Annotated in this window: 44 protein-coding genes, 1 tRNA gene and 1 pseudogene (2 of these 46 cut by a window edge); 17 read left to right on the top strand and 29 right to left on the bottom strand. The window is 69.5% G+C overall.

Going from position 1 to position 57,671, the window contains the following annotated elements:
* The 5 genes from AC5DRG_RS18895 to AC5DRG_RS18875 all read right to left on the bottom strand — a co-directional run.
* A protein-coding gene (locus tag AC5DRG_RS18895) for a VOC family protein (protein WP_491811719.1) crosses the window boundary here: on the bottom strand, positions 1–23 show its 5' portion. The gene continues 916 nt to the left of window position 1, outside the view; only the first 23 of its 939 coding nucleotides appear in the window; the start codon lies at positions 21–23; its stop codon lies beyond the left edge, outside the window.
* Complete coding sequence (locus AC5DRG_RS18890; RefSeq protein ID WP_491811718.1) at positions 20–1,057, bottom strand: amidohydrolase family protein; 1,038 nt, start codon at positions 1,055–1,057, stop codon at positions 20–22. Before AC5DRG_RS18890 ends, AC5DRG_RS18895 begins: the two co-directional genes overlap by 4 nt.
* Complete coding sequence (locus tag AC5DRG_RS18885; protein WP_491811717.1) at positions 1,054–2,229, bottom strand: FAD-dependent oxidoreductase; 1,176 nt, start codon at positions 2,227–2,229, stop codon at positions 1,054–1,056. The genes AC5DRG_RS18890 and AC5DRG_RS18885 overlap by 4 nt, the downstream gene beginning before the upstream one ends.
* 84 nt (positions 2,230–2,313) lie before the next feature.
* Positions 2,314–3,300 carry a cyclase family protein gene (locus tag AC5DRG_RS18880; RefSeq protein WP_491811716.1) on the bottom strand — a complete coding sequence of 329 codons (987 nt, stop codon included), beginning with the start codon at positions 3,298–3,300 and terminating at the stop codon, positions 2,314–2,316.
* Positions 3,297–4,280: a fumarylacetoacetate hydrolase family protein gene (locus AC5DRG_RS18875; protein WP_491811715.1), complete on the bottom strand. Its 984-nt coding sequence runs from the start codon at positions 4,278–4,280 to the stop codon at positions 3,297–3,299. The genes AC5DRG_RS18880 and AC5DRG_RS18875 overlap by 4 nt, the downstream gene beginning before the upstream one ends.
* 154 nt (positions 4,281–4,434) lie before the next feature.
* On the opposite strand from AC5DRG_RS18875, the gene AC5DRG_RS18870 reads away from it, so the two are divergent.
* A complete protein-coding gene (locus tag AC5DRG_RS18870; protein WP_491811714.1) occupies positions 4,435–5,346 on the top strand; it encodes a LysR family transcriptional regulator in 912 nt (303 codons plus the stop codon).
* Positions 5,347–5,485: 139 nt separating this feature from the next.
* On the opposite strand, the gene AC5DRG_RS18865 is transcribed toward AC5DRG_RS18870, so the two are convergent.
* The 3 genes from AC5DRG_RS18865 to AC5DRG_RS18855 form a co-directional block, all read right to left on the bottom strand.
* Positions 5,486–6,721 (bottom strand): MFS transporter, encoded by a 1,236-nt coding sequence (locus AC5DRG_RS18865; RefSeq protein ID WP_491811713.1) that lies wholly within the window; start codon positions 6,719–6,721, stop codon positions 5,486–5,488.
* 233 nt (positions 6,722–6,954) lie between these two features.
* A complete protein-coding gene (locus tag AC5DRG_RS18860; protein WP_491811712.1) occupies positions 6,955–7,488 on the bottom strand; it encodes a hypothetical protein in 534 nt (177 codons plus the stop codon).
* Between the two features lie 61 nt (positions 7,489–7,549).
* Entirely contained in the window at positions 7,550–8,005 is a 456-nt protein-coding gene (locus tag AC5DRG_RS18855; protein ID WP_491811711.1) for a hypothetical protein, read from the bottom strand.
* A 116-nt stretch (positions 8,006–8,121) separates the two neighbouring features.
* Here AC5DRG_RS18855 and AC5DRG_RS18850 point away from each other — a divergent pair, with 116 nt between their 5' ends.
* Both AC5DRG_RS18850 and AC5DRG_RS18845 read left to right on the top strand, forming a co-directional pair.
* A complete protein-coding gene (locus AC5DRG_RS18850; protein ID WP_491811710.1) occupies positions 8,122–8,628 on the top strand; it encodes a MarR family winged helix-turn-helix transcriptional regulator in 507 nt (168 codons plus the stop codon).
* 77 nt (positions 8,629–8,705) lie between these two features.
* Entirely contained in the window at positions 8,706–10,148 is a 1,443-nt protein-coding gene (locus tag AC5DRG_RS18845) for an ATP-binding protein (protein ID WP_491811709.1), read from the top strand.
* On the opposite strand, the gene AC5DRG_RS18840 is transcribed toward AC5DRG_RS18845, so the two are convergent.
* Both AC5DRG_RS18840 and AC5DRG_RS18835 read right to left on the bottom strand, forming a co-directional pair.
* On the bottom strand, positions 10,142–10,825 hold the full coding sequence (locus AC5DRG_RS18840) for a DUF899 family protein (RefSeq protein ID WP_491811708.1): 684 nt from the start codon (positions 10,823–10,825) through the stop codon (positions 10,142–10,144). The two genes, AC5DRG_RS18845 and AC5DRG_RS18840, sit on opposite strands and share 7 nt — an antisense overlap.
* A gap of 152 nt (positions 10,826–10,977) precedes the next feature.
* On the bottom strand, positions 10,978–11,382 hold the full coding sequence (locus AC5DRG_RS18835) for a hypothetical protein (protein ID WP_491811707.1): 405 nt from the start codon (positions 11,380–11,382) through the stop codon (positions 10,978–10,980).
* A gap of 306 nt (positions 11,383–11,688) precedes the next feature.
* On the opposite strand from AC5DRG_RS18835, the gene AC5DRG_RS18830 reads away from it, so the two are divergent.
* The 5 genes from AC5DRG_RS18830 (at position 11,689) to AC5DRG_RS18810 (ending at position 25,715) form a co-directional block, all read left to right on the top strand.
* A complete protein-coding gene (locus AC5DRG_RS18830; protein ID WP_491811706.1) occupies positions 11,689–12,387 on the top strand; it encodes a DUF2637 domain-containing protein in 699 nt (232 codons plus the stop codon).
* Positions 12,388–12,794: 407 nt separating this feature from the next.
* Positions 12,795–14,399 carry a VCBS repeat-containing protein gene (locus tag AC5DRG_RS18825; protein WP_491811705.1) on the top strand — a complete coding sequence of 535 codons (1,605 nt, stop codon included), beginning with the start codon at positions 12,795–12,797 and terminating at the stop codon, positions 14,397–14,399.
* Positions 14,400–14,503: 104 nt separating this feature from the next.
* Positions 14,504–18,121 (top strand): LamG domain-containing protein, encoded by a 3,618-nt coding sequence (locus tag AC5DRG_RS18820; protein WP_491811703.1) that lies wholly within the window; start codon positions 14,504–14,506, stop codon positions 18,119–18,121.
* Positions 18,122–18,222: 101 nt separating this feature from the next.
* A complete protein-coding gene (locus tag AC5DRG_RS18815; RefSeq protein ID WP_491811702.1) occupies positions 18,223–25,173 on the top strand; it encodes an RHS repeat-associated core domain-containing protein in 6,951 nt (2,316 codons plus the stop codon).
* Positions 25,173–25,715, top strand: coding sequence for an imm11 family protein (locus AC5DRG_RS18810; protein WP_491811701.1), 543 nt, complete (start codon positions 25,173–25,175; stop codon positions 25,713–25,715). The genes AC5DRG_RS18815 and AC5DRG_RS18810 overlap by 1 nt, the downstream gene beginning before the upstream one ends.
* A 279-nt stretch (positions 25,716–25,994) precedes the next feature.
* Here AC5DRG_RS18810 and AC5DRG_RS18805 read toward each other — a convergent pair whose 3' ends face one another.
* From AC5DRG_RS18805 to AC5DRG_RS18795, 3 genes are all read right to left on the bottom strand, one after another.
* Positions 25,995–26,606: a hypothetical protein gene (locus tag AC5DRG_RS18805; RefSeq protein ID WP_491811700.1), complete on the bottom strand. Its 612-nt coding sequence runs from the start codon at positions 26,604–26,606 to the stop codon at positions 25,995–25,997.
* Positions 26,599–27,162 (bottom strand): RNA polymerase sigma factor, encoded by a 564-nt coding sequence (locus AC5DRG_RS18800; RefSeq protein WP_491811699.1) that lies wholly within the window; start codon positions 27,160–27,162, stop codon positions 26,599–26,601. The genes AC5DRG_RS18805 and AC5DRG_RS18800 overlap by 8 nt, the downstream gene beginning before the upstream one ends.
* Before the next feature lie 453 nt (positions 27,163–27,615).
* Positions 27,616–28,356, bottom strand: a complete 741-nt coding sequence (locus tag AC5DRG_RS18795) for a hypothetical protein (protein ID WP_491811698.1) — start codon at positions 28,354–28,356, stop codon at positions 27,616–27,618.
* Between AC5DRG_RS18795 and AC5DRG_RS18790 the strand changes: the two are divergent.
* Positions 28,276–28,788, top strand: a pseudogene (locus AC5DRG_RS18790) (recombinase family protein); the annotation flags it as partial. The gene AC5DRG_RS18795 and the pseudogene AC5DRG_RS18790 sit on opposite strands and share 81 nt — an antisense overlap.
* Positions 28,789–28,974: 186 nt before the next feature.
* Here AC5DRG_RS18790 and AC5DRG_RS18785 read toward each other — a convergent pair.
* On the bottom strand, positions 28,975–29,436 hold the full coding sequence (locus tag AC5DRG_RS18785; RefSeq protein ID WP_491811697.1) for a hypothetical protein: 462 nt from the start codon (positions 29,434–29,436) through the stop codon (positions 28,975–28,977).
* 172 nt (positions 29,437–29,608) lie between these two features.
* Positions 29,609–29,684, bottom strand: a tRNA-Arg gene (locus AC5DRG_RS18780).
* A gap of 320 nt (positions 29,685–30,004) precedes the next feature.
* Here AC5DRG_RS18780 and AC5DRG_RS18775 point away from each other — a divergent pair.
* The 7 genes from AC5DRG_RS18775 to AC5DRG_RS18745 all read left to right on the top strand — a co-directional run bounded on the left by AC5DRG_RS18775 (position 30,005) and on the right by AC5DRG_RS18745 (position 39,019).
* Positions 30,005–31,612 (top strand): dynamin family protein, encoded by a 1,608-nt coding sequence (locus tag AC5DRG_RS18775; protein WP_491811696.1) that lies wholly within the window; start codon positions 30,005–30,007, stop codon positions 31,610–31,612.
* A 3-nt stretch (positions 31,613–31,615) separates the two neighbouring features.
* A complete protein-coding gene (locus AC5DRG_RS18770; protein WP_491811695.1) occupies positions 31,616–33,598 on the top strand; it encodes a YfjP family GTPase in 1,983 nt (660 codons plus the stop codon).
* 262 nt (positions 33,599–33,860) lie between these two features.
* Positions 33,861–34,334, top strand: coding sequence for a single-stranded DNA-binding protein (locus AC5DRG_RS18765; protein WP_491811694.1), 474 nt, complete (start codon positions 33,861–33,863; stop codon positions 34,332–34,334).
* A 314-nt stretch (positions 34,335–34,648) separates the two neighbouring features.
* Positions 34,649–36,037 (top strand): Cys-Gln thioester bond-forming surface protein, encoded by a 1,389-nt coding sequence (locus AC5DRG_RS18760; RefSeq protein ID WP_491811693.1) that lies wholly within the window; start codon positions 34,649–34,651, stop codon positions 36,035–36,037.
* 190 nt (positions 36,038–36,227) lie between these two features.
* Positions 36,228–37,892, top strand: coding sequence for an energy-dependent translational throttle protein EttA (gene ettA, locus AC5DRG_RS18755; RefSeq protein WP_491811692.1), 1,665 nt, complete (start codon positions 36,228–36,230; stop codon positions 37,890–37,892).
* 6 nt (positions 37,893–37,898) lie between these two features.
* Entirely contained in the window at positions 37,899–38,318 is a 420-nt protein-coding gene (locus AC5DRG_RS18750; RefSeq protein ID WP_491811691.1) for an acyl-CoA thioesterase, read from the top strand.
* Positions 38,315–39,019, top strand: coding sequence for a DUF8185 domain-containing protein (locus AC5DRG_RS18745; protein ID WP_491811690.1), 705 nt, complete (start codon positions 38,315–38,317; stop codon positions 39,017–39,019). Before AC5DRG_RS18750 ends, AC5DRG_RS18745 begins: the two co-directional genes overlap by 4 nt.
* Positions 39,020–39,047: 28 nt before the next feature.
* On the opposite strand, the gene AC5DRG_RS18740 is transcribed toward AC5DRG_RS18745, so the two are convergent.
* Positions 39,048–39,452, bottom strand: a complete 405-nt coding sequence (locus AC5DRG_RS18740; RefSeq protein WP_491811689.1) for a globin — start codon at positions 39,450–39,452, stop codon at positions 39,048–39,050.
* 95 nt (positions 39,453–39,547) lie between these two features.
* Here AC5DRG_RS18740 and AC5DRG_RS18735 point away from each other — a divergent pair, with 95 nt between their 5' ends.
* Positions 39,548–40,540 carry a methyltransferase domain-containing protein gene (locus AC5DRG_RS18735; protein ID WP_491811688.1) on the top strand — a complete coding sequence of 331 codons (993 nt, stop codon included), beginning with the start codon at positions 39,548–39,550 and terminating at the stop codon, positions 40,538–40,540.
* A 15-nt stretch (positions 40,541–40,555) separates the two neighbouring features.
* Here the strand turns inward: AC5DRG_RS18735 and AC5DRG_RS18730 are convergent, their stop codons facing one another.
* The 13 genes from AC5DRG_RS18730 to AC5DRG_RS18670 form a co-directional block, all read right to left on the bottom strand.
* The gene (locus AC5DRG_RS18730) at positions 40,556–41,854 is read right to left on the bottom strand and encodes an FHA domain-containing protein (RefSeq protein WP_491811687.1); all 1,299 of its coding nucleotides are present in this window, start codon (positions 41,852–41,854) and stop codon (positions 40,556–40,558) included.
* Positions 41,855–41,948: 94 nt separating this feature from the next.
* Positions 41,949–43,295, bottom strand: a complete 1,347-nt coding sequence (locus tag AC5DRG_RS18725) for a vWA domain-containing protein (RefSeq protein WP_491811686.1) — start codon at positions 43,293–43,295, stop codon at positions 41,949–41,951.
* A gap of 90 nt (positions 43,296–43,385) precedes the next feature.
* Entirely contained in the window at positions 43,386–44,723 is a 1,338-nt protein-coding gene (locus AC5DRG_RS18720; protein WP_491811685.1) for a PP2C family protein-serine/threonine phosphatase, read from the bottom strand.
* Positions 44,724–44,726: 3 nt separating this feature from the next.
* Positions 44,727–47,297 (bottom strand): serine/threonine-protein kinase, encoded by a 2,571-nt coding sequence (locus AC5DRG_RS18715; RefSeq protein WP_491811684.1) that lies wholly within the window; start codon positions 47,295–47,297, stop codon positions 44,727–44,729.
* Positions 47,297–48,628, bottom strand: a complete 1,332-nt coding sequence (locus tag AC5DRG_RS18710; RefSeq protein WP_491811683.1) for a coiled-coil domain-containing protein — start codon at positions 48,626–48,628, stop codon at positions 47,297–47,299. The genes AC5DRG_RS18715 and AC5DRG_RS18710 overlap by 1 nt, the downstream gene beginning before the upstream one ends.
* Before the next feature lie 113 nt (positions 48,629–48,741).
* Complete coding sequence (locus AC5DRG_RS18705) at positions 48,742–49,776, bottom strand: glutamate ABC transporter substrate-binding protein (RefSeq protein ID WP_491811682.1); 1,035 nt, start codon at positions 49,774–49,776, stop codon at positions 48,742–48,744.
* A 29-nt stretch (positions 49,777–49,805) separates the two neighbouring features.
* Positions 49,806–51,308, bottom strand: a complete 1,503-nt coding sequence (locus tag AC5DRG_RS18700) for a GlnX family signal transduction membrane protein (protein WP_491811681.1) — start codon at positions 51,306–51,308, stop codon at positions 49,806–49,808.
* A 245-nt stretch (positions 51,309–51,553) separates the two neighbouring features.
* The gene (locus tag AC5DRG_RS18695; protein ID WP_491811680.1) at positions 51,554–52,525 is read right to left on the bottom strand and encodes an N-acetylglucosamine kinase; all 972 of its coding nucleotides are present in this window, start codon (positions 52,523–52,525) and stop codon (positions 51,554–51,556) included.
* Entirely contained in the window at positions 52,516–53,781 is a 1,266-nt protein-coding gene (locus tag AC5DRG_RS18690; protein ID WP_491811679.1) for a 6-phospho-beta-glucosidase, read from the bottom strand. The genes AC5DRG_RS18695 and AC5DRG_RS18690 overlap by 10 nt, the downstream gene beginning before the upstream one ends.
* A gap of 8 nt (positions 53,782–53,789) precedes the next feature.
* Positions 53,790–54,683, bottom strand: a complete 894-nt coding sequence (locus tag AC5DRG_RS18685) for a carbohydrate ABC transporter permease (RefSeq protein WP_491811678.1) — start codon at positions 54,681–54,683, stop codon at positions 53,790–53,792.
* Positions 54,684–54,687: 4 nt separating this feature from the next.
* Entirely contained in the window at positions 54,688–55,629 is a 942-nt protein-coding gene (locus AC5DRG_RS18680) for a carbohydrate ABC transporter permease (protein ID WP_491811677.1), read from the bottom strand.
* Between the two features lie 2 nt (positions 55,630–55,631).
* Complete coding sequence (locus AC5DRG_RS18675; protein WP_491811676.1) at positions 55,632–56,969, bottom strand: ABC transporter substrate-binding protein; 1,338 nt, start codon at positions 56,967–56,969, stop codon at positions 55,632–55,634.
* 109 nt (positions 56,970–57,078) lie between these two features.
* Positions 57,079–57,671, bottom strand: partial view of an ROK family transcriptional regulator gene (locus AC5DRG_RS18670; RefSeq protein ID WP_491811675.1) — the final stretch only. 619 nt of this gene lie beyond the right edge of the window; 593 of the gene's 1,212 nt are visible here — the last part of the coding sequence; its start codon lies beyond the right edge, outside the window — the gene reads right to left on this strand; the stop codon is at positions 57,079–57,081.

Genomic DNA, 57,671 nt, shown 5'->3' with positions numbered 1-57,671 from the left:
TGGGTGAGCAGGCGTGCGGTCATGGTGTCGGTCGGTCCTTCCGGAGGAGGGCGGCTGCGTTGCCGCCCCGTACGGCGTGGAAGTCGTGCTCGGGCAGGTCCGCCGCGCGCAGCGCGGCCAGCGGGTCGTCCGTGCCCATGTCGAAGGGGAAGTCGGAGCCGAGCAGGACCCGGTCGGGACCGGCCGCCCGGATCAACTCCCGTAGTACGTGGGGGTCGTGGACGAGGGAGTCGAAGTACAGCTGCTTCAGGTAGCTGCTCGGTTCCCGTGAGCAGGCCTGGGCGTCGGGGCGGGTCCGCCAGGCGTGGTCGGAGCGGCCGAGGTGGGTGGGCAGGTAGCCGCCGCCGTGCGCCGCGATCAGCTTCAGTGTCGGGTGGCGGTCCAGGGCTCCGGAGAAGATCAGATGCGAGAGGGCGACCGCGTTCTCGGTGGGCTGGCCGACGGTGTTGGACAGGTACCACTGGTCCAGGCGCTCGTCGAGCGTGCAGCCGAAGGGGTGCAGGAAGAGGAGGGCCCCCTTTTCCTCCGCCCGGCTCCAGAGGGGTTCGTACGCGGGATCCGACAGCTCGTGGCCGGGCGCGTGCGAGGAGATTTCTACGCCCCTCAGCCCCTGGTCCAGTGCGTGGTCCAGCAACTCGACGGCGAGGTCGGGGTGTTGGAGCGGGACCAGGCCCAGGCCGTGCAGTCGGTCGGGGGCCTTGGCGCAGTGTGCGGCGGTGCCCTCGCTGGCCAACTGGCAGACCTTCTCGGCCAGTTGGAGGTCGGTCCAGTAGTGGTAGTGCGACGGGGACGGGCTCACCAGCTGGATGTCCACGCCCTGCGCGTCCATGGCCGCCAGGCGTACGGCGGCGTCCGTCAGCTTCGGCACGCGCGCGCCGACCATGGGGCCGTTCACGGTCAGGGCTGCCGGGCCGTTGCGGCGGGCGTCCAGGCCGCGGGCCTCGGCGAGGCCGGGATGACCGGCGACGGCCTCCTCCACCTCCGGGAGGAGGAGGTGGGCGTGGATGTCGATCGTCGGTATCGACAGGGGGTCGGGCAGGTCGGTCCGGTCGGTCACGGGCGTTCCTTCAGGGCGCTCAGGGTGCGGTACATCAGTCCGGGTACGTCCGCGTCGCGCACCCCGTCGAGCAGCCACTGGCCGAGCTGGACGGAGGCGTCGACGACCATGCGCACGCGGGGCAGCCGTCGGGCGTGGTAGTCGGTGAGGAGCCGGTCGAGGGATTCGGCGTCCCAGGTGTCCAAGTCGCCCCGGCCGGTCAGCAGTTCGGCGAGGACCAGGACGTCCTCCAGGGACATGGCCGCGCCCTGGGCGAAGGTGGGCGGGCAGGCGTGAGCGGCGTCACCGACCAGCACGACCCGGCCGCGGTGCCACGGGCCCTCCACCAAGTGCCGGTCGAACCAGGTGTAGTTGACGGCCTTCGGGTCGGTGAACGCGGAGCGGAGCTCCTCCCACGCGCCGCCGTAGCCCTCGCTGAGCGCACGCATCTCGTCGGCGTACGCGTCCGGGTTCAGCGAGGCCCGGTCGCGGGCCGGTTCGACGAGGTAGGTGTAGACCGTGTCCTCGCTGGTCGGGCAGTACCCGGCGATGAAACAGCGGCCGCCGTAGATCATCTCGGTGCGGCGGACGCCGGCCGGGCGGGGTGCGGGGGCGCGCCAGATGCCCATGCCGGTGGGCTCGGGCCGGTCGGTGATGCCGATCATGGATCGGGTGGCGGAGCTCAGTCCGTCGGCGCCGACGACCAGGTCGTAGCGGCGGCTGGTGCCGTCGGAGAAGGTGACGTCCACGCCGTCGGCGTCCTGCTCGAACGCGGTGGCGGTGGTGCCGAGGCGGATGTCGGCGCCCGAGGCCCGCACCTGGTCGATGAGGAGCTGCTGCAGCCGGGGCCGCTGCATGCCTATGTGGGCGGGCAAGTCGTCGCCGCCGGTGCGGAGTTCGGCGTGGGCGTGCAGCACGGTGCCGTCGGGGGCGAGCACGGCGACGCCCTCGGCGGCGTAACCGTCCTTCTCGATGGCTTCGAGGACTCCGACCTCGCGCAGCACGCGCAGGGCGTTGCCCTGGAGGGTGATGCCGGATCCTGCCGAGGCCTTCCAGTCGGTGCTTGCCTCGACCAGGTCGACGGCGATACCGGCCCGGCGGAGCAGGACGGTCAGGGCGTTTCCGGAGGTGCCTCCGCCGACGACGAGGACAGAACGCGTGAGGCTGGTGAGGCTGGTGGGGTTGTCAGCCATGTCGGGGATACCTCCCGGGTTGGGCCGCGCGGCTTTGGGCGGCAGAGGGCTCGGGGAACGGGGGACGGGGTACGGGGACGTGGGCTACTTGACGGCGATCGGGTTCACGGGGGAGCCGACGGCGCCGGTGATGGGGAGGGGAGCGGCGGTGAGCCAGAACTCGTAGACGCCGTCGGCAGCGCAGTCCGCGGCGAGCGCGTCGAGGTCCCACATCTCGCCGATGAGCAGGCCCATGTTGGGGATGACGACCTGGTGCAGCGGCTGGAAGGCGTTCTCGAACTCGTTCGGCCGGACCTCGAAACCCCAGGTGTCGGTGGCGATCGCGGCGATCTCGGTGCCGTGCAGCCACCCGGCGGTGGTGAACGACAGCCCGGGCGCGGGTCCGCCCGCGTAGTCGCCCCAGCCGTCCCGCCGGGCGCGCGCGAGCCGTCCGGTGCGGACGAGGACGATGTCGCCGCGGCCGACGGTCACCCCGTGGGCCTCGGCGGTCGCGGTCAGGTGCGTCTCGGTGATCGGGAAGCCGTCGGGCAACTCGCCGTCGGTGCCGATGACTTGGCCCACGTCGAGGAGAACACCGCGCCCGGCGACGTACGGCGCCATGTGCTCGATGCCGGTGACGAGGTCGCCGTCGGAGGTGACGACCTTCTCGGAGTCCCGCCCGTTCCACGCCTTGCCGTGGTCGAAGATGTGCCCGAGCCCGTCCCACTGCGTGGAGCACTGCAAGGGCATGCTGATCACGTCGTCGGCGCCGCCGATGCCGTGCGGGAAGCCCTGGTTGTTCAGGGCCGCGTCGGTGCCGGTGTCCAGCATGGTGTGGACGGGGTTCGTCCGTCGGCGCCAGCCCTTCTGCGGGCCGTTCATGTCGAAGGACTGCGAGAGCGAGAAGCTGACGCCCCGGCGGACCAGTGCGGCTGCCTCGCGGCGCTTGGCCTCGTCGAGGAAGTTGAGGGTGCCGAGCACGTCGTCCTCGCCCCAACGCCCCCAGTTGGAGAACGACTTGGCGGCCTCGGCGATCGCGCCCTCCGGGTCGTGGCGGTCCAGGTCCCGGTTCTGGTCCCGGTTCAGGCTCATGCCGGCACCTCCGCCACACAACGGGTGCGCTGCACGCCCAGACCGGTGACGGAACCCTCCATGACGTCACCGTCCCGCAGCAGCCGCCCCCAGTGGATGCCGTTGCCGGCCGGGCTGCCGGTCAACACCAGGTCGCCGGGGAGGAGTTGAGCGCTCTGGGAGATGTACGACACCAGCCGTGCCACGCCGAAGAGCATGTCCTTGGTCGACTCGTCCTGCATGGTCTCGCCGTTCAGCTTCAGCGTGACCCGCAGGTCACCGGGGTCCGCGATCGACTCGGCCGGGACGAGATACGGGCCGAGCGGCGTGAATCCGGGCGCGTTCTTGCAGCGCAACCAGTCGGTGCCGATGGCCTTCATGTCCCGGCGGAAGACAGTGGCGCGGTCCGTGAGGTCGTTGGCGATCGTGTACCCGGCGACGTACTCCAGGGCCTCCTCGACGGACACCCGGTGGGCCGGCTTGGCGATGACGGCCGCCAACTCCAGCTCCCAGTCCGGCTTTTCGGCCCAGGCGGGCAGTACGACATCGTCGTACGGGCCCGTGATCGCGCTCGGCAGACCGATGAACACGTACGGCAGGTCCTCGGCGGCCCGGCGGTCCATGACCGCGGCGATCTCCGCGCGCGCCTCCTCCACGGTGCGCGGGTCGTCGGGGGAGCGGTGCGCGACCTCCAGGTCGATCACGTGCTGCCGGTAGTTGGCACCGGACTGGAAGATCTGGCGGGGCTCGATCGGGGCGTGCACCCGCAGGCCCTCCAGCGGTCGCCAGTCGAGGGCGACGTCGTCCGCGAGGGAGTACAGGACGGGGAGGGTCTCCTCCCACCGCTCCACGACGGCACGCAGGCCGGACGGTGCCCAGTCCAGGGCGCTGCTCAGGTCGAGTACCCGCTCCTTCGCCAGGAGGCCGGGGAAGGGATCCCCGTCCTGAGCGGAGAACGTGCCGAGCGCGAACGGGCCGGCAGGTTGCGCGAGCGTTGCCATCAGATTTCCTCCTGCTGGGTTGCGGTCTACTCTGACCCTGATCGACCAATCACGGAAATCAATCCTGTGGATGCGCCGAATCCACGGCATGGATAGTGCGTGAGTGGTGCCTGGATGGCTCTTGCTCGCATAGGTCTCGCATTGGTGGTGCCTGGTGAACCTGTCCCGACTCGACCTCAATCTGGTCCTCGCCCTGCGCGCGCTGCTGGAGGAGCGCAACGTCACCCGGGCCGGCGAGCGCGTCGGGCTGAGCCAGCCCGCGATGAGCGCGGCGCTGTCCCGGCTGCGCCGCCATTTCGACGACGAACTGCTCGCCAGGACGGGCAACGCCTATGAACTGACCCCCCTCGGCGTCGCCCTGCGGGACCGCAGCGCCACCGCGTGCGACCTGCTGGAACGCGTCTTCTCCAGCCAGGCCGACTTCGACCCGGCCGCGGAGTCCCGTGAGTTCACCCTGCTCGCCTCCGACTACGGGGCGGCCGTCTTCGGTGCCGCGCTCGCCCGCGCCCTGCACGAGGAGGCGCCCGGCATCCGGCTCACCTTCCAGCACTCGACGCCTGCGGTGGTGGAGAACACCGCCACCGTGCTGAGCACCGTCGACGGTCTGTTGCTGCCGCACGGCATCATCGACGGTTTCCCCGCGGTCGACCTGCACCAGGACCGTTGGCTGTGCCTGGTCGCCGACGACAACCCCGAGGTCGGCGACGAACTCACCCTCGACCAGCTGTCGCGCCTGCCCTGGGCCGTCTACCAGCGCCCCTACGACGCCCCGGCCGCCCGCCAGCTGAGCATGATCGGCATCAGCCCCCGGGTGGAGGTCTCCGTGCAGACCTTCCAGCTCCTGCCGCACATGGTCGAGGGCACGAGTCGCGTCGCGATGATCCAGGAGCGGCTGGCCCGGAAGGCGGTCCGTTCCGCCGCGGTGCGGGTCCTGCCCTGCCCGTTCGAGGCGGTACCGGTGCAGGAGGCGATGTGGTGGCATCCGGTGCATGCGCAGGATGCGGCGCATATCTGGCTGCGGGGGAAGGCGGCCGAGGTGGGCGCAACGCTCACGACGACCCCCTAAGGGGCGCGGGGCTGTATCGATGTGCGGCTCCGCCGCGTGGGCGAGACCAGCCACGAACCAGCCGCACACGCCGATGCGCAGTCCGTGGCAGACGCGGCTGCGGCTTGTAGGTGGGCTGGTCGCGCAGTTCCCCGCGCCCCTAGGTGGGTTGCCCTGCCGTATGCCTATGAGGTGCCCACAGACCCACCGCGACAGCCGCGGCGGCCAGCCCCAGCACCCCCACCGCCCCCGCCAGGCTCCCCACCGCCGACTCCCCGGCGAGCAGCACCAGCGGGCAGACGAACTCCCCGCCGAAGAACGCCGCCATCCACAGCCCCGTCCCACGCCCACGATCCTCGAACGCCAGCCGGGACATCGCGCTGGTCAGCAGCGCCGGCAGCAGCATGCCCGTGCCCACGCAGTTGATCACCGCGCCGATGACCAGCAGCGGGGCGTTCCCCGCGAGGAACATCACCCCGAAGCCGATCGCGCAGACCGCGAATACGGCGGGCAGCATCGGGTCGGGCGAGCGCTTGAGCCGGGCGAAGGTGACCGCCCCGCCCACGGTGGCCGCACTGGCGATCGCGGTGGCCAGACCGATCACACCGGAGTTCTCCACGCCCAGGTCGTCGAGCAGGTACGACATCTCCACCGGGACGGTGTAGAAGACCATCGCCCCGAAGAAGGTGAGGGCACAGATGCCCGCCAACTGCCGCCAGGGGAAGGCCTGGTGTGCGGCCGGGACATCCTCCGTGACCGTACGGGGCGCCGGGTTGGTCAGTGCCGTCGCCATCAGCGGAGCGAGCAGCAGGCTCACGCCGTACACCCAGAACGGCACCCGCCAGCCCGCCGACCCGGCGGCGCCGCCCAGCACGAAGAAGACGGTGGCCGACGCGGAGGCGCACATGGTCTGCAGGGCGAGGTACTTCACCCGCCGGTGACCGCTGTAGTAGTCGCCGATCAGAGTGGTGCAGCACGTCATGATGGCGGCCTCGGTGACCCCGACCAGGGCGCGGCTGGCGATGATGCCACCGAGCGAGTCCAGCCAGAGCGGGGCGGTGCCGAACACGGCGTACAGCAGGGTCGCCACGATCAGCAGGCGCTTACGGCCGAGCCGGTCCACGATCACACCGGCGAACGGGGCCAGCAGCGCCAGCGCCAGCGCCGGAACGGTCAGCGCGAGGGGCACCAGCGCCTTGGCCCCCGGGACCGAGGCGAAGTGGTCCTGCATTTTCGGCAGCACCGGGGCGATCAGCACGGCCCCCAGGATCGGCAGACAGCTGCCCGCCATCAGCAGGGTCACGCGCAGCAGATGGGCCGGGCCCGAGACGGCCACGGACGACGGAGCGGCATCGTCGACCGCGGTGGAAGACGGCAACGGAACGGAACCGGGCATGGCGACTCCAGGGACGGTGAACGGGAGCGGGCATGCCTTTCACGGTGCTTACGGGGCACGGCATGCGGAGGACGGCCGCACGCCGGCGGCTGGTCCGGACAGCGGCGTGCGGGTAGGGACGACTATGGGTCGTCGGGCGCCCGGTCGCCATCCTCCGCGCGATCCGAATCCCGTATCCGGCTCATCCACACCATGGATGGGCATCGCCCGCTCCCGGGCGTCGCGAGGAGCGGTCAGAAGCCTCCGGGCGTACGACCGAGGGTGCCCTCGGGGTCACCCGGGTCGGCGCCCTTGACCTGGCCGAAGTAGAGCTCGACCTGGGAGCGGAAGCGCTCGACCTCGCCACGGTTCGCCATGAACTTCGCGAACGCCTTCGGGTTTGTGTTCTTGTACGACGCCAGCGGCTGGAGTCCGGCCGGCGGGGCGACGTCCTCACGGACGGACCAGGTCCAGGTGGCGATGGCGTTCGTCTGCACGGCCTCGGAGTCCAGCCAGCTCATGAAGAGCTTGGCGCCCGCCTTGTGAGGGGCGTCCTTGAAGATCGCGCCGCGCTGGGCCCAGGAGTTGAAGCGCTCGGTGTTGGAGAAGACCTGGGTGCCGTTCGGGCGTGCGTCGCCGCCGACGGCGATGGAGGCGAGGTAGTCGCCGCTGGCCACACCGGCGGCCGATCCCGGGACGCCGCGGATCAACTTGGGGTTCTGCTGGACCAGTTGGGCCAGGTAGTCCCACCCGTACTGGTCGACGATCTGCTTGTAGCCGAACAGCACGGCGTCGTCGTCATTGGGATAGGTCAGGATCAGCTTGTTCTTGAACGCCGGCTTGAGCAGGTCAGTGGCCCGCGAAGATCTTGTCCCAGTCGACCGGCTTGTACTTGAGCAGGTCGCCGTTCTTCTTCCAGCGGTCGAAGTCCTGGGTGGTCTGCAGGATCGCGGCGTCGGCGACGAGGTCGCCGGAGGCGAGCTGGTTGTCGATACGGGCGTCGTGGTACTTGCTCAGGTCGGTGACCAGGTGCAGCTCGACGTCCGGGAACTGCTTCTCGAACGCGGACGCCAGGCCGTCCCACTGACCGGGCGCGTCGCCGCCCATGTAGACGGTGACCTTGCCGCCCTCGGCCTTGGTCAGCCGGTAGAGGGTCTGGAGCTGGTCCTGCTCGCTCGCGGCGGTGTGCCGGTGCGCGGTGGTGTCGGCCATGGCGGTCGTGGCGACGGCGGTCAGGGCCAGGGCGGTGGCGACGGCCGCGCCTATCAGCTTGTTCCGGCGCGTCAGCTTGTTCCGGTGCTTCATGGCGATGTGCTGCCTCTCGGGTGCGGGCAATCGTTTGAGACTTCAAACGTTGCGTTGCGGTGCACGCTAGCTCTGGAGGTTTGAAGATTCAAACAAAGACGGGATAAAGTGCGACCATGCCCACGACGCCACGCTGGCTCGATGACGAGGAGCGACGAGCCTGGCTCGCCTACGTCGAGTTCTCCACCCTGCTCTCCGACCACCTGAACCGGCAGCTGCGGCGGGACGCGGGGGTGACGCACGCCGACTACACGCTGCTGGCCCACCTGTCCTCCGTACCGGACCAGAGCCTGACCATGTCCGAGCTGGCCGAGCGGCTGAAGATCACCCGCAGTCGGCTCACCCATGCCGTGACCCGCCTCCAGCAGACCGGCTACGTGGACCGCCGCGACGACCCCGCGAGCCGGCGCAACCAACTCGCCGTGCTCACCGAGCAGGGGCGTCAGCTTCTGGAACGGGCGGCGCCCGGCCATGTCGAGGCCGTCCGCCGTGCGGTCTTCGACGCGCTCAGTCCCGACCAGGTGCGCCAGTTCGCGGAGATCGGCGAGGCGATCAACGGCGCGCTCCAGCGTGTGGACGTAGCCCAGGGCGATCAGGAAGTGCTGCCCTGGCGCCGGCGATAGGTCAATTGCGGGTGGGGCGAAGTAAGATTCAATCTACGTAAGAATCCATCTACGTTAATTCCCCCTGGGGGCGCGTCGTGGAGTTCCGAGGCCGGGCCCGAGACCTTGAGCTGCTGGCCGAGCAGTACCGGACCGTGGTCGAGAGCGCCGGTGCCACCCGGGGACGGGCTGTGATCATGACGGGCCGGCGTCGGGTGGGGAAGTCGCGGCTGGTCCAGGAGTTCTGCGACCGATCAGGAGCCCCGTACGTGGTGTTCCAGGCCACCCGGGGGCGTAACCCGGTGGCGGAGCGCGCCGACTTCACCGCGACCCTCGCGCAGTCACCGCTGCCGGGCGCGGAGCTGGTGGCCGGCCTCCAGGCGCAGGACTGGAACCAGGCCCTGCGCTCGCTGGCGCTCACCGTCCCCGATGACGCACCCAGCATCGCGGTGATCGACGAGGTGCCCTGGCTGGTCGAGCAGGATCAGGAATTCGAGGGGGCACTCCAGACTGTCTGGGACCGTCACCTGTCGTCAAAGCCCGTGCTTCTGCTGCTGGTTGGCAGCGACGCGTCGGTGATGGAGGCGCTGCAGTCGTACGGGCGTCCGTTCTTCGGTCGGGCGGCGAAGATGACCGTCCGTCCGCTGAATCTGGCCGATGTGCAGGCCATGACCGGGCTCGATGCCGCGGGGGCCGTCGACGCCCAGCTGATCACCGGCGGATTTCCCGAGATCGTGCAGTCGTGGCGGCCCGGCATGAGCCGTACGGCCTTCCTGCGGGCCTCGGTCGCGAGTCCGCTCTCACCCCTGCTGGTGGCCGGGGAATTGTCCCTGCTGGGCGAATTCCCCGAGGCCTCGCACTCACGGGCCGTACTGGAGGTGGTCGGCAGCGGTGAGCGCACGTTCAGCGCGATCGCCGCCCGGGCCGGCGGCGCCGGCGCACTGCCGTCCGGCACACTCTCCCCGCTGCTGGCCACACTGCAGTCCAAGCAGGTCCTGGCCGCCGACCTCCCCTTGTCCGTCAAGTCGGACAGCAAGAACAAGCGCTACCGGATCGCCGACCCGTATCTGCGGTTCTGGCTGGCGTTCCTGGCTCGCGCGATCCCTCTCATCGAGCGTGGCCGCGGCGACCTGGCGCTGGAACGCATCGAGCGATCCTGGACGACCTGGCGCGGACGGGCGGTCGAGCCACTGATCCGTGAGTCCCTGCTGCGTCTGATGCCCAGTGAGGTGTGGCCCGAGACCGAGGCCGTCGGCGGCTGGTGGAACCGTCAGAACAACCCCGAGCTCGACCTCGTCGGCGCCGACCGCGAGCCGGTGGCCCGGCAGGTGCACTTCGTCGGCTCGGTCAAGTGGCTGGAGACCCAGCCCTTCGGCCGCCATGAATACGACGCCCTGGTACGCGACATGCTCGCCGTCCCCGGCACCGACGCGAACACTCCGCTGGTCGCGGTCTCCCGCTCCGGGGTGACCGAAGGCCTGCCGCTGACCGCGCACTGGGGGCCGGATGATCTCGTACGGGCATGGCGGCCGGGTCAGTAGTCGAGGCTCGGATACCAGTCGCCACGGCCCCGGGGGGTCAGGTCGAGCAGGTGCCAGACCGGGGCCAGGAGGTCGATACCGCGCTGGTCGATGTCGTCGGCCATACGGGGGTGGGCGGAGTAGGTGTGACGGACCGTGCCGTCGGCGTCGCGGGTGAAGACGGAGACCGTGGAGTCCTGCTCGCCCTCCTTGTCCTCGCTGCCCAGGTCGTACTTGAACGCGCTGTCCCCGCAGCTCAGCAGCCGTAGCCGATGCCAGCCCCGGTCGCGGGCGTGCCGGCGCAGGGTGGGCGGGTCGGCGGCCGCCGCGATGACGAAGTCGGCGTTGCGGTCGATGTGATGGACGATGCCGTTGAAGCCGTCGATCCACAGGGTGCACATCAGGCAGGGTTCGGTCTGCGCCTTGCCGTACATGAAGTGGTAGACGATCAGCGGGCGGTCCGGGGCGGTGAACAGCCCGCTCAGCGCGACCTCGCGGACCGGCGTGTCCCCGTCGCCGAGGTCGGCGGGCCCCTCGACGAAGGTGTAGTCGTCCACAGGCGGGCCCGGCGGAAGCGCCCTGCGCCGGGCCGCGACCTGCTCGCGGTGGTGCATGAGCTCGATCTCCGCCAGGCGCAGCTCCTCGCGGGCGGTGAGGTAGTCGTCGGATTCCCCGGCCAGTCTGGTCTGCCGCAACATCGCGTCCTCCAGGGGTGGGCGTTTCCGGTCCTTCAAGCCTATGGCGGCCCAAGGGTTCGCGGACCGGACAGGGCGGTTCCCCGCAGCCTTGGCCGCCGGGCATCGGAACCGGCGCACCCGAGCGATCCTCGGCAGCCAGACGAAGCGGTCGGTCAGTTCCCGTGTCGCCCGGCAGAACGGCGGCGGCGCCGGGCCACATGGCCGGCCGCCAGAGCAAGGGAGCCGACGGCCAGGGCCGCGCCCAGAGCCTGCTCGAAGTCGGCCGGGTGCGTGCTGCCGCCGATGCCGACATTGACGCCGAGCGTGGGAGGGGCGGACACGGTCAAGGTGGTGGCGCTCCTTCGGGGCAAGACCTCGCAGGCGATGCCGTCGTCGGGACCCTGGTCCTCGTCCAGCCGGCTCGGGTCGCTGGGGTCACGGGCCAACTCCGCCTGCGCGTCTTCCTGGAAGACGAAGTCCCGGCAGTCCAGGTCGGTTTGCGCGTGTGCCTGGCCCGTCATCGGTCCGGTGGCGACGAGAGCCGTCACCGCGGCGGAGAACATGATGCGTATGCCCATGGGGCGTTCCTTCAGGTGCGGTGGTTTCTTCGACCCCCACCGCGACCCTATGGATCCAGGTCCTGCTTGGGCGCGTATTCCTAGGCCGTACGGAGACGTCACAGCCCGGCCGTGCCCAAACGGCTCAACGGCGCCGAAGCGGGCTGCTGTGATCCGGGATGTCTGACCTGCGGAAACCCAGAGATCAAGCGGAGCGCCCCCGGCAGGGCGCTTCGCAGAAGGATGGCGGCCTGAGCTGGGGGTTTCGGCGGGGAAGCTCGTCGTTGAGGGGAGTTTTTGCCCGACCGCGCGGGGGAGGGCGGGGCGGTGAGGCGGCCCGTCGTGCGGTGCGATCCGGAGGTGTGGGTGCGGCGCGCGGGTGCGGTGGTGGTGGCGGGGGTTGGGGCGTATGCGTCGTACGTCCATCAGCGGGAGTTCGCCCTGCAGGGTGGGGCGGACCCCGCGAGCGCCGCGTTGTGGCCGCTGTCGGTGGACGGGTTGCTTCTTCTGGCGACGGTCGGGTTGCTGAAGCCGTCCGGACGTGGCGGCCGTCGTGCCCGGTGTGTGGTGTGGCTGGCCTTTCTGCTCGGGATCGCGGTCTCGCTGGCCGCCAATATCGCAGCCGCGCCGGCTCTCGCCTGGAAGCCGGTGCTGGTGGCGGGGTGGCCGCCTGTAGCGTTGCTGCTCTCGGTCGAGCTGCTGGCCCATCGGTCGGCCATCCAGGCGGAGACGGAGCGCGACGACAAGGACGACGATCAGAGCGATGGTGTCCGTGAGCACGCCCAGGGTGATCTGCTGGACGTGCCCGGCGCGTGGATGCCCGGCACCGGGAGCTGCATCAGCGTCCGGTCTCGGCTGAGTCGCTACGTAAGGAACTGCGGATCGGTGCCGACCGGTCGAGGCAGTTGGTGGCGCTGGTGCGTGCAAGCCGTAACGGCAGCAGTTGAGGTCGAGATATCCGGCCTGTACCGCCTGTTGACGACGGTTGAAGTTCGCCCGCTGTCGAGACGGCCACCGTCGAGTTGAACAGCGTGCTTTCCAGGGCCGCGTCCACCCGCACCGTGACGCACGCAGGTCTTCACTCGCTCTGCGAGGACTTTTCGATCGCATGACTTCGCCATTGCCTGCGGGGTTGAAGACCAGCCAAGTCTTTGCAGACGCACGGGTTGCGGCGATGGCGGAGGCATGTGTTGCCGTTCGCAATGTCGCTCCTCTATTGCCTTTGTGATCAAGCATTACGTATTGAGGGGAGATCGTTGCTGTAGGGAAACTCCGCTTCCTGTCAGATGGTCATGATCAGGCCAAGCGTCATGCGCGACCGTTCGGATGACCCTTGACGTTTCGATTTCATGCTCCGTTAACTCAGCGCACTTTTGAGTTTTCTGTGACTCTCTGAGGTGGGGGCTGTGGGGATGGGGTGGGGGAGTCGCGGCGTGTCTGCGCGTGACGTCGGGCGATGGCGCCGCGGTGCGGCCCGGACGACGGTCGTGGGCGTGGCGTTCGTGCTCGCGGCGGTCGGTATCTCCGGAGCGGGCGCCGCCGTCGTACGCGAGGCGGTGACGGTTGGAGTGACTGCGGCTGTCGCGGCGACGTGCGCTTCGGGGGTGGACCCGGACTACAACGGCGACGGCATCCGTGACATAGCGATCGCCGATCCGGAGGCCACCGTGGGTGGCAAGGCCCGCGCAGGCCGTGTCGACGTTGTGTACGGCGGTGACAAGGGCACCAAGCGGCTGGATCAGGATCTTGCCGAGGTGCCCGGCGCTGCGGAGGCGGGTGACCAGTTCGGGTTCAGCCTGGCCTCGTTCGACGCGAACGAGGACGGCTGTGACGACCTTGCGGTCGGTATCCCGCACGAGGCGATCGGCACCGCCGCCGACTCCGGATACGTCAACGTGCTCTACGGCTCCCCTGCCGGGCTCGCCCAGGGCGCGGCCGCAGTGAGCTACAGCCAGGACCAGGAGGCGGTGCCGGGCGCCTCCGAGGCGGGCGACTGGTTCGGCTACTCACTGGCGGCGGGCAGCACCGGAGGAGAGCCCTTCCTCATCATCGGAGCTCCGGGCGAGGACCTCACGACGACGGAACCCATGGTGGACGCCGGACTGGTGGCCTACTGGCGTGGCGGCGCGTTTGTGGACATGCACCAGGACACGGCCGGCGTTCCCGGCACCGCGGAGAAGGACGACCGCTACGGCGCACAAGTGGCCGCTACGTCAAACCACTTCGCCATCTCATGCCCGGGTGAGGCCATCGGTACCGACACCTTCGCCGGCGGCGTGGGGGTCTTCGGTCACACCTACACCGACGGCGTGCCGACCTCGGTCATCGGCCTGGACCAGGACGGCACACTCAGCAACGGCACGAACGTGTTGGGTGGGGCCGAGCCCAGCGACAGTTTCGGCAAATCGCTGGCCATGGTCCCCTTCCGCAGTTCGGGGACGGGCACGCCAACGGAGTCTCTGTTGATGGTGGGTGTGCCCGGTGAGGATCACCCGGCCGACGCCGACGGGGGCCAGGTGCAGGTGTTCCAGGTGACCTCGGCGGGCGTCGTGTCGGAGCGTCCGATCATCCACCAGAACGTCGTCGGCGTCGACGACGGTGCCGAGCCGGGTGACCTGTTCGGCGAACGGCTCGCCGCCGTCAACACCGCGCCGAGCTCGGCGGGTACGGCCGCCACCGTGCTCGTCGCGGTCGGCGTACCCGCTGAGGACGTCGGGGACGCACGCGACGCCGGTGCGGTGCAGACGTTCCCGCTGGTCGGCGCACCCGGCGACGGCGACGTGTGGATCGAGCAGGGCATCGCTGGAGTCGGCGGGGACGCCGGCCCGCAGGAGTATTTCGGGACCGGCCTGGGCGCGACCGGCGCCGCGCTGTACCTCGGTGTGCCGTACGGGCCTGCTGCTGACCGGGCCGTGTACGGCCTGCCTTGGGCCAACGTGGCGCCCGGCGGGACCGCGGGCTCGGTGCAGACCTGGAGACCGGGCGAGGGCGGCATTCCGGCCGACGACGTTACGGCTTTTGGAGCGGTGGTTCGATGAGCGGGGCGAAGAAGGAGCAACACCAAGCCTCGAGATCGGCGTTGATCGCGCTCGTCACGGCCGGACTGGTCGCGGCTGGCGTGGCGGGGGTGCCAGCCGAGTCCGTGGACGTTCAGCCCCGGACCATCGCGGCCACCGCCACTCCGGCCGCGCTGAAGCAGGTCGTCGAGGAGGGGGTGGCTACCGAGGAGGAGGCGCTGGCGGCGGCGCAGGAGGCGGGCCAGAGCGTCGAGGTGACGGGCTTGCGTCAACAGCGCCGGACCGTGGTCGCGAACAGTGACGGCACTTTCACGGCCAAGGAGTTCGCCGAGCCGGTGCGCACGCTGAAGGGTGGAGCGTGGGTGGACATCGACGAATCCCTCGTTCAGCGTGCCGACGGAAGTTGGGCGCCGAGGGCGACCACAACCGATGTCACCTTTTCCGGCGGTGGCGACGGGCCCTTCGCCCGCGTGCGGGTCGCCGGGCGCGAACTCGCCCTGTCCTGGCCGGGCGGCGCGCTCCCGAAGCCGTCGGTCGACGGGGACTCGGCGACGTATCGCAACGTGCTGCCCGATGTGGACCTCGTGGTGCAGGCGGAGCCGGACGGCTTCGGTCACCTCGTCGTGGTCAACACTGCCGAAGCCGCGAAGAATCCGGACCTCGCCCGCCTCGAACTGGGCGTGGACACCAAGTCACTGACCCTGCAGGAGACCACCTCGGGTGCGCTGCGGGCCCTCGACAGCGATTCCAAGGGCGTGGTCCTGGAGGCCGGTTCGCCCGTGATGTGGGACGCAGGCGAACAGGAGAACGGCACTGCCACGACGGCCCGCACCGCCTCCTTCGCAGCCGGGGCCGCGGCCACCGCGAGCGACCTGGAACCGCCTCAGGACGCCACCACCGCCCCGGTCGACCTGGAGGTGAGCCAGGACAAACTGACGCTCATCCCCTCCCATGACCTGCTGACCGATCCCGGCACCTCCTTCCCGGTGGTCATCGACCCGACCGAGAAGACCACCAGCCGTACGGCCTGGACTTCGGTGATGAAGGGCATGCCGAACGAACAGGACTGGAAGTTCAGCGGCTCGGCCGGCGTGGGCAAGTGCCCGATCGACTACAACCCGGTCGCCTGCAACGGCGTCGACGTGCGCCGACTCATGTACACGATGCCAACCTCCTTCTACAAGGGGAAGGACATCCTGGAGGCCACGTTCGCCGTACGGGTGGCGCACATCTACAGCGCGACCCCGGAGGACGAGCCGGTACGGCTCTACCGCGTCGGCGGCAAGAACTTCGGCATCTCCTCGTCCACAGACTGGGGGAACACGGACACTCTGTGGGACAGCCACATCATGACCGTGGACAAGGCGATCTCGCCTGTGTCCTGCTCCAGCGCGCCCAACCTGCGCTTCGAGTCCGGCAAGGGCGGCGCCCTCACTCAGGAGGTGCAGGCCGCGGCCACCGGTGGCTGGACCCAGATGACGTTCGGGCTGCGAGCCACGGACGAGGGCGACCTGCACGAGTGGAAGCGGATGTGTGGCAACGCCGTCCTGGAGGTGACCTACAACCGCCCGCCCGCGAAGGTCTCGATGAAGGAGATGTGGGCCAGCCCGGGCGGAGTGTGCGCCACCTCGACCGGCGCCGTGCGCTCCCCGCACGTCGACGAGATGCCCAAGCTGCTGGTCATCCCGCGCGACCCCGACCACTCCAAGGACGAGGCGGAACCGGTCAAGGTGCGCTTCCGGATCGAGTGGACCGACGAGAACGGCAACGCCCAGCAGTACGAGAAGGACACCGGCTACTCCTCGCCGACCGGCGCCAAGTTCGAGCACAAGATCAAGGTGCCCAAGGGCAAGCCCGCGATCCCCGAGAACGGCAAGGTCTACTGGTCGGCGGCGGTCTACGACAAGGCCACGTGGGGCCCGTGGAGCTGGGAGGGCGAGGCCACCGTGCGCTGCGAGTTCGTCCTGGACCGCAATGTGCCGGGCAAGCCCGACGTCGACTCCAAGGAGTTCCCCGAGGAGAAGTCCGGTGAGCTGGGCGTGGGCGAGACAGGAACCTTCACCTTCTCGCCCAACCTCGGCGACAAGTTCGACGACGACGTGACCCGCTACTCCTACGACTTCACCACCGACGCCGTCGGCCCGAAGAACGTCACACCGCCGTCGCCCACGGCCCCCGTCTCGGTGCAGTTCACACCGGGGCAGCTCGGCACGGTGGTGCTGGAAGTTACGTCGTACGACGCGGCCAACAACCCCAGTGCCCCGGCGGTGTACTCCTTCGTGGTCAAGGAGGGGAAGAGCGTCGCCGGCCAGTGGAACCTCGGCGACGACCCACTGCCTTCCACCGAGGGTCGGCATGTCAAGGACGAGAGCGACAACAGCCGGGCCGCGAGCGTGGGCGCCGGTGTCAGCTTCACCACGAAGGACGGCCCGGGCGGTACGGCGGACCGGGCGGCCCACCTCGACGGCAGCGCCGATGCCTACCTGACCACCGACGCGCCTGTGGTGGACACCGCGAAGGGCTTCTCGGTCAGCGCCTGGGTACGGCCCACCGCACTGGACAAGGACGGCGTGGTGGTGAGCCAGGACGGTGCCGGTGAGCCCGGGTTCACGCTCGGCTATGACGCCGTGGCCAAGAACTGGTCGTTCACCGTCCCGGCCAACGACGTCGAGTCGCTCGGCGCCTGGCGGGCCACCGCCACCACCAACGCCACCTGCAAGGACAGCACCACCAAACCGGTGTGCCCGAACGAGTGGGTCCACCTGACCGGTGCTTACGATCCGGCGACGGGACAGCTCCAGCTGTACGTCAACGGCGAGTTGAAGAAGACCGTCGTCCGGCAGTCCAACTGGTCGGCGCGCGGCGGCCTGCAGATCGGCCGTGCCGTGACCAAGACCGGGTACGCCCGCAACTTCACCGGGGACATCGCGGAGGTCCGCGCCTACGACCGGCTCACCCCGGCGGCGGAGATCAAGTCGATGCTGACCGTCAAGCCGTCCCGCAAGGGTTACTGGCCGCTCGACACCGTCGGGTCCGGTGCGAGCCCCGACACGGTGGGTGGGCGTGTTCTGACCCTGGGCGGCGGCGCCACGCTGTTCCAGCAGACCCAGGACCAGCTGGTTGAGGGGCCCTGGCCGCTCGTCACGTCCGTGGGCGAGCAGGGCGCCGTTCCCGGCGGTCACCTGGTGCTCGCCGCCGGCGGATACGCGGCCACCTCCTCGGCTCCCGTCAGCGCGGACGGCAGCTTCACCGTCGCTGCCCGGGTCCGCGTGGCCGCCGAGTCGGACACCACCGACCAGACCCTGTTCTCGCTCCCGGGCAGCAAGACCAACCGCTTCCTGGTCCGCTACACGAAGTACACCGCGGACAACCCGTACGGACACTGGGAGTTGGTGGTCCCCGGCAGCGACGACTCGGCCGCCACGGCCCTGACCATCCCCGACGACCAGGCGGGCGACCCGACACTGGACGGCGGACAGCACATCGCCGTCGTCTACGACGGCCTCACCAAGCGGCTGCGGCTCTACGTCGACGGCCAGCTCGCCGACGCCGACAACGCCCGCGACCACAAGATCGGTTACTGGGCCGCCGCCGGCGGGCTACAGATCGGCCGCGCCAAGTCCGGTACCGGATGGGCCGATTACCTCGGCGGCGAGGTAGACGACGTACGGATCTACACCGGGGCCGCCGATGCGGTCGCGGTCGGCTGGATGGCCGATCGTCTCGCACAGCCGGACCTGTGACGGACGGTTCCGGCCGGGTGTACCCGGCCGGAACCCCTGCCCGCCTCTTCCAAGAGCTCCAAGACCCCCCACCTTCGCTCCTCACCCCGCGGAGTTCCTGCATGCCTGCTGCCAGATCCCTTCTCACCGGCCGTCGCCTGCGAGGCCGGGCCGCGGTCGTGGCCGTCGTGTCCTCCCTCGCCCTGACGGCCGGCACGATCCAGGCCGTGGCCTTCCCCGACCGGGAGAGCACGCCAGGCCCCGCCGTCCAGGCGCTCGGTGACCCGGTCGAGGGCAAGGACGCCGGGATACCCCGCAAGATCCCCGCGGACCCGACCCGCAAGGCCGCGATCCGCAGCCTGGACAAGCCGACCTGGCCGGGCGCGGCCGAGCGCCGCGTGCCCGTCACGGCATCGGAGTCCCGGACCACGCCGGAGAAGGTCGGCGGGCTGCCGATCGGCCTGTCCGCGGTGAACCAGCGGGCAGCGACGAAGACCACGGTCACCGCGCCCGACGACCTCGCCGTCGAAGTCCTCCCGCACAGCCGCGCCACGGCCGCCGGCGTACTGCTGCGGGTGAAGAACCCGGACACCGACGAGCGGGCGAAGGTCCGGCTCAGCGTGGACTACGGTGCGTTCGCCGAGGCTTCCGGCGGTAGTTACGGCTCCCGCCTGGCCCTGTTCGAGGTGCCCGCCTGCGCCCTGGAGAAGCAACTGGGCGGCAAGGAGTGCCAGGGCCGCCCGGAGCCTCTGGCCTCCGTCAACGACACGAAGAACCAGACGGTCTCCGCGCCGCTCGCCACCACCTCCGCGGGCACCGTGGTCGCCCTCGCTGCAGCCGACGCCTCCGCGCAGGGCGACTACAAGGCGACCCCGCTGTCCCCGTCGGCCGAGTGGAACGTCTCGCCCTCCTCGGGCGGCTTCTCCTGGTCGTATCCGGTCCAGGTCGTCCCGACCCCTGGCGGACTCACCCCGTCCGTGGGCCTGTCGTACTCCTCCCAGTCGGCCGACGGCCGCACCGCGACCACCAACAACCAGGGTTCCTGGGTGGGCGAAGGCTTCTCTTTCGAGCCGGGCTATGTCGAGCGTTCCTACAAGCCGTGCGCCGACGACGGACATTCCACCTCGGGCGAGCAGTGCTGGGCGTACGACAACGCGACCCTCATGCTCAACGGCTCGGCCGCGCAGCTGGTCAAGGACGACGAGAGCGGCGAGTGGCACGTCTCCGGCGAGGACGGTTCGAAGGTCGAGAAGCTGACCGGCGCCACCAACGACGACGATGACGGTGAGCACTGGAAGGTCACCACCACCGACGGCACCGAGTACTGGTTCGGTCTCAACCGCCTCCCGGGCTGGAGCAGCGGCAATACCGAGACGGACTCCGCCTGGACCACACCCGTCTTCGGTGACGACGACAAGGAGCCCTGCTTCAACGCCACGTTCACGAGCGCATGGTGCAACCAGGCGTGGCGCTGGAACCTCGACTACGTCAAGGACACCCAGGGCAACGTCATGTCCTACTACTACGGGAAGGAGACCAACCACTACGCCCTGAACGGCAAGACCGACGTCAACGGCACGCTGTACGACCGCGGCGGCTACCTCAAGCGCATCGAGTACGGCCAGCGTCAGTCCACGCTGTACACGCAGCCCGCCCCGGCCCGCGTGGTGTTCGACACCGACGAACGCTGCCTGGACACGGACACGTTCGTCTGCGACGAGGACAAGTGGACCTCGGCCAACGCGGGCAAGTGGCCGGACACCCCCTGGGACCGCTACTGCAAGGCCGACACCAAGTGCTCGGCCACCCAGTCCTCCCCTTCGTTCTGGACCCGCAAGCGGCTGACGGCAATCACCACCCAGGCCTACACCGGCGACAGCGCGGCCCCATACGCCGACGTCGACTCGTGGTCCCTCACCCACCGCTTCACCGACAACGGCGACGACTCCAACACCCTGTGGCTGTCGGAGATCGTGCACACCGGCAAGGCCGGCGACGGCGCCGACATCGAGCTGCCGCCGGTCACGCTGATCGGCACCAAGCTGGCGAACCGGGTCGACGCGATCGGCGACAACATCGCACCGATGAACCGCTACCGGCTAGCCACGGTGATCAGCGAGAGCGGCTCGCAGCTCGACATCTCCTACAAGTCCGCCGACTGCTCGGCGGATTCACTGCCCAAGCCGGGCGAGTCGGTCAAGCGCTGCTACCCGGTGGTGTGGGCACCGTCGGGCTGGCTGGAACCCATCACCGACTGGTTCCACAAATACGTCGTTGACACCGTCAGCCAGCGCGACCGCACCGGCGGCGACGTGAACGACGTGATGGTCACCAGCTACGACTACCAGGGCGACACGGCCTGGCGGCACGCCGAACCCGACGGAATCACCGACGAGAAGTTCCTGACCTGGAGCCAGTGGCAGGGCTACGGCAAGGTCACCGTCACCAGCGGCGACAGCGAGCACAGCACCCGCGTCGACCACACCTACCTGCAGGGCATGGACGGCGACAAGCTGCCCGGCGGCGGCACCCGCACGGAGAAGATCACCGCCTCCAACGGCGCCGCGTACACGGGCGACAAGGAGTTCACCGGCTTCGAGGTGGAGAAGGCTGCCTACGACAAGGACAAGGTCGTCTCCAAGGTCGTCAGCACGCCGTGGAAGCACGACACGGCCACCCAGACGAAGAGCTGGGGCACCACCAAGGCGACCATCGTCGAAACCACGCAGGTACGCGGTTACACTGCCCAGTCCTCGGGTGGCTGGCGCGAGACGGTGTCGACGACGGAGTTCGACCCCGAGTACGGCCGGGTGCTGCAGATCGACAACCGCGGCGACACGACGACCGCCGCGGACAACACCTGCACGCGAACCTCGTACACCGACAGCGCGGCCCAGCACATCTACTCGCTGCCCAAGCAGATCGAGACCGTCGCCGTCGCCTGCGACGTCGCCCCGAACCGCAAGACCAACGGCAAGACCCCGGGCGACGTCGTCACCGACGAACGCACCCTTTACGACAAGGGTGTCTTCGGAGGCGCACCCACCAAGGGCCTGGCCACTTCCACAGAGCGTCTGGTGACCCATGACGGCACCAAGGGCACGTACCAGACCACCGGCACCACCGAGTACGACGACTTCGGCCGCCCCAAGCAGCAGGAGGACGTGGCCGGTGCGCTGACGACCACGGAGTACACGGATGTCAACGGCCTGATCTCGGCCACCAAGGTCACCAACGACCTCGGCCACATCACCACCACGTCCTACGATCGCCTGCGCGGCCAGTCCACCGGCCAGACCGACCCCAACACCAAGCGCACCGACCTGGCCTTCGACACGCTCGGCCGGCTCACTTCGGTCTGGCTGCCGGACCGGCGCAGCACCCAGACGCCGAGCATCAAGTACTCCTACCTCGTCCGCCAGGACAAGCCGGTCGCGGTGAAGACCGAGAAGATCGAGCAGGACGGCACCTACGGCACCGAGTGGCAGCTCTACGACGGCCTGCTGCGCCCGCGCCAGAAGCAGACCGAGGGCCCAACCGGTGGCCGCATGGTCGCCGACACCTTCTACGACGCCACGGGCGCAGTGAAGCGTGCCAACGAGACGTACTACGCGGCCGGCGGGGCCTCCGACGAACTGCTGACCGTCACCAACGGCGACGTCGCCAACCAGATGCGGTATGTGTACGACGGCCTGGGGCGCACCACCGCCGAGATCTTCACCATCGCCGGATACGAGCAGTGGCGCACCACCACCTCGTACGACGGCAACATGACGCACGTGGACCCGCCGCCCGGCGGAGTGGCCACCACGACGGTCACCGACGCCGAGGGCAAGATCAAGGAGCTGTGGCACTACAAGGGCCACACGCCGGTTCCGACCGGCCCGGGCACCGAGCGCACCGTCACCAAGTACACGCACACCCCGGCGGGTGAACTCGCCACCGTCACGGACTCCAAGGGCAACGTCTGGCGTCAGGAGTACGACCAGCGGGGACGGCTGGTCCGCAAGGTCGACCCCGATGCGGGGGAGACGAAGCTCACCTATGACGAGGCGGACCGCCTTATCTCCAGTGAGGACGCCCGGCACCGGATCGTCTCCACGGAGTACGACAGCCTGGGCCGCCCCAAGTCGACCTGGGAGGGCGCGGTCTCCACGGGGACCAAGCTGACCGAGACCAAGTACGACCGGTCGGGTGCGCTCGGCTACTCCTACGCTGACTACCGCTACCTGCCCAACGGGGAGGCGTACTCGGCCGTCGTGGCGTCCTACGACAGCTTCTATCGGCCGTTGACGACCAACTACACGGTCCCGGCGTCGGAAGGAAAGCTCGCGGGCACGTATCCGTTCACCACCGCCTACAACCGGGACGGCACGGTCGCCACCACAGGCGTGCCGGCGGCCGGCGGACTGCCCACGGAGAGCCTGAAGTACACCTACGACGACCTGCAGCGCCCGCTGACCATGGGCAGTGCCACATCGACGTACGTCACCGGCACGGTCTGGTCCAACACCAGCCAGCTACTGCAGCTCTCGCTGAGTACAGGCGGCGCCCGCACAGAGGAGAACTTCTACTACGAGAAGGGCACCGACCGGCTCACGCGCTCCACGGTGAAGGTCGGTTCCGCCGCCAGCGTCGCCAAGGACCAGCACTACTCCTACGACCAGGTCGGCAACGTCCTCTCCACCACCGACACCGCCAATACGGCAAGCAGCGCGACCCTCGACGTGCAGTGCTTCGCCTACGACGGCCAGGCCCGCCTGGTCGACGCCTGGACCCCGGCGGCCACCGCTGCCACGGCCGCGGGCGAGGGCACCATCGGCGGCACCGCCGATTACGCCGGCAAGAAGCCCACTGCGTGCGACGCGGCACCGGGCGCCACCCCTCTGGGCGGACCGTCGGCGTACTGGACGAGCTGGACGGTCGACGACATCGGCAACCGCACCCAGGAGCTCCGCCACGACCCGTCCCTGAACGCCACCAAGAACACGACCCGCACCTTCACTTACCAGGACGGCGACCAAGACGGCACCCCGGGCGAGGCGGACGACGGTGGCCCCCACCAGGTGACCAAGGTCGCCGAGAAGACCCCGACCGGCGACCGGCAGCAGACGTACGCGTACGACGTGTCGGGCAACACGTGGAAGCGCACGATCGGCGGTGATGTCCAGAGCCTCGACTGGGACGCCACCGGCAAGCTGACGAAGGCCACGGAGGCGGACGGCAGCGAGACGTCGTTCCTGTACGACGCGGAAGGCGACCGTCTGAAGCGGACAACGGCCGACGAGACGACCGTCTACCTGCCGGGCATGGAACTGGAGCTGAAGACCGGCTCCAGCACGGTCACGGCCACGCGTTACTACGCATACGCCGGTCAGACCATCGCGATCCGCACCTCGGACAACAAGGCCTCATTCCTTTCCTCCGACCATCACGGCACAGGTGAACTGGCCGTCGATGCGGTCAGCGGAGCCGTTACCCAGCGGCGCACCGACCCCTACGGTGCCGCCCGCGGCAAGCTCTCACCGGAGACCGCCACCTGGCCGGGTCAGAAGGGATTCGTCGGTGGCACGATCGACTCCTCCACCGGTCTGATCAACCTGGGCGCCCGAGCCTATGACCCGGACCTGGGCAAGTTCATCTCGCCGGACCCGGTCGTCGACTTCACGCGGCCCCAGCAAATGAACGGGTACGCGTACGCGAGCAACACCCCGGTGACTCTGTCCGACCCGACCGGGCTGTTCGAGTGCCGCAACGGAAAGTCCCTCAACTGCGACCGGAACGGCAGGGAGCGGGGGACCGGAGCCTGGTGCCCCAGCGCCATCGATCCGTACTGCGCCGGTGGCAGCTCCGAGGTGGGCCAAGCGGCGCAGGACGTCGCCGACGCCCAGTCCCAGCAGTCCCAGGCTCAGCAGCAGATCAGGTCGGCGGGTCGGGAACTCATTCACATCGTCAAGGACATCCTCGGCATCAACGCCGCTATGGACTGCATCTCCAGCGGTGATCTGGGCGCCTGCGGTGAGACGCTGCTGAACATCGCGGGCAGTTTCGCGGGAGGCATCGCCGGCAAACTCCTGGCGAAGTACGGCATGCCCTGGAACATCGGCAAGGGCATCAAACTCGCCAAACGCGTCACCGGTCTGCTGAAAGACCTCTTCGGCGGTCTGAAGGCCATGTCCAAGGCATCCGAGCGACTCAACAGTGCGCGGGCCGCGCTGGACAAGGCGCGGGAGAAGGCGCTGGCCGCCGTCGACAAGATCAAGGATTCGGTCGGCGGCAGCCGCAAGGCGGGTGCCTGCCACAGCTTCCTGCCCGACGCCGAGGTCCTGCTGGCGAACGGTAAACGGAAGAAGATCAAGGACATCAGGCCGGGCGACAAGGTCACGGTCACCGACCCGAAGACCGGCCGCACGGTCGTCCGCGAGGTCGCGGGCACCATCGTCACCGAGGACGACAAGGACTTCGTCGACCTCACGATCGGGACGGAGTCCCTGGTCGCGACGACCACGCACCCCTTCTGGTCCGTCTCGGAGAACCGTTGGATCCAGGCGGGCGACCTGCACCCGAGCATGACCCTGCGCACGGCCGCCGGGACCACGGCCACGGTCGGAGACGTCCGGTACTTCGAGCGCCGCCAGCGCACACACGACCTCACGGTCACCGGGATCCACACGTACTATGTGGCGGCCGGCGAGACGCCGCTGCTGGTGCACAACTGCGACAGCCGCAAACTGGGAAAGAACCTCGAAAACGCGGGCGAGGCGAAGCCGAGCGGCGTGGACGCCCAAGCGCACCACATCATTCCTTGCGGCTGCAAGAAGGTCGCGGCGGCATGGAACGTCCTCAAGAAGCATGCGATCGACATCGATTCGGCCGAGAACGGGGTGTGGATGAGCCACCAGGGCCACCGGGGCACATTCGTCCACTCGTACTACCGGTACATCAACACCGAGGTCCTGGCGGCCGACGCCCGGGGTGGGAAACAGGCGGTCGTCGACTTCATGTCGCAGCTGAAGACCGAACTGGCCGCAGTCGACCAATACGCCAGATGGGAAAGGTACGGAACGCTCTGATGGCCTACTTGGTGGAACTCGACGTTGACGAGTTCGGCTGCCTCGACGGGGATGGATCGGCCTTTCCCGTGGCTGCCAGTGATCACGACTGGAACACCCGCTATCCGGCGGTGGACCGAGTGGTTGAGTTCGAGTGGGAGCGTGGTGAGGGAGGCGACAGACCCGATGTCTTCTGGTACCCGCAGATCCTGGACTGGGTGTGCGATGAGCGCGCCTACCGTGTCTTGATGCGGGTCGCGAGCGCCGACATCAACACCATCGCGGAGGGTCTCCTGGACGGGGAACCGGTCTACGTCGTACAGGCGCACAACGTGCTGGACGTCGTGGACCGGGAGGCCTCGATCATCGACATCTACCCGACCTACGAGGCGCTGCGTTTCCCGGCCTTCCGTCGGAGTGAAGCGGACGCCCTCGCCTCCCGTGTCTTCCGCGTCCCGGGCGGCATCACCATGGTGTTCGTGGGCGAGCAGGTCAAACAAGCCCTGGACGAGGCGGGCGTGAAGGGCATCACCTACGTGGCGGTGGACTGGGCCGACGGCTGACGGCCGAGGAACGCGGGTGGCTGGAACCGTCCGTACGCGGCCGCCTTCGTGCGCGGTACGTGGTGTGGCCGGTCTTCCTGCTCGGGATCGCGGTCTCTCCAGTCGCCGGTGGCGCGGCTGCTCTCGATCGATCTGTCGGCTGATCCGCCTTGGTTCGAATGGAGATAACTCCATTCGAACCAAGGCGGATCAGCCGACTGACGGAGCAGGTGATTGGTGTTCTGCGCCTCTTGTGGCTGAAGGTCGTCAGCGTGCCGAGTCGGCAGGCCGCCGGTGTCATCAGTTCTGGAGACGCGCGTTGTCGTCCGCATCGTCGAACAGTCGCATGACCAGGGCCCTGAGAGCAGGCAACGTCTCGGCGTGGACAAGAAGCGATCGATAGGCGTTCGGGACGTGCTCTGTGAACTTCATCGCCTGCAGCGTCCTGGCCACCTGTTGCTCAAGGGCCGAGAACAGTTGACGCACCTGGGCCTGGGTCAAGGACCGATGCTCCAGGCCTGATGCCAGCTGTCCGAGCAACTGGAGGCTTGCTTCAGCTGACGTTTCCACGCTGCGCGTTGCGACTGCGTGCGCGAATCGCGCGATCTCTCCCACCAGCCCCTGAAGCCGCTCGACCCTCTGGAGGGTTTCGGCGAGGCTGTCTGTCGCCTCCGAGAGGATCGGTAACAACGGCCCGTACGTGTACACACGAGTCGCGAAACGACGCCTGTGCTCGCTATTCCTGCCGTGCCCGCTCTGAGCACGCAGGGGCTGCAATACGTTGAGGCCGACGTCAGAGTCAATGGCATCGCTCACAGAATCGAGGAGTTGAGCGTGGCTGAGGGACAGGAGTTGGTCCAGAAGTTGCTCAGCGCCGTCGCGCCCGTCCTCATGGGGCGTGCGGTCAGCCATGTGCATCCCCCTTTTCGAGGTCAAGGATGGCGATCAGTTTCCTGCGGGCCCTGCTGATGTTCTGCCGCACAGCGGCGAGACTCACCCCGAGCACCTCGGCGATCTCACTGTGGTCGAAACCGTCCAAGTGCCAGGCCATCGCGGTCCGTAATGAAGGCGTCAGTTGATGCAAGGCGTCGAGGATGCGCTGCTGGGACTCCGAGAACAGCACCTCGGACACGGGACAGGTGCCACCCGGCCTCTCCGGCACCGCGTCCGTCGGTGAAATCCGCACGTCGTTCTGACGCCAATAGCAGCGTTGCGCGGTCACCCGCAGGAAGGCCCGCGGGTGTTCCACGGTGCGCCACCGGTCAGGCAAGAGCTTGCTCATCGCTTCGTGCGCGGCGTCGGCCGCCTCATAGGGCGAGGCCCCCTGGTGCACCAGGAACACCGTCACCGCAGGCATTTCACGGATGTAGAAGGTGTCAAAGTCGTCACGTTGGATGGCCGGAAGTCCCAACAACGTTTGCTGTTGAGTCTCGGCTCCGACAGGCGCCGGAGGTTGTTCCATGACCATGCCGCGCATCACCTCTCTCGGCAGCCAACTGCAGGGAGACCTACGCCGACCACGATCTCCACCTCGCGATCCGAGGTCTTCTCGGTCAGCCGACTCCCAGGTGGGAGCGACCGGGTTCGCTCCAACAGACCTTGCTGATCCAACTCCGCACGACGTATCTCCGCATGTACCTTGATCCACCGATAGCCGAGACGCAGGAGATAGCCGCCTGCGGCGGCCACTGACGTGACTCCGATCGTCACCGGATCCATACCCACTCCACCCTGCTCGACAGCGCGTCCGCAGCGCCGCACCTACATCCTTAAAGCGAGAAGTCGACTAGATGTGACATCGCGGCTCGAGACTGTCGCGATGCGACGGCTGCCAACGGTCAATTCGTTTCCCCAGAGCGTCAGATCCAGTCGTACTGGTGACCGGCCGTCATGATCGAGCCTCGCCTCGTTCGTCTATTCGTTAGGCATCTACTGGTGCGACGGAGGGGGCGAATTGAGGGCGGACGTGACCGATGACGTTCGAAATCCAAGTCCTGGACGGCCCGGAAGGGGCCCAACTGCGCCGCGAACAAGCGCGGGTCATAAAGGAGGTGGTGGAATGGGTGGCCCGGAAGCGATCCGAGCCTGGATTGAACAGCGAGCCGGAACCGCAGGACTGCCCGGAAGACCGCGAGACCAATTGATCCGGGTGGCATGGGTGGGCCGGACCTCCACCCGCGACCTTCAGGACCCAACCCTCTCGCTGCCGCGGCAGCTTCGCGGCAGCCAAGCCGCTCTGCCCGACAATGCGGTGATCGTCGCGCACTTCTACGACGTGGAGTCCGGCCGGATGGCACTGGACGCCCGGGGCCGCGGCCAGGCGCACGAACAGTTCCAGATCCCGATCCCGAGGGACGGCGGCATCAAGGATCTGCTTGAGGAGGCGCAACGCCCCGACAGACGATTCGACGCGGTGATCTGCGAGGCGGTCGAGCGGATCGCGCGTACGACGTACTTCAGCACCAAGATCGAGTATCAGCTGGAGCAGGTCGGCGTGCCCCTGCTCGCGTCCGACGAGCCGATCCGGCTCGACGGGAATCTCCGCAAGGCCAAGGCGGCCACCCAGGTCCTCACCCGCCGTGTGAAGCAGGGCGTAGCTGAGTGGTACGTCACGGAGCTGCTGGAGAAGTCCTGGGCCGGCTTCGAGGTGCATACCGAACACGGCTACAACGTGGGCAAGCCGTGCTACGGCCACCGGGGAAAGCCGGTACCGCACCCTGTGCCCGCGAAGCGGGCCAAGGGGATCAAGAAGACGCTGCTGGAGGTTCATCCCGTCGAGGGGCCGGTCGTACAGAGGATGTTCCGCTGGCGAGTGGTGGAGCGTATGAGCTACGAGGCCATCGCGGAACGGCTGAACCTGGAGCTGATCACCAACCCGCCGCCGTCGCCCATCCTGGCCGACACGGCGGTCGGGCGTTGGACCTACTCGAACGTCCGGGACGTCCTGACCAACCCCAAGCACACCGGCCACATGGTCTGGAACCGCCGCGCCCGCAAGGGCGCCGGACGGAACCGACGCAACCCGGTGGAGGAGTGGGTGTGGTCCTCCGAGCCGACTCACGAGGTGTTGGTGAGTCTGGAGACGTTCGTGCAGGCGCAAGAGGTCGCTGGCCAGCGCGAGCGCTCGCGCAGCGCCGCCGGAGTGAGCAGGCACCCGCGGGCCAAGCGCAGCTACCGGCTGCGTAGCTTCGTGTTCTGCGTCCAGTGCTGCCGCCGCTTCTACGGGAAGCCGAGCAAGGGCATCAGCTACTACGTGTGCGCGCCCAAGAGGCCATACCGGTCACCGGACCACCCGGCGAGCGTCTGGGTGCCTGAGCAAGGACTCGTTCGCGGACTGAACGACTTCCTGGCCAACCAGGTCTTCGGTGAGTACCGGAGCGACCTCCTCGCCGAGGGGGTGGCTCAGCTCGACGCCGATGCGCAGCGTGCGCGGGAGGAACGAGCGGCGGCCCTCCGTGTCGCGATCGCGGAAGCGGGGACCAGGAACAAGCGGCTCCTCCGCAATCTGGAGCTCGTCGACAACCCCGACCGAGAATTCCTCCGCGACCTCAACGAGCGCCGCGCCGAGCTGCACGGACAGCAGCTGGACCTGGAACGGCAGCTGAACGGTCTGGAAGCCGAGATTCAGGAGGTCCCGAATCCGGGACTCCTCTGCGAGCTGCCCATCGCCTCGATCGATCTGGCCGACATGTCGGACGAGATCTCGCGTCATCTCTTCGAGGTGCTGCGGCTGGAGATCCACTACGACCACAGGACCGAACGGGCGGCCTGTCGCGTCACGCTGACCGGTGGCAGCATTGCTGCCGTCGCGGATGTGGCGGACCTCTTGCCCGGACGGCCGGGCGGTACGCCCCGAACGAGCGAGGAGGAAGGAATGAGCGAGGGGACGACGTCTCCGACGCCATCCTTCTGCGTGGCGCCCCCGGCAGGACTCGAACCTGCGGCCAAGCGCTTAGAAGGCGCCTGCTCTATCCACTGAGCTACGGGGGCCGGGTGTGGTGGCCTCTGTCGTGGTGCCCGGACGGGGCTGATCCGTGACGTTGCCGGGGACAAGGATAGGGCTCCCGGATCCTTGTCCCTGTTGCTTAGCCTCCGTGGCTCAATGTGGAGGTTCAGTGAAGCGGTCCTGATAATCGCAGGCAGGTACGAATCGTGCATCGCTTTTGGCGTCTCACGCCCCGGGTGTTGTGCACTCGTTATGCCTGGACTGTGGCTGCGCCCCAGTCGCCCCTTCCGTCCGTTGTGTCCTGTCGGCGCGCAGACATGCTCATATGCTTCAGAATTCCCCTAAAATTGGGCATTCTTCACATGTGGTGACCTTGGACGTACGGCCTCAGCTGCTCGACGCACTCTCCGCCCTGCGCGACCGTGTCGCCGCCGCACGCTTCCCGCTGCCCCTGGCGGGGGCTCCACGCGCGCGTGCCAACCGCGACGAACTGCTCGCCCAGCTCGACGACTACTTGGTGCCCCGACTGAGAGAACCTGAAGCGCCTCTGCTGGCCGTCATCGGCGGATCCACGGGGGCCGGCAAGTCGACGCTGGTCAACTCCCTTGTGGGGCGGCGCGTCAGCGAGGCGGGCGTGCTGCGGCCGACCACGCGGACGCCGGTGCTGGTGTGCAACCCGGAAGACCATCACTGGTTCAGCGGGATGCGCGTACTGCCCGACCTCACGCGCGTGTGGGTGCCCCACCAGGACCCGGCGGACGAACTGCTGCTGCCCGGCGAGGACGGCACGCGCGTACTGCGCATCGAGACCGCCGACACCCTCCCGCGCGGGCTCGCCCTCCTCGACGCCCCCGACATCGACTCCCTGGTCGCCGACAACCGTGTCCTGGCCGCCGAACTGATCTGCGCGGCCGACATCTGGATCATGGTCACGACGGCCGCGCGGTACGCCGACGCCGTGCCCTGGCATCTGCTGCGCACCGCCAAGGAACATGACGCCGCCCTCATCACCGTCCTGGACCGCGTTCCGCACCAGGTGGTCTCCGAGGTGTCCAGGCAGTTCGGGGCGCTGCTCACCAAGTCCGGGCTCGGCCACGTACCGCGCTTCACCGTGCCCGAGCTGCCCGAGTCGGCCTGGGGCGGCGGACTCCTGCCGGCCACCGCCGTGGCACCGCTGCGCACCTGGCTCCTCCAGCAGGCCCAGGACCCGGCGGCCAGACAGCACGCGATGGCCCGTACGGCGTACGGAGTGCTCGACTCGCTCAAGTCCCGGATGCCCGAACTGGCCGGTGCGGCCGCCGCCCAGTACGCGGCCGCGCTACGGCTCACCGCGGCCGTCGACACGGCGTACGGCAGCGAGCACGCGCGCGTGCGAGGGCGGTTGCAGGCAGGGGCCGTGCTCGCCGGTGACGCCCTGAAGCGCTGGCGGGCCTTCCCGCTCGACTGCTCCGCCGCCGAACTCCTCGACGCGCTCGCGGAGAGCCTCGCCGCGCTCCTGCTGTGCTCCGTGACGGCCGCCGACGAGCGCGTCGACGAGACCTGGCGCCGCGAACCGGCCTCGGGCGCACCGGAACTGGCGGCCCGTGACCCCTCGCTGGAGAGCGCCGAACACCGCATCGGGATGGCCGTACGGCGGTGGCGGCGGGAGTTGGAGGAGTACGCCGAGGAGGAGGTACGCGACCGCGACCGGAGCGTCGCGCCGGATCCCGAGGTGATCGCCGCGCTGGTCGCCACCGTGCTGCTTGGCGGTCGTAGAGCCAGGTCCGCGGGGGAGGGGCTCGCCGAGCGGATCGGCGCGCACGGGGCGCTGCGGCTGCGTGATCGGGGCGGGCGGCTGCTGGCCGAACACGTGGACCGCGTGATGCACACGGAACGCGAGCGCAGGATCGCCCCGCTCGACGCCCTCGAAGTACATCCGGAGCCGCAGGCGGAACTCATCGCCGCGCTGTCCGTACTGCAGAAGGAGAGGTGACCGGTGACCGCCGTGACTGACGAGGACCACACCGATCAGGTCGAGAACCGGATCCCCGAGAAGCCTGACGAGCCCGAAGGAAGCGTTTCATCCGAGAACGCCCTGCCCAATGCTCTTCCCACGGAGGGCGCTGACAGTGCGTCGGAGGGCGAGCCGGCCGACGCCGAGCTCCCCGAGGGCGAGGGCGGCGACGACGAGCACGCGCGCGTGAAGGACGGCCACGAGTCCGGTCGTACAGACGGCTCTACAAATGGCCCCGCGGACGGTCGTACGGACTCCACGAGCGCGTGGGACGACGGCCTGATCGCCCGGCGGGTGAACGAGAACGCCGCCGCGGAACAGGCCGCCGTCGTGGAGACCAGGTTCTCCAGCGGCGTACAGAACGCGGCCCCGCTGGCGTACGACGGACCGCTGCGCTCGCGGCTCGACGCGCTGCGCGAACTGGTGGGCCTGTCCCGCACCCGGCTCGACAGCCGGACGCTCTCCGAGGCGGGCCGGGTCCTCGACGAGGCGGTGGCGCGGCGCAGGCTCTCCGGGCAGCACACCGTCGTCGCCATCGCGGGTGCCACCGGCAGCGGCAAGTCCCAGCTGTTCAACGCGCTCGCCGGGGTGACCATCTCGGAGACGGGCGTCCGCCGGCCGACCACCGCGCAGCCCATCACGTGCAGTTGGAGCGACGGCGCGGCCACCCTCATCGACCGGCTCGGCGTCCCGGGACGGCTGCGGCGCCGCCCGGTGCAGAGCGTGGAGGCGGAGGCGCAGCTGCGCGGGCTGGTCCTGGTCGACCTGCCCGACCACGACTCGGCCGCCGTACAGCACCGCGAACAGGTGGACCGCGTCCTCGCGCTCGTCGACGCGGTCATCTGGGTCGTCGACCCCGAGAAGTACGCCGACGCCGTGCTGCACGAGCGCTATCTGCGGCCCATGGCAGGGCACGCGGAGGTCATGTTCGTCGTGCTCAACCAGGTCGACCGGCTGCCGGGGGAGGCCGCCGAACAGGTCCTGGACGATCTACGACGGCTGCTCGACGAGGACGGGATCGCCCTCGGCGAATACGGCGAACCGGGCGCGACCGTACTCGCGCTGTCCGCGCTCACCGGTGACGGTGTGGCCGAACTGCGTGAGGTGCTTGGCCAGTTCGTGACGGAGCGAGGAGCCGCGGCACGTCGAATTTCAGCCGACTTGGACGCGGCCGCGGCCCGGCTGTGGCCCGTGTACGCCACGGGACGGCGAGCCGGGCTCAGCGAGGAGGCGCGGGACGAGTTCTCCGCCCGGCTCGCGGACGCGGTCGGCGCCACCGCGGCGGGCGAGGCCGCCGAACGCGCGTGGCTGCGCAACGCCAACCGCGCGTGCGGGACGCCCTGGCTGCGGCTGTGGCGCTGGTACCAGGACCGGACCGAGCCGCCCACCGGCCGGCTGTCCCTGCGCGGCCATCCGGACGAGGAGGCCACCGCGCGCCAGCGCGTCGAACAGGCGGTACGGACGGTGGCCGACCGCGCCTCGACCGGGCTGCCCGCCCCATGGGCGCAGGCCGTACGGGAGGCCGCCGCACGCGGGTCCCAGGGGCTGCCGGAGGCGCTGGACGAGCTGGCCGCGCGCGCGGGACTGCCGCCGGGGCGGCCGCCGCGTCCGGGCTGGTGGCCGATGGCCGTGTTCGTCCAGGCGTCGATGACGATCCTTCAGGTCGTCGGCGGGCTGTGGCTGGTGAGCCAGATCATCGGCTTCATGTCGCCGAACCTCGGAGTGCCGGTGCTGCTGATGGTGGCGGGCATCGTCGGCGGTCCGCTCGTCGAGTGGAGCTGCCGGATGGCCGCGCGCGGACCGGCCCGGCGCTACGGCCTTGAGGCGGAGCGGCGTCTGCGGGAGGCCGCCGCCGGCTGTGGGCGGGCCCGGGTGCTGGACCCGGTGGCGGCGGAGTTGCTGCGGTACCGGGAGGTGCGGGAGCAGTACGGGCGGGTGCTGGGGGCGGGCGCCGGGGTGAGGTGAAACGGGGATGGCGGCAGGAGGTGGGAGGGGGCGGCTCACTCGTTCGGGTGGCGGAGTTTTCCACAGGCGGACGGTGGTCCACAGCGCTCAGCGGGCTCGGCCCGACGGAGGCAGTCTGGCTTCGCGGCGATCGCGACGAACGCGGTCGTCACGGCGGCGGTACGCGAGGAGTTCGCGGCCGTCGTGCCAGACGCAGCCGTACGGGACGGGCCCGTCGGCGGATCCGCCCGGCGAGAGCGTGCGGGCGAGGGAGGGGTTCACGATGAACGAGACGTTGGTCTGCGCGGTGGGCAACGTGGCGACACAGCCGGTCTACCGGGAGCTTTCGGCGGGCGGGTCGGCGAGGTTCCGGCTGGCGGTGACCGCCCGTTACTGGGACCGCGAGAAGAGCGAGTGGACGGACGGGCACACCAATTTCTTCACGGTGTGGGCCAACCGGCAGCTCGCCACGAACGTGGGCGCGTCCTTGACGGTGGGCGATCCCGTCATCGTCCAGGGCAGGCTGAAGGTACGTACGGAAGTGCGCGAGGGACAGAACTGGACCTCGGCCGACATCGACGCGGTGGCGATCGGCCACGACCTCTCGCGGGGCACGTCGGTCTTCCGCCGACCGAGCAAGGGCGAGACGGGACCGGCCACTTCACCACCCCAGCCCGAGCCCACGTGGGAGACACCTGCTCGGGACTCGGCGGGGGCGACCTCCCAACAGCGGGCGGAGCCGGTCGCTGTGACGTGACATCACGTGACGGGCTGTCACGTCAAGGATGGACTGGAGGGGGCTGACCGAACTGCGGCTTATCGACGAATGCGCTCCGAAAGCCCGGTGGATTTGTCGATAAGCCCTGCTCGCAGGCGATCTTGGCGATAACGATTCCGAGTCGGATCGGTGATCCGACGATCTCACCGGGAAGCACGGTGCGCCCGCATCCCTAGGATGCCGGGCATAGCTCTCGGGGCTTCTGATTCTGCTGGTGGGACCGTACCCCCCGCGTCAACGGGTCCTGCTCGAAGGGGAATTCTGTGTTTTCTTCGTTCTCTGTGTTGTCGGCGGTGTCCGCGCGCAGGCGAGGGGTTGCCCGCCTCGCCGCCGCGACGTTGGTGTCCGGGCTCGTGACCGTCGGCGTGATGACCGCCGCGGGCCCGGCCGCCGCCGACGCGACTACGCAGAGTCAGGGCGGGGCGACCGCGACGATAGGCGGCCTGAAGACGTACGGCGCCGCCGTGGTCCACGACGACAGCGGGGACCTCGATGTGTCCGCGGGCCTGTTCGAGATGTCCGTCGACGGCGGCGGCACCCTTCAGACGTACTGCGTGGACATCCACAACCCCACGCAGCGGGACGCCAAGTACCACGAGACCGCCTGGAGCGGCACCTCGCTGGGGGCGAACAAGGACGCCGGTAAGATCCGTTGGATCCTGCAGAACTCCTACCCCCAGGTGAACGACCTCGCGGCCCTCGCCCGGAAGGCGGGCGTCGGCAGCCTCACCGAGCAGGACGCGGCGGCCGGCACCCAGGTGGCCATCTGGCGCTACTCCGACGGCGCGGACGTCGACGCCGTCGACCCGCAGGCCGAGAAGCTCGCGGACTACCTGCAGAAGAGCGCACGCGATGTGGCGGAGCCGCAGGCCTCGCTGACCCTCGACCCGCCCGCGGTCTCCGGCCACCCCGGTGAGCTGCTCGGCCCGGTGACCGTCCACACCAACGCGGGCAGCGTGGCGCTGACGCCGCCGGCCGACGCCGCCACGAGCGGGGTGGCGATCGTCGACAAGAACCGCAAGGCGGTCACGTCCGCGGTGGACGGCAGCCAGATCTACTTCGACGTGCCCGCCGGTGCCGCGGACGGTTCGGCCGAGTTGACCGTGCAGGGCTCGACGACCGTCCCCGTCGGCCGGGCCTTCGCCTCCGAGAGCAGAAGCCAGACCCAGATCCTGGCCGGCTCCAGCGAGTCGACGGTCTCGGCGACGGTGAGCGCGAACTGGGCGAAGAAGGGCGCGATACCCGCGTTGTCGGCGCAGGAGAACTGCGCCAAGGGCGGCCTCGACATCACGGCGTCCAACCAGGGCGACGAGGCGTTCACCTTCGAGCTGATGGAGATCGAGCGCAGCATCGCGGCGGGCGAGTCGGAGACGGTCACGTTCCCGCTCCAGGAGGACCAGGCGTACGACTTCACGATCAAGGGCCCGAACGGCTTCGAGAAGCGGTTCACCGGAGTGCTCGACTGCCAGACCCGGGGCAGTGAGTCCGGCGACTCGACCCAGACCCTCAGCGAGCCGAGCCCCGCCACGGTCGGCGGCACCAGCACCGGCGGCACCGACCTGGCCGCGACGGGCGGCTCCAGCGCGACCCCCCTGATCGCGGGAACGGCCATCGCCCTGGTCGTGATCGGCGGCGCTTTCCTGGTCCTCACCCGCAAGAAGCAGACCCCGTTCCAGGACTGACCGACGGAGCGGCCGAGAGTCACGGATCCTTGGCAACTCAACAGTGAGTGATGCCCCGCTCACCCTCCGCGCCGGACCCTCGGGCCCGATGCGGAGGCCCCCGCCCATTCGGGTTTCCGTCGAGGGATGGACGTACGGCAAGATGGGGTGTAAAGCCCACTGCCGATTTCAAGCGTCCGGACGGTTTCTCTTGGCTGAGTTCATTTACACCATGCGCAAGACGCGCAAGGCGCACGGCGACAAGGTGATTCTCGATGACGTCACCCTGAGCTTCCTGCCCGGAGCGAAGATCGGTGTGGTCGGCCCGAACGGCGCCGGTAAGTCCACCGTTCTCAAGATCATGGCGGGCCTTGAGCAGCCGTCCAACGGTGACGCGTTCCTGTCGCCCGGCTACTCCGTCGGCATGCTCCTCCAGGAGCCGCCGCTCGACGAGACCAAGACGGTCCTGGAGAACGTGCAGGACGGCGCCGCCGAGATCATGGGCAAGCTCCATCGCTTCAACGAGGTCGCGGAGCTCATGGCGACCGACTACTCGGACGCGCTCATGGAGGAGATGGGCAAGCTCCAGGACGACCTGGACCACGCCAACGCGTGGGACCTGGACGCCCAGCTGGAGCAGGCCATGGACGCCCTGGGCTGCCCGCCCGGCGACTGGCCGGTCACCAACCTCTCCGGTGGTGAGCGTCGCCGCGTCGCGCTCTGCAAGCTGCTGATCGAGGCTCCTGACCTGCTGCTCCTCGACGAGCCCACCAACCACCTGGACGCCGAGTCCGTGCAGTGGCTGGAGCAGCACCTCGCGAAGTACTCCGGCACCGTCGTCGCCGTCACCCACGACCGGTACTTCCTGGACAACGTCGCGCAGTGGATCCTCGAGCTCGACCGCGGCCGCGCGATCCCCTACGAGGGCAACTACTCCACGTACCTCGACAACAAGGCCTCCCGCCTCAAGGTCGAGGGCCAGAAGGACGCCAAGCGTGCGAAGCGTCTGAAGGAAGAGCTGGAGTGGGTGCGGTCCAACGCCAAGGGGCGGCAGGCCAAGTCCAAGGCGCGACTGTCGCGTTACGAGGAGATGGCCGCCGAGGCGGACAAGATGCGGAAGCTGGACTTCGAGGAGATCCAGATTCCGCCGGGCCCGCGTCTGGGCTCCATCGTCGTCGAGGTCAACAACCTCTCCAAGGCCTTCGGCGACAAGGTCCTCATCGACGACCTGAGCTTCACGCTGCCGCGCAACGGCATCGTCGGCGTCATCGGCCCGAACGGCGCCGGCAAGACCACCCTCTTCAAGATGATCCAGGGCCTTGAGGCCCCGGACTCCGGTTCGATCAAGGTCGGCGAGACCGTCAAGATCTCCTACGTCGACCAGAGCCGCGAGAGCATCGACCCGAAGAAGACGCTGTGGGCCGTCGTCTCCGACGAGCTGGACTACATCAACGTCGGTCAGGTCGAGATGCCGTCGCGGGCGTACGTCTCCGCCTTCGGCTTCAAGGGCCCGGACCAGCAGAAGCCGGCGGGTGTCCTGTCCGGCGGTGAGCGCAACCGCCTCAACCTCGCGCTCACCCTCAAGCAGGGCGGCAACCTGCTGCTCCTCGACGAGCCCACCAACGACCTCGATGTCGAGACGCTGTCCTCGCTGGAGAACGCGCTGCTGGAGTTCCCGGGTGCGGCCGTGGTCGTCTCCCACGACCGGTGGTTCCTGGACCGGGTCGCCACGCACATCCTCGCCTACGAGGGTGACTCCAAGTGGTTCTGGTTCGAGGGCAACTTCGAGTCCTACGAGAAGAACAAGGTCGAGCGTCTCGGTCCGGACGCCGCCCGTCCGCACCGCGCCACCTACAAGAAGCTGACCCGGGGCTGATCGATCTTGCGGCATATCTACCGCTGCCCACTGCGCTGGGCGGACATGGACGCGTACGGCCACGTCAACAACGTGGTCTTCCTCCGCTATCTGGAGGAGGCCCGTATCGACTTCCTGTTCCGCCCGGAGAAGGATTTCAAGCAGGGGTCCGTGGTGGCACGCCATGAGATCGACTACAAGCGGCAGCTCGTCCACCGGCACACGCCCGTGGACATCGAGCTGTGGGTCACGGAGATAAGGGCGGCCTCCTTCACGATCGCCTACGAGGTCAAGGACCCGGACCAGGTCTACGTCCGGGCCTCGACGGTGATAGTGCCGTTCGACTTCGCGACGCAGCGGCCGCGCCGGATCACCGCGGAGGAGCGGGAGTTCCTGGAGGGCTACCGGGATACCGCCGATGATGAGGAGGAGGCCGTCGCCGCATGACGGTGCTCCACCTCGCCGACGAGGGGGAGGCGGCGGATCTCGCGGCCTTCCTCTCCCGGCTGCTCCACTACGACCGTGGAGCCGCGGTACGCCTCCAGGCGGCCGGAACCGCGCTCGCCGTGTTCGGGCGGCCACCGTCCTTCGAGGTCCTGGCGATCCGCGCGGTACGACTCGCCAAGCCCTACGAGAACGGCCTCGACGTCACCCTGGACGTGACCGTCTCCGCCGGTGAACTCCTGGAGTCCATCGACGAGCCGGCGGCCACCGCCGGTGTCCCGACCGCGGTGACCGGGCCCCCGTGGGCCGGAGTGCTCCCGCCACGCGGCGGATGGCGGCCCGAGCCGGGGCTGCCCGAGCCGGACGCCCTGCGCCGGATGGTCGCCGCCGGGATCACCGAATTCCGGTCCCGTACACAGGAGTTGGCGCCCGAGCGACGTACGAGAGCCGAACTCGACCGGGTCGGGCGGGAGATCTGGTCCCGGGCCGTCGGGGACACGCGCCTTCCGGTGCGGGCCGTGCACGCGGCACAGTCGCTGGGATTCCTGCGGCCGGCCATGCCCGCGACCCCGAGCGGCCCGGTGCCCGACGAGGTGCCGCTGGGGCTGTTCTCCTCGGGTGCGTGGCTGCGGCTGCGTACGCCCTACGGGTCGATCGCCGTACGCAGGGCGGGACTTGGGGCGTTGGGCGTCAGCGTGCGCTGACCACTCGGACCGGCGGGAGCCAGGCGGGTCAGCCCGGCGTGTTCACCATCGACGCCGCCGCGTACGTCAGGTAGTTCCACAGCGTCCGCTCGTGCTCCTCGGAGAGGCCGAGCTCGTCGACGGCGTCCCGCATGTGCTTCAGCCACGCGTCGTGCGCGGCCTGGTCGACGGTGAAGGGGGCGTGGCGCATGCGCAGGCGGGGGTGGCCGCGGTTCTCGCTGTACGTCGTCGGGCCGCCCCAGTACTGGATGAGGAAGAGGGTGAGGCGCTCCTCGGCGGGGCCCAGGTCCTCCTCCGGGTACATGGGCTTGAGGATCGGGTCCTCGGCGACACCCTCGTAGAAACGGTGCACCAGGCGGCGGAAGGTCTCCTCCCCGCCGACCTGCTCGTAGAAGGTCTGCTCCTGAAGCGTGCCGCGCCGAATCTCTTTCACCCACCCATGGTCTCAGACGGGGAGACGGAGGACTCAAGGCCTAGGACCACCCGTCGGCGCTCGCCTCATCGCCCTTCCCGCAGCACAGTGGACATATGGGCACGCACGATCTCCACCGGGACGACAAGGACCTCGCCGACCTTGCCGCTTCGGCGCGGGCCGCGCTGGTGCGGGAGATCGAGGCGAGCGGGGCCTTCGAGGGGGACCCGGTGTGGCGGGAGGCGTTCGAGGCGGTTCCGCGGCATCTGTTCGTGCCGTACTACTACGTCGGCGTCATGGGCGGCTACGAACGCCGCTGGGGGGAGAGCGGCGACCGGCGCACCCGGGAGCGCTGGGCGCGGGGTGCGTACGCCGACGCCCCGCTGGCCACGCGGCTGCGCGACGGGGAGCTGGTCTCCTCCAGCAGCCAGCCGTCGCTCATGGCGAAGATGTTGGTCGAGCTGGAGGTGGCCGACGGCGACCGGGTGCTGGAGATCGGCGCGGGGACGGGGTACAACGCGGCGCTGCTCGCGCACCGGCTCGGCGACGACGACCTCGTCACCACCATCGACCTGGAGCCCGACATCACCGAGGCTGCGCGCCGGCACCTCGACGCCGCCGGATATCACCCGACCGTCGTCACCGGTGACGGCGCCCGCGGCGTTCCAGAGCGCGCCCCCTTCGACCGGATCATCGCGACCTGCACCCTGACCTCGGTGCCGCGCGCCTGGCTCGCCCAGTGCACACCCGGCGCCCGGATCCTGGCACCGCTCGCCACGGGCCTGATCGCGCTGCACGTGCGGGACGCGGGGCACGCCGAAGGGAGGTTCCTGCACACGCCCGCCTACTTCGTCCCCCTGCGCGGGGAGGGCAGGGCCGAGCCGGAGTCCGCGCACCTGGGCGGAGTGCCGCGCCGGGCCAGGGACCACGAGCTGTTCCGCTTCCTGCTGGCGCTGACCCGCGGCGCCCTCGATCCGCACGAGGCGTTCGCGCTGTGGGAGCGCGAAGGGGCGCCGCAGCGTGAGCGCTACGGCATCACGGTCAGCGGCGAGCGGGAATGGGCGTGGCTGGACGACCCGGAGGGGCCGTACGCATGGCCCCTCCCGTGATGCTCCGAGTCGGGATCAGCCCCGGCGAATCGTGATCGTAGTCCACGCGCCCACGTGTACCCGGTCCCCGTCCTGCAGCGGTACCGGTACGAAGGGCTGGATCGGCTCCTCGCCGCCGTTGACCGTCGTACCGTTCGTCGAGTTCTGGTCGACGATCGCCCAGCTGCCGTCCGGCTGCTGGACCAGCACCGCGTGCTGGTGGGAGACGCCCGGGTCCTCCGGCGGCACCGACAGGTCGATGTCGGGGGTGTCGCCGGTGGAGTGGCGGCGGCGGCCGATGGTGATCTGGTTGCCGGTGAGCGTGCGCTGCTGCTCGGGCGAGTACGCGGGCAGGTTCAGGCCCGCGGCCTCGGGGCCGGAGCGCTGCATCATCGCCATGAAGTACTCGCGGTCCGGGCCGATCGTCGCCATCCAGGTCGTCGGCTGCTGCTGCCCGTACCCCGGGCCGGGCGGGGCCTGGGTCGCGCCGGGCTGCGGATAGCCGTAGCCACCGCCGCGCATCTGACCGGTGCCGGGTCCGCCGGGTCCGCCCATGCCGGGAGGAGGTCCGGGCGGGCCGGTCGAGGCCGGCGGGGAGATGACCCAGTCGTCGTCACCGCCACCGAAGGACCCACCGCCGGGCGGGCGGCCGGTCTCCTGCGGGAACGTGGGCGGGGCCGGCGGGCCGGACTGCTGGTACGCCTGCGGAGCGCCACTCGTGGCACCCGGGCCGGCGGGCGGCGTGGGCCCGGGCGGCGGCGGAACCGGCCGCGAGGGGTCGGCGCCGAACGCAGGCGGTCCGGGAGGGCCGGAGGGTCCGGGCGGACCGGAGGGGCCGCCCTGGTACCCGCCGCCGTACTGGCCGCCGGGGTTCGAGGGGTCGGAGCCGAACGGCGGGATCGGCTCGGCGGGCCGGTTCATCTGCGAGGGGCGCGAGCCCTGGTACTCGTACGAGTCACCGCCGCCGTAGGACGGGCCGGGCGGCTGGGGCTGGAAGCGCGGGGCTCCACCAGGGCCGGGGCCGGACGGGCGCGGGGCCGCCGGGGTGTACGAGGTCGCCGTGTTCGTCAGGAAGTTCCACCGGCACTCCTCGCAGAACGGCGCACCGCCCTCGCGGGGCGTGCGGCACTGCGGGCAGAGCTCCGGCTCGGGGTCCGGTACGGCGGACAGGTGCGAGCGCCCGCCCTGACCGGGCGGCGGCGGGGGTGCGCCGGGGTAGCCGTAACCGCCGGGCGGGGGCGGCGGGGGCGGAGGTACGGCACCGGCCATGCGGTGACCGCAGACCTCGCACCAGTCGTCGGAACCCGACTGGTGTCCGTTCGGGCAGGTCGGCATGTCGGCGCTTCCCCCTCTCCTTTTCCGGCCGTTATGACCGGGTTTCTCCAACCCCGAGGGGCCAGGCTCGCGTCTGTATCGGTGTTTCTCTAGGTCACTTCTTTACACGAACAGTCTTTGTGGACCGTGTTTCGAGCGTCATCTCGTCGGCCTCTTCGACCTTCGCCTTCAGTCGCACAGTACCTGTCGCGGCGTCGACCACGTCCACCACCTTCGAAAGGAGTTTCGCCGTATCCGCGTTTCCGGAGTCGTTGGCGAGCTGGACGGCCCGACCCAGTTTGGCCGTTGCTCCATCCATGTCTCCCGCTTTGCGTAGATCCAGCCCTTGTTGGATGACTTGTGCCAGTTCTGCCTGGCCGGTGTAGTGGGCGACCTGGGGGTTGATCGACGTCGACGCGACCATGTCGTCGGTCCACACGGCCCGTACGAGGCCCTGGGCGCCGAGGCTTTGTGTGGTGCCGTCGGGCTGCGGGACGACCAGGGAGACGCGGGCGGCGAGCATCTCCCGGCCCAGGTCGGCGGTGGGGACCTCGACGCAGACGTGGTAGTCACGGGACTCGTCTCCCCAGGAACCGGTGGGGTAGTCGCCGGCGCGCGGGCCCGCCTCGGTGCGGCGGTCGGTCAACTCCTCGACCGTGGGCGCGACTTGCTTGACGAACTTGATGGAGGTGCCGACCGGCGTCCACAGCCGCAGGGCGACGTCCGCGACCTCCTTGCCCATCGCCGTCTCCATCATCTGCGTGAAGTCGGCGGCCAGGCCCGCCGGATCGGCGACGATGTCGGCGGTGCCGAGCAGCGCGGAGGCGATGCCTGTGACTTCTTTCACTTCCCAGTCGGTGCCCACGCCGCGGGCGTCACAGGTGAAACGTCCGGCGCAGGAGTCGAGGGCGGCCTTGAGGTCCTGCGGCGACTCGTGCTCGTTGCGGCCGTCGGTGAGCAGGATGCCGTGCCGGATGGTGACGTCCGCCGAGGACAGCAGACGGTCGGCGAGCCGCAGCCAGGTACCGATGGCCGTACCGCCGCCCGCGCTCAGTTTCCGCAGGGCCTGCTTGGCCTGGTCGCGTGTGGTGGCGTCGGCGACCGCGAGGCGCCCGCCGCCCGGGTAGACCTCCTTGGCGACATGCGTGCCGCCGATCACCGCGAAGTGGACGCCGTCGCGCAGGGTGTCGATGGCGGCGGCCGTCGCGTCACGGGCGTTGCGCATCTTGGTCGGCGGATAGTCCATGGACCCCGAACAGTCGACCATGATCGCCACGGCCGCGTCCGGGCCCTGACCCGGCGCGTAGAGATGGGGCGACGCGACGGCGCTTCCTATCGTGCCGCCGCCGGTCGAGGTGACCGTGACGATCGCGTTGACCTCACGGCCGCCCTCGGGCAGGAACTCGTTCTGGTACACGTCCACCGAGAACTGCGGCACGTTCGACTTCGAGAAATTGGCCATGCCTACTCTGATCCCCCTCGAAAACCCCACAGGGATGGGGTGACGACTGTGTCCGGACCGGTCCCCTCCGGTCCGTTTTGCGCTGCGGCCTCAGGCCGATCCTGCCCCCATAGGCGGGGCGGGGAACGGCACGACGGCCACTGTTACGTTGTCGTGGCCCCCGCCGTCCAGTGCGTGGCCGACCAGAACCCGGGCGCAGTGCAGCGGGCGCACGGCGGCGTCGAGGGGCATGACCTCGGCCAGCTCCTCGGCCGCCTCCGCGTAGTTCCACAGGCCGTCCGTGCACACCACCACTACACCCGGCCGGTCCGGCTTGAAGGAAGCGGTGTGCGGCTCCAGTTCGTACGCGTCCGCGCCGAGCCAGCCCGTGATCGCGTGGGCGCGCTCGTCGGCGTAGGCCTCCGCCTCGCTCATCAGACCCGCGGCGACCATCTGCGCGGCCCACGAGTCGTCCTCGGTGAGCCGGGCGGGGGGTGAGTTGCGGTCCACCGGAACCCAGTAGGCGCGGCTGTCGCCGACCCAGCCGACGACCAGCAGGCCGGCCGTGACGACCGAGCCGACCAGGGTGCAGGCGGGCGCGTTCTGGTGCGGGGTGTGCTCACGGGCCGTGGCCGGTTCGTCCGCCAGCGCGTTGACCGCGCGCGAGGCGGCGACGATCGCCTCGTGCATGGCCTGCTGCGGGTGCGTGCCCAGCGGCAGGGCGGCGAGCAGCGACTGGCTCGCAGCCTGGGACGCGGCCAGGGAGGCGTCGTCCGGGCGGGTCGCCGAGGACACGCCGTCGCAGACGATCGACACGAGCGCGGGCGCGCCGTCGGGCAGCGCGACCCGGCCGATCGCGAACGCGTCCTCGTTGCGGTGGTGGCGCAGCCCGCGGTCGCTGACCGCGGCGATCGGCCCCGACTCCTGCTCCATGTGGTCGCGTTCGCGCGGCTGCGCGTGCCCGCAGTTCTCGCAGTAGCCGTCGTGGTCGACCTGGCCCGCGCGGCACGCCACGCACAGCTTGGTGCCCTCGGGCGGCGTCGGCACGTCGGCCACGCGCGGGTCCGGCGCCTGGAGCGGGTACTCGTCGGGCTCCGGCGGACGGTCGAACCGCACCCCGGACGCCGGGGACACGGGGGATCCCGTGGGCGGGGACTGTGGCGCCCCCACGGGCAGCACCGAGCCGCCCGAGTCCGTACCCGGGATGTCCGTCGGCAGATGGACCTGCGGCGGGGTGTCGAAGGCGCCCGGTTCTGGGGCGATGGGCCAGTCCACGTCCGGGTCTCCTGGGGGATGCGGCGCCGAGCCGTTCATGGTGAGCGTAGGGGTGTCGTCCGGCCGTGCGGGCACCGCGGACAGGTCGTATCCGCACGCACCGCAGAAGCGGTCACCCGACTCGAGCGGCTCCTCGCAGCTCGGGCAGGCGGACAACTGGGGAATCTGCGACATGAACTACACCCACGTCCGGGGGCGGTAACGATTGGCACGTTCCACCAGGTCGATCCTCTCCTCGCCGCCCTGCGCGAGCCGGGCCAGCATCCGGTAGGAGCGCTCCAGGCCGAACCTGAGACCACGCTCGTCCAGACCACTGCCGAGCAGCACCCGTCCCCCGGCGGCAGGAGGGGCGGAACCCTGGCTACTGGAGAGTATCCAGTCCAGTGCGCAGCCGAGGACCTCGGCCGACAACTGCTCGCGGCGCGCCGGGTCCAGACCATAGGCGTCCAGCGCCTCGACCTGCCCCGCGGCCGCGGTCAGATCCTCCAGGAACGGCGCGTCGGCGGCCACCGCCGTACGCTGCCGCAGCCGCGCCCGTACGGCCGCCACGCGCGCGGCCGTGTAGTGGATGGACGACTCCGGAACCGACTCCAGCGTCCGTACGGAACCACGGCGGTCGCCCGATGCGAGCTGGACGCGGGCCAGACCGAACGCGGCGCTCACATAGCTCGGGTCGGTCGACCACACCAGGCGGTAGTACTCGGCGGCGTTGTCGAGCTGACCGAGCACCTCCGCGCACAGGCCGAGCGCCAGCTTCGGCGAGGGCTCGCCGGGGAAGGCGTCGTAGATCGCGTCGAAGGACAGGGCCGCGATCTCGTGCTCGCCGGTCGCCAGCGCGGCGACGCCCCGGTACCAGACCACTCTCCAGTCGTCCGGGTGGTCGGCTTCCAGGGCATCAAGTGCCTCGGCCGCGCTGGTCAGTTCACCCATTTCAAGCCGGGCCCGCAGCTCACGCAGCCGCAGTTCCGGAGAAGCGTTCGGCGCCGCCTGGAGCGCGCTGATCAGCTCGGCCGACGCGGGCGTCATGAGCCCGGCCAGGAAACCGGCGTTCGGGTCGCTCGGGTCGACATGGGGCACCGGAAGGGCGAGGGCCGCGGCGGGGGCGTTGACGCTCTTGACGAGGCTGGGGGTGTCAGGGGCACCAGGGGCCTCGGGGCTGCCGTTGACGGCCTTCGGGGCCGCGGTGAGCTGGGGCCGCTGCTCCTTCTGCTGCTCCTTCTTCGACCGCACCACCCGCGCCCCGAGGCGTGACACGTCGCCGTCCAGCTTCGGGAACAACTCCGCGTCCGTGACCTTCAGTTCGGGCCCGAAGAGCGTCGACAGCGCCGGACGCGCACGCCCCGTCTGGAGCGACACGACCTCCCGCAGCACACCCGTCAGCTGCTCCGCCATCTCCTGCGCGGAGGCGAACCGGCGGGCCGGGTCGGGGTCGGTGGCGCGGACCAGGAGGCGGTAGAAGGACTCGTACTGGCGGAAGACCTCGATGTGGTCGGGGTCGGGCAGGGAGTCCACGAACACGTTCGTGTAGCCCTGGAAGTCGAAGGTCATGACCGCGAGGGTGCGCGCGACCGTGTAGAGGTCGGACGCCACCGACGGGCCGACCTCGGCGACCTCGGGCGCCTGGTAGCCCACCGTGCCGTAGATGGCCGACTCCTCGTCGTCCATCCTGCGCACCGCGCCCATGTCGATCAGCTTGAGCTGGTCCTCGGTCTGGATCGCGTTGTCGACCTTGAAGTCGCAGTAGAGGAGGTTGCGGCTGTGCAGATGGCCGAGGGCCTCAAGGGCCTCGATGCCGTAGGCACAGGCCTGCTCCACCGGCAGCGGGTCGCGCTTGCCCTCGGCCGAACGGCGGTCGTTGGCGATCTCCTTCAGCGACTTGCCGCCGACGTACTCCATCACGATGTAGCCGTCCAGCGAACCCGTCCGCTGGTCGAGGTGCTCGACGAAGTTGTAGATCCGCACGATGTTGGCGTGCTCGATCTCCGCGAGGAAGCGCCGCTCGGAGATCGCCGCCGCCATCGCGTCCTGGTCGCCGGTGTCGAGCAGGCCCTTCAGCACGACCCAGCGGTCCGACACCGCGCGGTCCACCGCGAGATAGACCCAGCCCAGGCCGCCGTGCGCCAGACAGCCCACGACCTCGTACTGACCGTGCACGATGTCGCCGGCGTTCAGCTTCGGCACGAACGAGTACGGGTTGCCGCACTTGGTGCAGAAGCCCTCCGTGCGCCCGGGCTGCTCGCCGCGGGAGCGTCCGACCGGCGCCCCGCAGTCCGAACGCGAACAGAACCGCTTCCGCTCGGGCACCTCGGGGTTCTCCAGGACCATCGCGCGCGGGTCGGGCTTCGGCACCTCCGGGACCTGCACCAGACCCATGCCCAGCCGGCCGCGGCCCGAGGAACCGGCGGTGGAGCCGGAGCTGCGCACCGACACCGAGCGGCCCGTGGACTTGCCCGACAGGGAGCGCGAGAGGCGTCCCGACACCGAGCGCCGCGACTTCGACGACTGCGACGTACTACGGGAGCTACGGCTGCTGCGGCCGCTGGCGCGCGAACTGGCGCTGCCCGAGCCCTTGCCGCCACCCGTGGAGCCGGTCGCCGGCGAGCCCACCATGCCTCCCCCGGAGGGGGGACCCCCAGACGAGACGACCGGCGCGAGACCGCAGGTGTCGCAGTACAGCTCGCCGCCGCCCATGTCCTCGTACGACCCGTCGCAGTCGGGCCGCTGACACTTCTGTTGTGCCTCACTCATCACGAGTCCCCCCTTCGGTCCTCGGGCCCGCCCGGCTGCGGTACGCGCGGGCTGCCGAACTGCTCGGCGGCCGCGTGCTGGTAACGCAGCACGGCCTGTTCGGCGACGCGCAGGTCGCAGGGCGCGCTCCACAGCATGCGCCGCGCCGCGTCGTAGCGCTCGATCAGCAGCGGGTCCTCCGCCAGGCCGTGCCGGGCGACCTTGGCCTTGTACGCGTCGAGGCGGCCGCGCAGCTCCGCGCGGACCGCCAGTGGCTGTGTGACCGCGGTCAACGACTCGCGGGCGCGCAGCAGTTCGTCCTCCGCCTTCTGTTCCAGCGACTCAAGGAGCGGGGACAGCCGGTGCCACTGCGCGTGTCGGCGGTACTCGGCGGCCGTCGCCAGCTGCTCCTGCAGCACGGTCGGCGGTCCGCTGACGACCGGCACCTCCGTGGCGGCGATCTTCGCGAGCACCTCACCACGCGCGTTGCGTGCCTCGGCGAGCGTGCGGTCCGCGCGGGACAGCACGTCCCGCAGCCTCACCAGCCGCGCCTCCGCGTCCTGCCGCACGGTGAGCACGGCGTCGATCTCCCGGCGCACGTCTTCAAGCGCGCGCGCCTCGCGGTCGTACACCGTGGTGTCCGGGCGGCCGCCGCCGGGCGCCGAACTGCCCTGCGCCTTGACCCAGAAGGCGAGCGGGTCCGAGATCACCTGCTCGCGCAGTGACGTCAGCGTGCGGGTGATGCGCTCCAGGTCGTCGCCCGCCGGGTGCTCGCCCGGGCGTACGCCGACGGAGTGCGCCAGCTTGCGGGTGCGCTGGAGCTCCGCGGCCAGTAAATCGATACGGGCGGGCAGCGCCGACCACACCGCGTCGGCGGCGACGACCATGTCGAGGGAGGTCGCGTACAGCTCGTTCATCCGCTCGACCAGGGCGACCAGCGAGTAGTGGTGGCTGAGCCTGCCCGCGCCACCGGTCAGGGTCGGCGCGTTCGCCGTCGCCGTGGTGGTGGAGCCCGCGACCGTGACGGACTCGCCGCGCAGCAGCTCCGTCAGCTCGACCAGGTCCTCGCGGCTGGACCAGCGGCGGCGCGAGCGGATCTCACGCGCGGAGCGCATCGCGTCCGTGTACGCGTCGAAGTACGCCCACAGCAGGGTGATCGACGCCTCCGCGGCCGACCAGCGCTCCTTGGTCGTGCCCGTGAGCTGGGCGCCCTCCAGGAGTCTGCGGCCCGCGTGGTCCTGCAGGGCGAGGAGCGAGGTCTCGATCGCCTCGTGCTCCGCGCCGAGCCGCGCCAGCGCACGGTCCACCTCGTCCCGGTCCATAACCGGCCCGGGGGGTCCCGTGACGCCCATCGATCACCTCTCGCTGCCTTGTTGAAGCCGGTGGCTGACGTGGTGCCAGTCTGTGCCTGTGGCTGTGCCTGTCGGTTGTCGCCCGTCCGATGGTGCCCGTCCGGTGGTGCCTGTCAGCTCGTGCGCAGGTACTGCGGTGCCGGCGGCTCCGACTTCGCGGAGTCGCTTCCCAGTGTCGCCGACAGCCACTTGTCGTACGAGGCCTGCCAGCCGTCCTCGCGGTAGTCCACCAGGATCTGGTTGACCCGGCGTACCAGATCGTCGGCGTCCTTCTTCATCGCCACGCCGTAGTACTCGGTGGTGAAGGGCTCGCCCTTGAGCTCGACCGTCGGGTCCTGCGCGGCCTGGCTCGCGGCGAGCGCGCCGTCCGTCACCACGGCGTCCACCTCGCCGAGTTGGAGCCGCACCAGGCAGTCGAGCTGGTTGGGGACGGTGGTGGATATGTCGGCGGAGGAGACCAGATCGCCCGCCTTCTGGTCCTCCTCCAGCTTCGTGTGCGCCGTGGAACCCGCCGCCGTGCAGATCTTCTTGTTCGCGAGCGAATCGTCGTAGCCCGTGATGTCCGAGGACTTGGGGGCCAGGACCTGCTGGCCGGTCTTGAAGTACGGGGCGGAGAACGCCACATCGGCGAGGCGGGAGCAGTTGATCGTCATCGTGCGGACGACCATGTCGACCCGGCCCTCCTGGATGGCCGGAATGCGCTGGATGGTGGGGATCGCCTTGAACTGGACCGCGTTCGGATCGCCCAGGATGTTCTCGGCGATCGCGTGGACCAGGTCGATGTCGAAGCCCTCCAACTCGACCGACTTCGAACCGCTGTTGGGGTCGCGGTAGCCGAAGCGGTAGCTGTTCTGGTCGACGCCGACGATCAGCTTCCGCTTCTCGCCCTCGCGGTTCTTGATCGCCTCGATCGTGGAGCCGTCCGCGCTCGACGGGGACAGCGTCTGCTTCTCCGGGGCCTCGCACTCATCCCCGGCCCGCGCCTGCACGGCTACGGCCCCACCGGTGCCGCCCGTGCCCGTGCTGCCCTCGCCGCGGGACTGGGTCAGCGGCAGCAGCACGAAGACGACCGTGAGGACGCAGACGACGGCCATCGCACCCACACCGCCCCAGCCCCTCAGGCCGGCCCGCAAACGTCGTGCATGCATCCTCACGCCTCCTTTCATCCTCGCGCTCCTCACCGGTACTCCGACAGCCTGCGCCCGATGCCCAGCACCGCGCCGGCCGCGCCCAGCACGGCGAGTGCGGCGGCGCCGATCGACAGCCCCGTCATCGCGTCCAGGCCGTCACCGGCCGACTGCTGGAACTCGGTCTGCTCGTGCGCCAGCGCCTTGGCGAGATTGGTGTCGACGCTGTCGAAGCACTCGCCCGTCGCACCCTTGGCGCCGATCACCTTGTCCAGCGCCAGCTGGTAGTTGCCGTTCTCGTCCTCGGCGTGGGCGGAGGTGTGCCGCTTCTTCCACTCCGTCATATTGCCGACGGCCGCCGTGACCGGCTTCGTGCCCGAGGTGTCGTCGGCGAGCTTCTCGGCCAACGCCAGGCCGTCGCCGAGGGTCTTCATGTCCTTCTGGAAGTCGTAGTCGTACTTGTCTACGGTCTTCTCCGCGTCGCCCTTGCCGACCGTGACCGTCTCCGCGCCGCGGGCCACCAGCGTCAGGTTCTCGTTGCCCCGCGCCTTGAGGGAGGCGATGCGGGCGTCGTGCAGCACGTTCAGCGAGCGGACGCCGTGGTCGTAGGAGTCGTTGAGGCCCGCGCGCGCGACGCTGTGACCGACGACCAGCCAGAGCATGACCACCGTGGCGGTGGCGGTGGCGGCGACCAGGCCGTGGTTCAGCACGCGGTTGGTACGCCGGTAGTTGCGCTGCTGGGCCCACGCCAGTGCGGCGAGCACGAGGACGCCGAGGGCTATCGCAGCCCAGGGGTAGGGCGTCGCGTCGGCGTAGTCGGCACGCAGGCGTTCGTTCTCACTCTTGTAGAGGTCCTCCGCCGCCGGGAGCATGTCCTGCTGCATCTTCTCGTTGGCGTACCGCAGGTAGGCGCCGCCCACCGGGAAGCCCTGGCGGTTGTACGTCCGGGCCCGCTCCACCAGGCCCTTGTACTCCGGCAGCATCCGGTTCAGCTTCGAGATCGTGTCCGCGGCCGGGGAGTCGGGCTCCGAGTTGGCCGCGGCCGTGACCAGCTTTTCCGCGGCGGTGCTGATGTCCTGCTCGTAGCGGTCGCGGGTCACCTTCGTCTCCTGGCCGCCCGCCAGGAAGCCGCTGGAAGCCGCGGTGTTGGCGTCGGCCAGCGAGCGGTAGATGTCGGCCGCCGCGGAGCTCAGGGGTTGGCTGCTGTGCAGGACGTCGTCGGCGGCGGCCGCGCGGTCGGCCGTCTGCCAGGCGGTGACCGCGCCGAACGCGACGACCAGCAGGGCGAGAAGGGCGCCGATGATGCGCAGCCGGCCCGGCTCGGTGGTGGCGGCCGCGCGCAACTGGTCCACGCCCTCGGCGAACGCCGTACGACGGGTGGGCGTCGAGGCGTCGGGCGTGCCGCCGGGCACCGGGGACGAGCCTCGCTGTGCGGGCGGTGCGGGCAGCGCCGGGCGTTCGGACTGCGGTGGTACAGCCGGCGTCGTGGGCACAGCTGATCCTGGTGGCGCCGCGCTGCTCTTCGGCGGGTGTGTCACTTTGACCTCCCCCATGGTCATCCGTCGCCGCAAGTATCGCTGCCGGGACTGACATCCGCACGTGCCTGCCGGCGGCTGAGCAGGATCCCGGTCACCCCCTGCCCATGAATACGCCTTGGGAATCTGTTCGGTTCCCTGGGGGCTGCGCCCCCAGACCCCCGCTCCGGCCCTGAACGGGCCTTGTCCTCAAACGCCGGACGGGCTGAAGTTACCTGGACCGGCGTCGAGAGATACCGCCAGCTTTGCCAATGCACCCGCGCTCACGCCTCGAAGTACGCCCGCGCCCTCTCCTGCACCCCCGCCCCCGCCCCCACCCGGTCCAACCCCAGCAGAACCGCACCCAGCACCGGACTTGCCGTGACCACCTGCGGAACCGCCTTCGGAGCCCGAGATGCCAGCAACTCACCGATACCGTCGTTCAGTTGAGGGTGTCGGGCGGCCAGGATGCCGCCTCCCAGCAACACCGGCGTCTCCTCCTCCAGCATCTCCAGTCGCGTCAGTGCCACCGTCGCCATCGCCACCACCTCCTCGGCCAGGCGGTCGACGATCGAGCGGGCCACCGGGTCGCCGTCCGCTGCCGTGGCGAAGAGGACCGGGGTCAACTCGTGGCGGCGGGTGTGTTCGACGTGTTCGAGGTGCAGAGCCTCGATCAGCGCGTACATGGAATCCAGGCCGAAGTGGGCCGGCAGGGTGCGCGCCAACTCCGTAGGACCGCCTCGGCCGTCCTCCGCGCGTGCCGCGTGCCACAGGGCCTCCTCCGCCAGGCCCCAGCCGCCGCCCCAGTCGCCGGAGATACGGCCCAGCGCCGGGAAGCGGGCGGTGCGGCCGTCGGGGCGCATGCCGACGCAGTTGATGCCGGCGCCGCAGACCACCGCGACGCCACGCGGCTCGGTGATGCCGGCCCGCAGGATCGCGAAGGTGTCGTTGCGCACCTCGACCGTCGTGCCCCACGCGCGCGCGTGCAGGGCGGCCGCCAACTGCTCCTCCTCCACCGGGAAGTCGGCGTTCGCCAGGCAGGCGGAGACGTGGGTGACGGCGGAGACCTCCGCGGCGGTGAAGGCCCGCGCCACCGCTTCAGCCAGCGCGTTCACCGCCGTCTCCACGCCCACAGCCGGCGGCCGGAACCCGCCGCCGCGTGCCGTGGCGAGGATCTCCCCGTCGGCCGCCACGACCGCGACGTCGGTCTTGCTGTTGCCCGCGTCGATGGCGAGGACACTTGCGGTCAGGCCCACGCGAGATGCTCCCGGTTGTGCGCGATCAGCTGGTCGGTGAGGGGTTCGGCGTACTCGTACTGGCCGATCAAGGGGTGGGAGAGAAGGGCGCGGAAGACCCGGTTCCGGCCGCCGTGCAGCGCCGCCTCCAGGGCCAGGTCCTCATACGCCGTCACGTTCGCCATCAGGCCCGCGAACAGGGGGTCCACCTCCGGGATCGGCAGGGGGGTGGCGCCCCTCCTGCCGACCGCCGCCTGCACCTCGATCACCGCGTCGTCCGGCAGGAACGGCAGCGTGCCCTTGTTGTACGTGTTCACCACCTGGTACGTGCTTCCCGCCCCGCGCAGCAGCGACGCGGCCAGGTCCACCGCCGCCTCCGAGTAGTAGGCGCCGCCGCGCTTGGCGAGCAGCGCGGGCTTCTCGTCCAGTTCGGGGTCGCCGTACATCTTCAGCAACTCCCGCTCCATTTCGGCCACTTCGGCGGCCCTGGAGGGCTTCGTCCGCAGCTCCCGTACGACCTCGTCGTGCGCGTAGAAATAGCGCAGGTAGTACGACGGGACCACGCCCAGGCGTTCCAGTAGCGCGGGTGGCAGCCGTAGGTCGGCGGCGAGCGAATCGCCTTGCTCCGACAGGAGTTTGGGGAGGACGTCCTCACCCTCGGGGCCGCCCAGCCGTACGCCCGTCTCCCAGGTGAGGTGGTTGAGGCCCACATGGTCGAGGTGGATCTCGGACGGCGCCACGCCGAGCAGGCCCGCGAACCTCCGCTGGAAGCCGATCGCCACGTTGCACAGCCCGACTGCCTTGTGGCCCGCCTGGAGCAGGGCACGCGTGACGATGCCGACCGGGTTGGTGAAGTCGATGATCCAGGCGTCCGGGTTCGTACGGCGGACCCGTTCGGCGATGTCGAGGACCACCGGGACCGTCCGCAGCGCCTTGGCGAGGCCGCCCGCGCCGGTGGTCTCCTGGCCGACGCAGCCGCACTCCAGGGGCCAGGTCTCGTCCTGCTCACGGGCCGCCTGGCCGCCGACGCGCAGTTGCAGCAGCACCGCGTCGGCACCCTCGACACCCGCGTCCAGGTCGAACGTCGTGACGATACGGCCGGGGTGACCCTGCTTGGCGAAGATGCGCCTCGCCAGTCCGCCGACCAACTCCAGGCGTTCGGGAGCCGGGTCGACCAGCACCAGTTCCTCGATGGGGAGCGTGTCCCTCAACCTCGCGAAGCCGTCGATGAGTTCGGGCGTGTAGGTCGAGCCTCCGCCTACAACAGTGAGTTTCATGAGTGCTGTTAACCCTTCACTCCGGTGAGCGTGACGCCCTCGACGAACGCCTTCTGCGCGAAGAAGAACACGAGGATCACGGGGGCCATGACCAGCACGGTCGCGGCCATGGTGAGGTTCCAGTCGGTGTGGTGCATGCCCTTGAACGACTCCAGGCCATAACTCAGGGTCCACGCGCCCTGGTTCTCCGACGCGTAGATCTGCGGGCCGAAGTAGTCGTTCCACGCGTAGAAGAACTGGAAGAGGGCCACGGCCGCGATCCCAGGCTTCGCCATCGGGAGGACCACCTTCAGCAGGGTCCTCAGATCCCCGCAGCCGTCCACCTTCGCCGCGTCCAGGTACTCGTTCGGGATCGTCATCAGGAACTGCCGCAGCAGGAAGATCGAGAACGCGTCGCCGAACGCCATCGGGATGATCACCGGCCACAGCGTGCCCGACAGGTCGAACTGCTTCGCCCAGAACAGGTACATCGGGATGATGACAACCTGAGGCGGCAGCATCATCATCGAGATCACCAGCATCAGGGACAGATTCCGGCCCCGGAAGCGGAACTTGGCGAGCGCGTACGCCACCGGGATCGACGACACGACGCTGAGGACGGTGCCGAGACCGGCGTAGATCAGCGTGTTCTTCCACCAGGTGAGGAAGCCGGGGGTGTCGAAGACCTTCTTGTAGTTGGCCCACTCCCAGGTGTCCGGGATCAGGTCGCGGCTGAGGGCCTGCGAGTCGCTCATCAGCGAGGTGAGGAACACGAACACGAAGGGGAGCGTGAAGAAGAGGGCGGCCGCGACCCCGAGGGAGTGGACCGCGATCCACTCCAGGAGTGCCTTGCGGCGGGCGGTGCGTTCGGCGGGTGAGGCCGGGGTCTTCAACTCCACCGGCCTGTCCAGTACTTGGGTCATGGGGTCAGTCACCTGCCTGGATGAGCCCGCCCCGGCGCCGCATCAGAAGCGCGGTGAACGCCATCGACAGGGCGAAGAGGACCAGGGCCACGACACAGGCGGAGCCGTAGTCGAAGCGCTGGAAGCCGAGGTTGTAGACGAGTTGGGGGAGGGTGAGCGTGGACTTCTCCGGATAGCCGGGCTCGAACTGCGTGCCCGCGCCCTGGATCACACCCGAGGCGACCTTTCCGGCGATCAGTGGCTGTGTGTAGAACTGCATCGCCTGGATCACGCCGGTGACGACCGCGAACATCACGATCGGCGAGATGTTCGGCAGCGTGACGAAGCGGAAGCGCTGCCACGCCGACGCGCCGTCCAACTCCGCCGCCTCGTACTGCTCTTTCGGTACGTCGAGCAGCGCGGCCATGAAGATGACCATCAGGTCGCCGATGCCCCACAGGGCCAGCAGGGTGAGCGCCGGCTTGGACCAGGTGGGGTCGTTGAACCAGCCGGGCGCCGGGATGCCGATCTTCTCCAGCATCGAATTCACCGGGCCCGTACCGGGGTTGAGGAGAAACGCGAACGCCATCGTCGCGGCGACCGGCGGGGCGAGGTAGGGCAGGTAGAAGAGGGTGCGGAAGACGCCCGTACCCGTCTTGATCTTCGTGATGAGCATGCCGATGCCGAGGCCGAACAGGACGCGGAGGCTCACCATGATGACGACCAGCCACAGGGTGTTGCGCAGGGCGGGCCAGAAGTAGGGGTAGTGCTCGAAGACGTACGTCCAGTTCTTCGTTCCGCTCCAGGTCGGCGGCTTGAAGCCGTCGTAGTGCATGAACGAGAAGTAGACCGTCGAGATCATCGGGTACGCGAAGAAGACCGCGAAGCCGATCAGCCAGGGCGACATGAAGGCGGCCGTACGAAGCGCCGACCGGCGGCGCTTCGAGGCCAACGTGATGGTGCTCATCGTTACTTCGCCTGCGCGATGTCCGTGTCGATCTGCTTGGCCGTGTCCTCAAGGCCCTTCTTCAGGTCGGTGGCCTTTCCGCTCTCGTACTCGTAGCCGAAGTTCTGGATCGTGGCGAGGTAGACGCCGCCGTTGACCGACGCGGGGGACGTGGTCGAGTTCGCGTTCGCGGCGATGTCGAGGAACGTCTTGAAGCGCGGGTCGTACTTCAGCTTCGGGGACTTGAGGGCGGCCAGCGTGGACGGCACGTTGTGGATGGCGTTGGAGAAGGAGACGACCGCGTCCGTGTCCGTGGTCATGTACTTCACCAACTCCCAGGCCGCGTTCTGCTTCTGGCTGGTTGCGGCGATACCGGCGATGGTGCCGGTGATGTAGCCCTTGCCGTACTGGTCGGCCTGGTCGTCGGGGACGGGCAGCGGGGCGACGCCGATCTCGAAGTCGGTCCCCGCGTCCACGGCCATGCCCAGGCGCCACTCACCGTCGAGCTGCATGGCGACCTGGCCGGTCTGGAAGGGGTGCTTGGGGCCCCACTCGTCGCCGAGGGTGGCGCGGAAGGTCTCCAGCTTCTTGTAGCCGCCGAGTTCGTCGACCAGCTTCTTCTGGAGCGTGAAACCTGCGGTGACGGCCGGGTCCGTCGCGATGGTCGACTTGCCGTCCTTGTCGAAGTACGTCGGCGAGAACTGACCGAGGTAGTGCTCGGTGGTGGACTCCCAGCCGTGGTAGTTCGGCATGAAGCCGAGCTGCTTGTACGAGGCTCCCTGAGTGATCGTCAACTTCTTGGCGTCTGCCTCGAATTCGGACCAGGTCTTGGGCGGGCTGGTGATGCCGGCCTTCTTGAACGCCGTCTTGTTGTAGTAGAGGCCGTACGCGTCGCCCAGCAGCGGCACGGAGCACCGGTTGCCGTCGAACTGGGTGTACTCGTTCATCGCCTTAGGGAAGGTCGTCTCCGGGTCGATGCCCGACTTCTCGAAGAGCGGGTTGAGGTCGACGAGCGCGCCCGACGAGCAGAACTTGCCGACGTTGTTGGTGGTGAACGACGAGATCACGTCGGGCGCCTTCGAGCCGCCCGCGCGCAGCGCCTGGTTGATCTTGTCGTCCGTCATGTTGCCGACGACGTTGACATGGATGTTGGGGTGCGCCTTCTCGAAGCCGGCGACCAGCGCCTTCACGGCCTTCACCTCGGCGGGCGCGCTCCAGGCGTGCCAGAAGTTGATGGTCGTCTCAGTGGACGCGTCGTCATCGGCGCCGGAGGACGACTGGCCGGTACAGGCGCTGGTGAGAAGGGCGAGGGAAGCGGAGGCGGCGAGCGCGACGGCCGCCTTTCGGGATATTCCGGGCATGGCAAGGTCTCCCAAGGACAGGGCAGGGCAGGGTGAGGGCGGTGAAGGGGGTGGTGCAAGAAGGGGGGTGGGGTGAAAGGGGGTGAAAGAGGGGGGTGGGTACGGGGGTTCAGCGCGAGGTGTCGAAGACCTCGTCGCGGGTGGTCGCCAGCGCGCTCTCCAACGCGCCCCGCAGTACGGGGTGTTCGTGGACGTCGCCGACGACAAGACGGGGACGGGACGCCGCCAGCTCTTCCAACTCGGCCTGGACGAGGGCGCGCAGGGTGTCGCCGCCGGAGGTGAGTGAGGCGCCGCTGAGGACGACGAGTTCGGGGTCGAGGACGGAGACGAGGGAGGCGAGACCGGTCGCGAGGTGCGTCGCGTAGGTCTCCAGGAGCTGTCGGTGAGGCCCGGTGTCGATACCGGCGGCCCGCTCGACGAGGGCGGCGGCGACCTCGGCGTACGGGCCCGTCGGGATGTCGCCGATGCCGAGCTCACGGGCCAGCTTGGGGATGGCTTGCGAACCCGCCAGCTCCTGGTAACCGCCGCTGTTGGCCTTGGTGACCTGGCGGACCAGGGGTGCGCCCGGCACGGGCAGGAAGCCGACCTCGCCGGCGCCTCCGGTCCAGCCGCGGTGCAGCCGACCGCCGAGGACCAGGGCGGCGCCCAGGCCCCCTTCGTTCCACAGGAGGACGAAGTCGTCGTGCCCGCGGGCCGCGCCGA

The sequence above is a fragment of the Streptomyces sp. JLBG701 genome, assembly GCF_058544905.1.
This window is presented reverse-complemented; position numbering and strand designations above follow the sequence as displayed.

Excerpts from the sequence above, each read along its gene's own strand:
- AC5DRG_RS18885 (WP_491811717.1), bottom strand. The coding sequence starts at position 2,229 with ATGGCTGACAACCCCACCAGCCTCACCAGCCTCACGCGTTCTGTCCTC.
- AC5DRG_RS18850 (WP_491811710.1), top strand. The coding sequence starts at position 8,122 with ATGCCCACGACGCCACGCTGGCTCGATGACGAGGAGCGACGAGCCTGG.
- AC5DRG_RS18680 (WP_491811677.1), bottom strand. The coding sequence starts at position 55,629 with ATGAGCACCATCACGTTGGCCTCGAAGCGCCGCCGGTCGGCGCTTCGT.
- AC5DRG_RS18720 (WP_491811685.1), bottom strand. The coding sequence starts at position 44,723 with ATGTCGCAGATTCCCCAGTTGTCCGCCTGCCCGAGCTGCGAGGAGCCG.
- AC5DRG_RS18865 (WP_491811713.1), bottom strand. The coding sequence starts at position 6,721 with ATGCCCGGTTCCGTTCCGTTGCCGTCTTCCACCGCGGTCGACGATGCC.
- AC5DRG_RS18810 (WP_491811701.1), top strand. The coding sequence starts at position 25,173 with ATGGCCTACTTGGTGGAACTCGACGTTGACGAGTTCGGCTGCCTCGAC.
- AC5DRG_RS18725 (WP_491811686.1), bottom strand. The coding sequence starts at position 43,295 with ATGGCCAATTTCTCGAAGTCGAACGTGCCGCAGTTCTCGGTGGACGTG.
- AC5DRG_RS18685 (WP_491811678.1), bottom strand. The coding sequence starts at position 54,683 with ATGACCCAAGTACTGGACAGGCCGGTGGAGTTGAAGACCCCGGCCTCA.
- AC5DRG_RS18730 (WP_491811687.1), bottom strand. The coding sequence starts at position 41,854 with ATGCCGACCTGCCCGAACGGACACCAGTCGGGTTCCGACGACTGGTGC.
- AC5DRG_RS18705 (WP_491811682.1), bottom strand. The coding sequence starts at position 49,776 with ATGCATGCACGACGTTTGCGGGCCGGCCTGAGGGGCTGGGGCGGTGTG.
- AC5DRG_RS18815 (WP_491811702.1), top strand. The coding sequence starts at position 18,223 with ATGCCTGCTGCCAGATCCCTTCTCACCGGCCGTCGCCTGCGAGGCCGG.
- AC5DRG_RS18735 (WP_491811688.1), top strand. The coding sequence starts at position 39,548 with ATGGGCACGCACGATCTCCACCGGGACGACAAGGACCTCGCCGACCTT.
- AC5DRG_RS18800 (WP_491811699.1), bottom strand. The coding sequence starts at position 27,162 with ATGGTCATGGAACAACCTCCGGCGCCTGTCGGAGCCGAGACTCAACAG.
- AC5DRG_RS18805 (WP_491811700.1), bottom strand. The coding sequence starts at position 26,606 with ATGGCTGACCGCACGCCCCATGAGGACGGGCGCGACGGCGCTGAGCAA.
- AC5DRG_RS18675 (WP_491811676.1), bottom strand. The coding sequence starts at position 56,969 with ATGCCCGGAATATCCCGAAAGGCGGCCGTCGCGCTCGCCGCCTCCGCT.
- AC5DRG_RS18710 (WP_491811683.1), bottom strand. The coding sequence starts at position 48,628 with ATGGGCGTCACGGGACCCCCCGGGCCGGTTATGGACCGGGACGAGGTG.
- AC5DRG_RS18715 (WP_491811684.1), bottom strand. The coding sequence starts at position 47,297 with ATGAGTGAGGCACAACAGAAGTGTCAGCGGCCCGACTGCGACGGGTCG.
- AC5DRG_RS18765 (WP_491811694.1), top strand. The coding sequence starts at position 33,861 with ATGAACGAGACGTTGGTCTGCGCGGTGGGCAACGTGGCGACACAGCCG.
- AC5DRG_RS18690 (WP_491811679.1), bottom strand. The coding sequence starts at position 53,781 with ATGAAACTCACTGTTGTAGGCGGAGGCTCGACCTACACGCCCGAACTC.
- AC5DRG_RS18745 (WP_491811690.1), top strand. The coding sequence starts at position 38,315 with ATGACGGTGCTCCACCTCGCCGACGAGGGGGAGGCGGCGGATCTCGCG.
- AC5DRG_RS18700 (WP_491811681.1), bottom strand. The coding sequence starts at position 51,308 with ATGGGGGAGGTCAAAGTGACACACCCGCCGAAGAGCAGCGCGGCGCCA.
- AC5DRG_RS18880 (WP_491811716.1), bottom strand. The coding sequence starts at position 3,300 with ATGAGCCTGAACCGGGACCAGAACCGGGACCTGGACCGCCACGACCCG.
- AC5DRG_RS18835 (WP_491811707.1), bottom strand. The coding sequence starts at position 11,382 with ATGGGCATACGCATCATGTTCTCCGCCGCGGTGACGGCTCTCGTCGCC.
- AC5DRG_RS18855 (WP_491811711.1), bottom strand. The coding sequence starts at position 8,005 with ATGAAGCACCGGAACAAGCTGACGCGCCGGAACAAGCTGATAGGCGCG.
- AC5DRG_RS18840 (WP_491811708.1), bottom strand. The coding sequence starts at position 10,825 with ATGTTGCGGCAGACCAGACTGGCCGGGGAATCCGACGACTACCTCACC.
- AC5DRG_RS18875 (WP_491811715.1), bottom strand. The coding sequence starts at position 4,280 with ATGGCAACGCTCGCGCAACCTGCCGGCCCGTTCGCGCTCGGCACGTTC.